This window comes from Paenibacillus sanfengchensis, from assembly GCF_036864765.1.
Classification (GTDB): domain Bacteria; phylum Bacillota; class Bacilli; order Paenibacillales; family Paenibacillaceae; genus Fontibacillus; species Fontibacillus sanfengchensis.
This window is the reverse complement of sequence record NZ_JBAGJC010000016.1, coordinates 57,672-109,565: the sequence shown is the minus strand read 5'-3', so window position 1 is coordinate 109,565 and position 51,894 is coordinate 57,672. Positions and strand designations below refer to the sequence as shown.

45 protein-coding genes, 2 rRNA genes and 1 riboswitch (1 of these 48 cut by a window edge) are annotated in these 51,894 nt (G+C 51.7%); of the genes, 45 read left to right on the top strand and 2 right to left on the bottom strand.

All coding sequences use genetic code 11. The features are described from left to right. The 3 genes from V4U84_RS23355 to V4U84_RS23345 all read left to right on the top strand — a co-directional run. Positions 1 to 124 (top strand): 23S ribosomal RNA (locus tag V4U84_RS23355); the annotation flags it as partial. A gap of 113 nt (positions 125 to 237) precedes the next feature. Beyond that, positions 238 to 354: ribosomal RNA gene (gene rrf / locus V4U84_RS23350) — 5S ribosomal RNA — on the top strand. A 742-nt stretch (positions 355 to 1,096) separates the two neighbouring features. Beyond that, the gene (locus tag V4U84_RS23345; protein ID WP_334075593.1) at positions 1,097 to 1,468 is read left to right on the top strand and encodes a hypothetical protein; all 372 of its coding nucleotides are present in this window, start codon (positions 1,097 to 1,099) and stop codon (positions 1,466 to 1,468) included. A 132-nt stretch (positions 1,469 to 1,600) separates the two neighbouring features. Here V4U84_RS23345 and V4U84_RS23340 read toward each other — a convergent pair whose 3' ends face one another. Beyond that, positions 1,601 to 2,125 carry a hypothetical protein gene (locus V4U84_RS23340; RefSeq protein WP_334075592.1) on the bottom strand — a complete coding sequence of 175 codons (525 nt, stop codon included), beginning with the start codon at positions 2,123 to 2,125 and terminating at the stop codon, positions 1,601 to 1,603. Between the two features lie 242 nt (positions 2,126 to 2,367). Between V4U84_RS23340 and V4U84_RS23335 the strand changes: the two genes are divergently transcribed. From V4U84_RS23335 to rsmI, 10 genes are all read left to right on the top strand, one after another. Then, a complete protein-coding gene (locus V4U84_RS23335) occupies positions 2,368 to 2,553 on the top strand; it encodes a sigma factor G inhibitor Gin (protein WP_334075591.1) in 186 nt (61 codons plus the stop codon). Positions 2,554 to 2,763: 210 nt separating this feature from the next. Next, positions 2,764 to 4,326, top strand: coding sequence for an aminotransferase class I/II-fold pyridoxal phosphate-dependent enzyme (locus V4U84_RS23330; RefSeq protein ID WP_334078067.1), 1,563 nt, complete (start codon positions 2,764 to 2,766; stop codon positions 4,324 to 4,326). Continuing rightward, positions 4,323 to 4,973 (top strand): dTMP kinase, encoded by a 651-nt coding sequence (tmk, locus tag V4U84_RS23325; protein WP_334078066.1) that lies wholly within the window; start codon positions 4,323 to 4,325, stop codon positions 4,971 to 4,973. The genes V4U84_RS23330 and tmk overlap by 4 nt, the downstream gene beginning before the upstream one ends. Before the next feature lie 56 nt (positions 4,974 to 5,029). Then, on the top strand, positions 5,030 to 5,359 hold the full coding sequence (locus V4U84_RS23320; RefSeq protein WP_148454187.1) for a cyclic-di-AMP receptor: 330 nt from the start codon (positions 5,030 to 5,032) through the stop codon (positions 5,357 to 5,359). Between the two features lie 59 nt (positions 5,360 to 5,418). Continuing rightward, the gene (locus tag V4U84_RS23315) at positions 5,419 to 5,862 is read left to right on the top strand and encodes a YaaR family protein (RefSeq protein ID WP_334078065.1); all 444 of its coding nucleotides are present in this window, start codon (positions 5,419 to 5,421) and stop codon (positions 5,860 to 5,862) included. Between the two features lie 39 nt (positions 5,863 to 5,901). Further along, positions 5,902 to 6,876 carry a DNA polymerase III subunit delta' gene (gene holB, locus V4U84_RS23310; RefSeq protein WP_334078064.1) on the top strand — a complete coding sequence of 325 codons (975 nt, stop codon included), beginning with the start codon at positions 5,902 to 5,904 and terminating at the stop codon, positions 6,874 to 6,876. Positions 6,877 to 6,994: 118 nt separating this feature from the next. Further along, on the top strand, positions 6,995 to 7,795 hold the full coding sequence (locus V4U84_RS23305) for a PSP1 domain-containing protein (RefSeq protein WP_213509073.1): 801 nt from the start codon (positions 6,995 to 6,997) through the stop codon (positions 7,793 to 7,795). 45 nt (positions 7,796 to 7,840) lie between these two features. Further along, entirely contained in the window at positions 7,841 to 8,209 is a 369-nt protein-coding gene (locus V4U84_RS23300) for an initiation-control protein YabA (protein WP_334078063.1), read from the top strand. A gap of 80 nt (positions 8,210 to 8,289) precedes the next feature. Then, the gene (locus tag V4U84_RS23295) at positions 8,290 to 9,048 is read left to right on the top strand and encodes a tRNA1(Val) (adenine(37)-N6)-methyltransferase (protein WP_334078062.1); all 759 of its coding nucleotides are present in this window, start codon (positions 8,290 to 8,292) and stop codon (positions 9,046 to 9,048) included. Beyond that, positions 9,045 to 9,932 carry a 16S rRNA (cytidine(1402)-2'-O)-methyltransferase gene (gene rsmI, locus V4U84_RS23290; RefSeq protein WP_334078061.1) on the top strand — a complete coding sequence of 296 codons (888 nt, stop codon included), beginning with the start codon at positions 9,045 to 9,047 and terminating at the stop codon, positions 9,930 to 9,932. Before V4U84_RS23295 ends, rsmI begins: the two co-directional genes overlap by 4 nt. Positions 9,933 to 10,073: 141 nt before the next feature. Here rsmI and V4U84_RS23285 read toward each other — a convergent pair whose 3' ends face one another. Continuing rightward, positions 10,074 to 10,328 (bottom strand): AbrB/MazE/SpoVT family DNA-binding domain-containing protein, encoded by a 255-nt coding sequence (locus V4U84_RS23285; RefSeq protein WP_148454200.1) that lies wholly within the window; start codon positions 10,326 to 10,328, stop codon positions 10,074 to 10,076. A 325-nt stretch (positions 10,329 to 10,653) separates the two neighbouring features. Between V4U84_RS23285 and V4U84_RS23280 the strand changes: the two genes are divergently transcribed. The 32 genes from V4U84_RS23280 to V4U84_RS23125 all read left to right on the top strand — a co-directional run. Continuing rightward, a complete protein-coding gene (locus V4U84_RS23280; RefSeq protein ID WP_334078060.1) occupies positions 10,654 to 11,943 on the top strand; it encodes an HD domain-containing protein in 1,290 nt (429 codons plus the stop codon). Positions 11,944 to 11,954: 11 nt separating this feature from the next. Beyond that, on the top strand, positions 11,955 to 12,746 hold the full coding sequence (locus tag V4U84_RS23275; RefSeq protein WP_334078059.1) for a TatD family hydrolase: 792 nt from the start codon (positions 11,955 to 11,957) through the stop codon (positions 12,744 to 12,746). A 193-nt stretch (positions 12,747 to 12,939) separates the two neighbouring features. Continuing rightward, positions 12,940 to 13,147: riboswitch (cyclic di-AMP (ydaO/yuaA leader) on the top strand. A gap of 259 nt (positions 13,148 to 13,406) precedes the next feature. Continuing rightward, entirely contained in the window at positions 13,407 to 14,540 is a 1,134-nt protein-coding gene (locus V4U84_RS23270) for a ubiquitin-like domain-containing protein (RefSeq protein WP_334078058.1), read from the top strand. A 146-nt stretch (positions 14,541 to 14,686) separates the two neighbouring features. Continuing rightward, positions 14,687 to 15,253 carry a ribonuclease M5 gene (gene rnmV / locus V4U84_RS23265; protein WP_334078057.1) on the top strand — a complete coding sequence of 189 codons (567 nt, stop codon included), beginning with the start codon at positions 14,687 to 14,689 and terminating at the stop codon, positions 15,251 to 15,253. Further along, positions 15,250 to 16,146, top strand: a complete 897-nt coding sequence (rsmA, locus tag V4U84_RS23260; RefSeq protein WP_334078056.1) for a 16S rRNA (adenine(1518)-N(6)/adenine(1519)-N(6))-dimethyltransferase RsmA — start codon at positions 15,250 to 15,252, stop codon at positions 16,144 to 16,146. Before rnmV ends, rsmA begins: the two co-directional genes overlap by 4 nt. 38 nt (positions 16,147 to 16,184) lie before the next feature. Next, entirely contained in the window at positions 16,185 to 17,087 is a 903-nt protein-coding gene (gene yabG / locus V4U84_RS23255; RefSeq protein ID WP_334078055.1) for a sporulation peptidase YabG, read from the top strand. Between the two features lie 145 nt (positions 17,088 to 17,232). Beyond that, complete coding sequence (veg, locus tag V4U84_RS23250; RefSeq protein ID WP_334078054.1) at positions 17,233 to 17,508, top strand: biofilm formation stimulator Veg; 276 nt, start codon at positions 17,233 to 17,235, stop codon at positions 17,506 to 17,508. 180 nt (positions 17,509 to 17,688) lie between these two features. After that, positions 17,689 to 17,868, top strand: a complete 180-nt coding sequence (locus V4U84_RS23245) for a protein sspF (RefSeq protein ID WP_334078053.1) — start codon at positions 17,689 to 17,691, stop codon at positions 17,866 to 17,868. Positions 17,869 to 18,088: 220 nt separating this feature from the next. Then, entirely contained in the window at positions 18,089 to 18,943 is an 855-nt protein-coding gene (gene ispE / locus V4U84_RS23240) for a 4-(cytidine 5'-diphospho)-2-C-methyl-D-erythritol kinase (RefSeq protein ID WP_334078052.1), read from the top strand. Between the two features lie 62 nt (positions 18,944 to 19,005). After that, positions 19,006 to 19,836 carry a pur operon repressor gene (gene purR, locus V4U84_RS23235; protein ID WP_334078051.1) on the top strand — a complete coding sequence of 277 codons (831 nt, stop codon included), beginning with the start codon at positions 19,006 to 19,008 and terminating at the stop codon, positions 19,834 to 19,836. Positions 19,837 to 20,019: 183 nt separating this feature from the next. After that, positions 20,020 to 20,304 carry a septation regulator SpoVG gene (gene spoVG, locus V4U84_RS23230; protein WP_055105386.1) on the top strand — a complete coding sequence of 95 codons (285 nt, stop codon included), beginning with the start codon at positions 20,020 to 20,022 and terminating at the stop codon, positions 20,302 to 20,304. Positions 20,305 to 20,427: 123 nt separating this feature from the next. Next, positions 20,428 to 21,840, top strand: coding sequence for a bifunctional UDP-N-acetylglucosamine diphosphorylase/glucosamine-1-phosphate N-acetyltransferase GlmU (glmU, locus tag V4U84_RS23225; RefSeq protein ID WP_334078050.1), 1,413 nt, complete (start codon positions 20,428 to 20,430; stop codon positions 21,838 to 21,840). Between the two features lie 119 nt (positions 21,841 to 21,959). Next, entirely contained in the window at positions 21,960 to 22,913 is a 954-nt protein-coding gene (locus tag V4U84_RS23220) for a ribose-phosphate diphosphokinase (protein ID WP_148454226.1), read from the top strand. A 396-nt stretch (positions 22,914 to 23,309) separates the two neighbouring features. Then, entirely contained in the window at positions 23,310 to 23,870 is a 561-nt protein-coding gene (pth, locus tag V4U84_RS23215; RefSeq protein ID WP_334075577.1) for an aminoacyl-tRNA hydrolase, read from the top strand. 88 nt (positions 23,871 to 23,958) lie between these two features. After that, complete coding sequence (locus tag V4U84_RS23210; protein ID WP_334075576.1) at positions 23,959 to 24,189, top strand: anti-sigma-F factor Fin family protein; 231 nt, start codon at positions 23,959 to 23,961, stop codon at positions 24,187 to 24,189. A gap of 260 nt (positions 24,190 to 24,449) precedes the next feature. Continuing rightward, positions 24,450 to 27,974 (top strand): transcription-repair coupling factor, encoded by a 3,525-nt coding sequence (mfd, locus tag V4U84_RS23205; protein WP_334075575.1) that lies wholly within the window; start codon positions 24,450 to 24,452, stop codon positions 27,972 to 27,974. Then, entirely contained in the window at positions 27,961 to 29,031 is a 1,071-nt protein-coding gene (locus V4U84_RS23200) for a peptidylprolyl isomerase (protein WP_334075574.1), read from the top strand. Before mfd ends, V4U84_RS23200 begins: the two co-directional genes overlap by 14 nt. A 313-nt stretch (positions 29,032 to 29,344) precedes the next feature. Next, positions 29,345 to 29,887 (top strand): stage V sporulation protein T, encoded by a 543-nt coding sequence (gene spoVT / locus V4U84_RS23195; protein ID WP_334075573.1) that lies wholly within the window; start codon positions 29,345 to 29,347, stop codon positions 29,885 to 29,887. Positions 29,888 to 30,019: 132 nt separating this feature from the next. Continuing rightward, positions 30,020 to 31,672 (top strand): putative polysaccharide biosynthesis protein, encoded by a 1,653-nt coding sequence (locus V4U84_RS23190; protein WP_334075572.1) that lies wholly within the window; start codon positions 30,020 to 30,022, stop codon positions 31,670 to 31,672. 121 nt (positions 31,673 to 31,793) lie between these two features. After that, positions 31,794 to 33,308 carry a bifunctional methyltransferase/pyrophosphohydrolase YabN gene (gene yabN, locus V4U84_RS23185; protein ID WP_334075571.1) on the top strand — a complete coding sequence of 505 codons (1,515 nt, stop codon included), beginning with the start codon at positions 31,794 to 31,796 and terminating at the stop codon, positions 33,306 to 33,308. Between the two features lie 165 nt (positions 33,309 to 33,473). Then, entirely contained in the window at positions 33,474 to 33,746 is a 273-nt protein-coding gene (locus V4U84_RS23180; RefSeq protein WP_148454242.1) for an HU family DNA-binding protein, read from the top strand. Continuing rightward, entirely contained in the window at positions 33,746 to 34,027 is a 282-nt protein-coding gene (locus tag V4U84_RS23175; protein ID WP_334075570.1) for an RNA-binding S4 domain-containing protein, read from the top strand. Before V4U84_RS23180 ends, V4U84_RS23175 begins: the two co-directional genes overlap by 1 nt. 133 nt (positions 34,028 to 34,160) lie before the next feature. Beyond that, positions 34,161 to 34,442 (top strand): sporulation protein YabP, encoded by a 282-nt coding sequence (gene yabP, locus V4U84_RS23170; protein WP_334075569.1) that lies wholly within the window; start codon positions 34,161 to 34,163, stop codon positions 34,440 to 34,442. Next, positions 34,439 to 35,029: a spore cortex biosynthesis protein YabQ gene (gene yabQ, locus V4U84_RS23165; protein WP_334075568.1), complete on the top strand. Its 591-nt coding sequence runs from the start codon at positions 34,439 to 34,441 to the stop codon at positions 35,027 to 35,029. The genes yabP and yabQ overlap by 4 nt, the downstream gene beginning before the upstream one ends. A gap of 17 nt (positions 35,030 to 35,046) precedes the next feature. Beyond that, a complete protein-coding gene (locus tag V4U84_RS23160) occupies positions 35,047 to 35,397 on the top strand; it encodes an FtsB family cell division protein (RefSeq protein ID WP_334075567.1) in 351 nt (116 codons plus the stop codon). A gap of 116 nt (positions 35,398 to 35,513) precedes the next feature. Then, complete coding sequence (locus V4U84_RS23155) at positions 35,514 to 35,993, top strand: S1 domain-containing RNA-binding protein (RefSeq protein WP_334075566.1); 480 nt, start codon at positions 35,514 to 35,516, stop codon at positions 35,991 to 35,993. A 372-nt stretch (positions 35,994 to 36,365) separates the two neighbouring features. Beyond that, on the top strand, positions 36,366 to 38,864 hold the full coding sequence (gene spoIIE, locus V4U84_RS23150) for a stage II sporulation protein E (protein ID WP_416367290.1): 2,499 nt from the start codon (positions 36,366 to 36,368) through the stop codon (positions 38,862 to 38,864). Between the two features lie 441 nt (positions 38,865 to 39,305). Continuing rightward, positions 39,306 to 43,541, top strand: a complete 4,236-nt coding sequence (locus V4U84_RS23145) for a fibronectin type III domain-containing protein (RefSeq protein ID WP_334075564.1) — start codon at positions 39,306 to 39,308, stop codon at positions 43,539 to 43,541. A gap of 24 nt (positions 43,542 to 43,565) precedes the next feature. After that, the gene (locus V4U84_RS23140) at positions 43,566 to 46,868 is read left to right on the top strand and encodes a fibronectin type III domain-containing protein (protein ID WP_334078048.1); all 3,303 of its coding nucleotides are present in this window, start codon (positions 43,566 to 43,568) and stop codon (positions 46,866 to 46,868) included. A 24-nt stretch (positions 46,869 to 46,892) separates the two neighbouring features. Continuing rightward, a complete protein-coding gene (locus tag V4U84_RS23135) occupies positions 46,893 to 47,855 on the top strand; it encodes a hypothetical protein (protein ID WP_334078047.1) in 963 nt (320 codons plus the stop codon). Between the two features lie 12 nt (positions 47,856 to 47,867). Beyond that, positions 47,868 to 48,617, top strand: a complete 750-nt coding sequence (locus V4U84_RS23130; protein ID WP_334078046.1) for a hypothetical protein — start codon at positions 47,868 to 47,870, stop codon at positions 48,615 to 48,617. Between the two features lie 41 nt (positions 48,618 to 48,658). Continuing rightward, positions 48,659 to 51,894, top strand: partial view of an RHS repeat-associated core domain-containing protein gene (locus V4U84_RS23125; RefSeq protein WP_334078045.1) — the beginning only. 6,451 nt of this gene lie beyond the right edge of the window; only the first 3,236 of its 9,687 coding nucleotides appear in the window; it begins with the start codon at positions 48,659 to 48,661; the stop codon falls past the right edge of the window.

The window sequence follows — 51,894 nt, the reverse complement described above, 5'->3', positions numbered from 1 at the left end:
CCCCCTCAAGATGAGATTTCCCAATTAGTAAGACCCCTTGAAGACGACGAGGTTGATAGGCCTGGGGTGGAAGTGCAGCAATGCATGGAGCTGACAGGTACTAATCGGTCGAGGGCTTATCCAAAAACAACTCCAAAAAGTGGCGTCAGGCTGAACAAGCCGATCTGAGCACTTGAGGAGACTAAAACGCAAATACGTTTCGTATCCAGTTTTCAGGTGATCAAACATCTGAACACGTTTGGTGGCGATGGCGGAGGGGTTCCACGCGTACCCATCCCGAACACGACCGTTAAGCCCTCCAGCGCCGATGGTACTTGGACCGAAGGGTCCTGGGAGAGTAGGACGTTGCCAAGCAACTAAGAAAGAGCACTACCGTATGAAGCGGTGGTGCTCTTTTTGTATGCCCTAATACAAATTGATGCAAATCTGCAACAATTTCCGAACGTGTGGGCCTCGAAAAGCGAAAAGGATGCAAATGTGCAGGCATTTTCGGCTCTCTCCCCCGAAGGGAATCTCAGCAGCAACAAAAGCCTGCAGATTTGCAGGAATATCGCACAGAAGGGCCCTCTACCCCAATAATTCCTGCAGATTTGCAGGATATCGCAATCTAAGTGGGTTTTATTTACTCTGGAAATGTTTTAAAGAGGTTAAGGATCCGTCAATTTATAGATCAAAGTAAGAAGAAACTGTAATGGGCTTTGTCATTTGTTTAGGAAAGAAGTGGGTTACAATTATAAAGGTAAATGATAGTACAAGACGGAGGGTCTTACCTAATGTTAGATCGATTTTCAATCTGAGTTTGTCTTTAACTGGGTATAGTGCAAGCCGATTACAAGTTGATTCTAAATGATTCCCTAAACTTCAGAAAGTACCAGAGGGAATGTAACCATTTTGTTACCGACAGGTAGAGGACTAACGGATATAATTAAGATTGGTGTTTTAGTGTTAGTTGAAAGGCCTACTGACATCCTGCATCCGATGTAATCATCGATGCATAAATAAATACTCAATTAGAATAAGGCAGGGTAAGGAGGGATACATCATGCGGCAAAGAGGAATTAGGCGTTCCTTGTGCTTCATGGGAGGAGTCTTGCTGATGTTGGTTATCATCGCAGGCTGCGGCACTTCCGAGCCTTCCTGGACGACGTTTGTCGGATCGGCGGTAGAGAAGAGTTTCCCGGTACCTAAGGAAGCTAAACGAACGGAGACCGCGATGAATAATTCGAAAATGGATTATGTTCATTATTCGTTGCCAGGCCTTAAGGAGAGCAGCAGCGTACCGGAGGCTTACGAGAAGGCCATTAAGGAGTGGGGCTGGACGGAGGAGAAGGAAGAAAGCGCGGGAACGACAAAGGTGTACCATAAAGATAGATTGGTAGTTCAACTGACAATACACGATAATGCCTTTACGGTATTGGTGCCCAAAATGGAAGGGAAATCCGTGATTCAAGGGTTGGAGAGTCCTTGACGAAGGGATGAACAATAATAATACGCCGCGCCGGCCAACGTCGCGCGAATATTTACGGTCTATACAAAGAAGCCGGATCCTGTTAGAACCAACCAACGAGGAGCCGGGCTTTTTTTTGTTATGTAAAAAAGGTTAGGACATGTAATACGAGGTATCGTGCTCGTTAAACTTGATCCACCCGTTTTTGGGCTGTTTTTTCAGTCCGGCCAGGATATAAAGCCGGGGAGCCAAAAACCAGAAATGCCATACCAGCAACGATACAATGAAAGACAGGGGAGACCAGGGGATCAGAATGGCGATGATACCAAGGCCGATCCAGGATGCATGCAGATGCACTTGGCGATAAGTGCTATAGCTTACGTATTGATCCGGCAAATAACCGATCCAGGGCAGACGCCGGGTAAACCGCCAGCGTTTGCGATAGGAATGGCTGGTAATTATGAGCACGGATCGTGCGATAACGAAGTGAATCCATAAAACAACGGGCACAGCAAGCACGAAATAAAATATACTCGTCCACGAGATGAAGATCATTTCCGCGATCAGCCAAATAAAAGGGAGAGTTAAGAAGCCTTGAATTAAAGGCTTGGGCAGAACGATTTTTTTTAATAGCCGATAATTGTAAAACGTCGCATTTCTTCCCGTATCAGCAGACATCTGAAACAGCAATCCTCCTTGGCCAAATTGAGTGCGTTTACAAAGGATGACTACAATGCCAGCAAAAAACACACCTTACTTTGTATATCGGTTGAAGTGAAACAATTTTTGAGTTGGGTGCCGTACAAACACGGACGGTCCCAAACCGGCATATATATAATATAGAAAACCAACTATGAAAAGGTTTAAAATAATAGAATCTGTGCCATACTGGTAGTAAAACATACAAGGTGGGATCGACAATGGACCAGCATGCCGAAAATACGTGCATTATTTGCGGGGAACCGAAGTCGGAAGGCATCCATATCGTATCGGAGTTCATTTGTGATGCCTGTGAGGCGGAAATGGTGCATACGGATGTACAGGAGGAAAAATATCATTTCTTCATTCATCGCATGAAGCAGATTTGGGTAGAAAAAAATGCATAAGGGCAAAAGGGGAGGGACCTGTTCTTTAAATTGACGGGTCCTTTTATGTTGCCCTTTTCAAAGGGAAAGCGTTACAATGAAACGAAAGACTTGTTGCTAGACAAGCGTTGAAAGGGTCAGATCATGTTGAATGCGGAACAGAAACATGGCAAGAAAGTGGAGGAAGTTAGCGAGACCATTCGGACCGATGATAACGATAAAGCTGCAGCGATGGGGGGAAGAGCTGCGGCAACAAAAAATACGACCGCAAGCGCTCCTTTATATACGGCTTTGCAGGAGTATATCGCTAAGCGGGACGCCTCTTTTCATGTGCCGGGGCATAAGAACGGTGCAGCCTATCGGGGAGGCACGGCGGGGGCCGAGCTCGCCGGGGTGTTGGCCTTGGACGTGACGGAAATTACCGGCACGGACGATTTGCACCACCCGGAGGGCGTCATTCGCGAGGCGCAGGAACTGGCGGCGGGCGTGTTTGGCGCGGAGGAGACGTTTTTTTTGGTTGGCGGCAGCACGGCCGGCAACCTGGCGATGATCCTGAGCGTGTGCACCGCTCCGGGAGATGTGCTGCTCGTGCAGCGCAATGTGCATAAATCCGTCATCCACGGATTGATGCTGGCGGGCGCGCACGCGGTGTTTTTGGTGCCGCAGCAGGACGCGGGCAGCGGCCTGGCGACCATCCCGTCGGAGCGGGCGGTGCGTGAGGCCCTGCGCCGGTATCCCGGCGCCAAGGGGCTGCTCGTCACGCACCCGAACTATTACGGGATGGGAGCCTCGCTGCGCCCGCTGGCCGAGCTCTGCCACGCCAGCGGCGTGCCGCTGCTCGTGGACGAGGCCCACGGCGCCCATTTCGGGCTGCACCCGACGCTCCCGGAGAGCGCGCTGCAGGCCGGCGCCGACGGTGTCGTGCAGTCCACGCACAAGATGCTGACCGCGCTCACCATGGGTGCCATGCTCCATGTGCAGGGCGGCCTGCTGGATCGCGGGTTGCTGCGGCAGCGGCTGGCGATGGTGCAAAGCTCGAGCCCGTCCTATCCGATCATGGCATCGCTCGACCTCAGCCGCAGCAGGCTGCAAGCGGAAGGGCAGACCTTTTTCGAAAGCGGCCTGGTCGCCGCGGAGCAACTGAGACGCGGTCTTCGCGATCTCCCGCGCTTCGGGCTGCTAGAGGCGGGCGCACGCGGAGATCATGCAGCATATGCTATACAAGATCCGTGGAAGGCCGTGCTCTATGATAGCACTGGCGAATGGAGCGGGTACGAACTTCACGCCAAGCTGGAAGAAGGGGGCTGTGTCCCCGAAATGAGCGATGATAGGTATGTTGTACTGGCGCTAGGGCCTGGAACCACAAGTGAGGATATCTCCCGCGTGTTGCGGAGATTGGGGCAACTTTCGGCAGCCGGCGAAGCATCCCATTTTTCCACGTGGAACATCCAAACGAGCAAGAGGCAGAAGCAGGACTTGTTGGAGCATTTTGAGAAGGGGTCGGTTTTGGAAGAGATTTCGGCACCGGTGATCTTTGGGCTGCGGCCGATAGGCCCGGATGAAAAGGAAACGATCCCCCTGGAGGACTGCGAAGGGCGTCAAGTTGCCGAAATGGTGATTCCTTACCCTCCGGGGATTCCGCTTCTGTATCCGGGGGAGACCATCAGCAGCCGGACGAAGGAGCAATTATTGGCGCTCCGCCGAGCCAAGGCCAAGTGTCAGGGGCCGAACGATTCGACGTTAACGACCATACAGGTGATCAAGCACAGGATGGAAAGCAGGGAAGGGCATTGAACGTGAAGAAAAAGGGATTGTTTATTACGCTGGAAGGCGGTGAAGGATCCGGAAAGACATCAGTCATCCATGAATTGGGTAAAGCATTAGAAGAGAGAGGAATTCCTTATCTCGTTACCCGGGAGCCGGGAGGAATTCGGATCGCTGAGGAAATCCGCGAGGTGATTTTGAATCCCGTCCATACGGAAATGGACAGCCGAACCGAAGCACTGCTTTATGCGGCAGCCCGCAGACAGCACCTTGCGGAGAAGGTGGAGCCGGCCTTGGCCCAGGGAATCACGGTGTTATGCGATCGATTTGTCGACAGCAGTCTGGCTTATCAAGGCTACGCCCGGGGGCTCGGTATCGACGAGGTGCTGTCAATCAACTTGTTTGCAACCGCGGGCCGGTTCCCCGACCTCACTTTTTACATGGATATTGAGCCTGAGGTGGGGTTAGCTCGTATCGCTGCGGCCCAGGGCCGGGAAATCAACCGGTTGGACCTGGAAGGATTGGATTTTCATTATAAAGTCAGGGAAGGCTATGAGATTCTGGCGGCCATGTATCCGGATCGCATCCGCAAGGTGGACGCATCGGTCAGCCTCGAGGAAGTGGCGGCGGAGATAAGAAGGCGGCTTGCCGCGGCTTTAAAGGATTTTGGGCTGTAAATGTCAAATAGTAAAAGAGTGCTATTCAATCAAAAGTTAACGAGGAGGGACTGCAAATGAAACTGATCGTTGCAATTGTCCAAGACAAAGACAGCAACCGGTTGTCCAGCGCATTGGTGAAGGAAAACTTCCGGGCGACAAAACTGGCGAGTACCGGAGGGTTTCTGCGGGCGGGGAACACGACGTTCATGATCGGAGTGGATGATAACCAGGTTGAAGCCGTGATGAATGTGATCCGTAACAGTTGTAAAGTACGCGAGCAATTGGTTACCCCGGTTACGCCGATGAGCGGAACTACCGATTCGTATTTACCGCTTCCGGTGGAGGTTCAGGTGGGTGGAGCTACGGTTTTCGTTCTGCCGGTAGATCGGTTTGAACATTTTTAAGGCAGACCCTTTGCGGATTTTTTACCATTTAAGATTATAGAAAGACGGCGGTGATAGCTGTGAAAATAGATCCGGGTTACCGGCCGCTGAAGAGCGGTCTCGGTATCAATGAAAATACGGCCAAGCCGGTTCAGGCGAAAAGCTTCTCCGATGTCATGCAGCAGCATGGCACACAGGCATCCAAGGATGAGCTGAATCGCAAGTTTAAAGAGATACAATTGCAAGGGGATCGGCTTGCCCATTCCATGACGATCCGGGAGCTCAAGGCGTACCGCCTGCTTGTGAAGCGATTTTTGGAAGATACGGTCCGCCGGGGCGTAGGCATTAAAGAAGCTCGCGGCTGGGACCGGCGTGGGCGCGGCAAACGCTACAAGCTGTTGGATGAAGTGGATGCCGCCCTGCTGGCCATGGCCGATGAACTGCTGGAGACCGAGGAAGGAAAAATCGAGCTTCTGCAGAAAATCGGCGAAATCCGAGGGATGCTGATCAATCTCTGTTTTTAGAGTCGGCGCTCCCCTCCTTTGGAAAGGTAGACCAGAATTATGTCTTTCAAGGATATTATCGGACAGGAGGCGGCGAAGCAATTGTTGCAGAGCGGCCTCCGTCAACATCGTATTTCGCATGCTTATATATTCAGCGGACCGCCGGGAAGCGGACAGAAAGAGATGGCCTTGGCTTTTGTTCAGGCCTTGTTTTGTACATCGGGCACCGAAGACGCCTGCGGGGAGTGTCTGGAATGCCGCAAACTGCTGCATGGCAATCACCCCGATTTGCATCTCATCGCACCCGAGGGTGCAACGATTAAGATCGATCAGATCCGCGATTTGCAGCGCATCTTTTCATACCGTTCGGAAAGCGGCAATCCGAAGGCATACATTATTGAGCAGGCGGACAAAATGACCGTTCAGGCGGCGAACAGCTTACTGAAGTTTTTGGAGGAACCCCCTTCTCCGGCACTGGCTATCCTGCTATCGGATAATGGACGAGCTCTGCTTCCGACGATTCAATCGCGGGCCCAGTGGATCCCGTTCCAGCCGCTGGACCCGGAGACGATGCTGCAAATTCTGTCTGGCGAGGGATTTCCCGGAACGCTGGCCCGCAGCGCCGTACAAGTGGCGGCCGGACCGGAGGCATGCCGCGAATTACTGCGCCAGAATTGGTTTGCAGAAATTAGAAACGTAGTGTTACAATTAGGGAAGGAGACCGCTGGCCGTGGCGGAACTCCGTTGGTTACAGCGCAGCAAAGCGTATTTAAAGCAGGTTTAGGCGAGCATATGGACATGCTCTTTGATCTTTTCCATTTGTGGTTCAAAGATATGCTTCACGCGCTCTATCAAAGACATGATCATATTGTTTTTATAGATGAGTTGGACTTTATTCGCAGACATGCTTCCTCCCGCAGCCCGGGGCAATGGATCGATGCCATGGCACTGGCCGCGGAGAGCAAGAAGAAGCTCCGCCAGCATATGAATAGCCAGCTCTGCCTCGAGCAATTCCTGATCGGTATTGGCGGATAATGCCGAACCTCAGGGTTTTAGGGATTTCCGGACCGGACAGTTAAACTTTCTCCCGTGCAAGAACATGGGTTTTTACAGAATTTGTGTGTTTTTTATAGGTATACAAGGGGGTTAGTTTTTGTACACTGTAGTAGGTGTCCGTTTTAAAAAGGCGGGCAAAATATATTACTTCGACCCGCTAGAGCTTCCCGTCGAGAAGGATCAGAGTGTGATCGTCGAAACGGCGCGCGGGATCGAATACGGTAAAGTGGTTGTCGGCAAGAAGCAGGTCGGTGAGAATGATGTCGTGCTTCCGCTGAAGAAGGTCATTCGCATCGCCGACGAGTCCGACGCCCGTGTTGTGGAGGAGAACAAGTTTGCGGCAAAGAATGCCTTTGCTACATGTTTAAATAAAATCAAAGACCATGATTTGAAAATGAAGTTGGTCGATGTGGAATTTACGTTTGACCGCAATAAAATTATATTTTATTTTACTGCGGAGGGCCGAGTCGATTTCCGCGAGCTCGTCAAGGATCTGGCCAGCATTTTCCGGACCCGCATCGAACTGCGGCAGATCGGCGTTCGCGACGAAGCCAAGATGCTTGGCGGGATTGGACCCTGCGGGCGGGTATTATGCTGCTCCTCCTGGCTCGGAGATTTTGAGCCGGTGTCGATCAAGATGGCCAAGGATCAGAGCCTGTCCCTGAACCCGACCAAGATATCGGGATTGTGCGGCCGACTTATGTGCTGCTTGAAATTTGAGCATGATAATTATGAAAGCGTGCGAGAAGAGCTCCCGTCGGTCGGAAAACTAGTGGTTACCTCGCTGGGTGACGGAAAAGTGGTCGGACTGAACGCGGGGGCCCGGACCGTTCATGTGCAGCTGTTTGAAATCGGCAAAGTCAAGGAGCTCCCGCTCGATGATGTCGTCGTGAAATAGAATACATTCAAGAAAGACTTTAGAGAATGACTCTGGGGTGGGAACTTGGAGAATAAGGATATATTTAATCATATGCAGGCGCTGGAGACACAAATGAGTAAGGTTCACGGCCAATTTAGCACGCTGATGCTGGAGGTCAAGAGGCTGCTTGAAGAGAATCAGCAGCTTCGCCTGGAGAATGAGAAGATGCGCAAAATTTTAAAAGGGGACGGCGCCGAAGGAAATCCGCCGGCCGACTCCCCGGCTTCTCCGGCACCTTTGCCGGAGGGCAGTGAAAGCATGGATATTGTTGGTGAAGGGTACGACAATCTGGCGCGTCTTTATCACGAAGGGTTCCACATCTGCAATGTAAATTACGGACATTTACGTACGGAAGGCGACTGTCTGTTCTGCTTGTCTTTTTTGAATAAATAACGAACCGTAGGGATGCTTCCTACGGTTTTTTTTAAAGATTTAAGAAATTTCGATTACTTTTTACAGAATGGAAGATCAATTTGAAAAAGCAACCTGTACTCTATGAAAAAGAGCGTGTCGATGATCTGCTGACCCACGAATTGGGGATCATTCAAAGCGACGAGGTATTCAGTTTTTCGATGGACGCCGTGCTGTTGGCCCGGTTTGCCCAAATCCCGGGTCGCGGCAACGTGTTGGATATGTGCACCGGTAACGGCGTCATTCCGCTTCTGCTCTCGACCCGCAGCCGGGCAAATATTGAAGGCATTGAGATCCAGCCGCGGCTTGCGGATATGGCCCGGCGAAGCGTGGAGATGAACGGGCTTACGGAGCGAATCAGGATTCGCGAAGGGGATCTGCGGGAACTCGCTAAGCAGAAGGACCGCCCGGTTTACGACGCCATTACGGTCAATCCGCCTTATATGCCGCTGACGAGCGGAGATTTGAAGATCAATCCTTACCAGGCTATCGCGCGGCATGAGATCCACTGCACACTGGAGGAGGTCATAGCTGCGGCCATGCGCCTGCTACGCCCCGGCGGGAAGTTCTTCATGGTACATAAACCCCAGCGGCTGGGGGAAATGATGACTTTACTGCGCCAGTATCGGCTCGAGCCGAAAGTCGTTCGCTTCGTTCATTCCCGAATCGGGGCGGAAGCCAACATGGTGCTGATGGAAGCGCTGCGCGACGGCAAGCCGGACGTTCGGGTTCAGCCGCCGCTGATCGTTTACGAGGAGTCCGGAAATTACTGTCCGGAGATCATGAATATCTATTACGGACCAAAAGAGGGAGAAGCATGAGTGTAACTATACAAAAAAGTTTTGCGGTACCGCCGGGTAATCCTTACGGCAAGCTATACCTGGTCGCCACGCCGATCGGCAACCTGGAGGACATGACCTACCGGGCCGTCAGAACGCTGCAGGAAGCGGACATTATAGCGGCCGAAGACACGCGGCAAACCCGTAAATTGCTGACGCATTTCGAGATTTCGCCGGGCAAGCTGCTGAGCTACCACGAGCATAATAAGGCGGCGAGCGGGCCGGAATTAATTCGTCTTATAATAGAAGGAAAAAATTTGGCCCTGGTCAGCGACGCCGGATTGCCGGCGATTTCCGATCCCGGAAGCGATTTGGTAAAGTTGGCGGTGGAAGCAGGAATTTCGGTGATTCCGATCCCGGGGGCCAACGCGGCTTTATCGGCGCTGATCGTATCCGGTCTCTCCACCGAGCGATTTCAATTCATCGGTTTTCTGCCGCGGGATTCCAAAGAGCGCGACGTTCTGCTCAGCTCGCTGGAGGACGAGGCGAGCACACTGTTGCTGTATGAATCTCCCCATCGGGTGATTAAGACGCTGGAGGCTATTTTGGAGGCTTGGGGGGACCGTCGGATCGTGCTGGCTCGAGAGTTGACCAAAAGATACGAGGAGATGGCACGCGGCCATGTGAGCGATTGCTTAGCGTGGTTGACGGAACATCCGCCGCTGGGGGAATACTGCCTGGTGGTTGAAGGAGCGGATCCTGCCAAGATCAAAGAGAAGAAGGACGCTTGGTGGCAAGAGTTACCGATTGAGGCGCATGTCCGTCATTATGAGGAGGAGCAGGGTCTTCCCCGAAAAGAAGCCATGAAAAAGGCGGCCGCCGACCGGGGGATGACCAAACGCGATGTTTATAAATTGTTAATATAAGGGCGGGATTAAATTTCTTTGAGAGAAAGGGCGGACAAAAAAAGGGGCCTTACAGGCCGGGTTCAAGCCTGAAGGCGCCAAGGAGATATGAAAAAGGTTAGAATTAACAGTTTTTAATAAACCTATTATATACTATATTTCTTAATTTGTCACAGGGGTAGGAAGTTCGGTCAAACATTCCTGGCAAACAATTTTGCCTTTGAAGTAAGTGACGTTCTCAGCATTGCCACAGAAAATACAAGCGGGCTCGTATTTCTTTAGCATAATGCGTTCGCCGTCGACATAAATCTCGAGGGCGTCCTTCTCCCCAATGCCGAGGGTGCGGCGCAATTCGATAGGAATTACAACCCGACCCAATTCGTCTACTTTTCTTACGATACCTGTTGATTTCATCATAACCGATGATTGCCCCTCTCGCTATAATTTAAAAGCGTCATTATTCGACAAACTTCTATCTTTTATGATAATTATAATACCAACCATTGCCAGATCAGTCAACCTATTTATGGTAGAGTTCAGTATAATTTCTAATTTTAAACGTTTTAAGGTCATGATGCAATGGGGTTTACGGCGTTTTTTTTCACTTTTTATAGATTCGACATCTTGGAAGTTAATCCTCTGACTTAATACGACAAATATCGACATAAACCTACGACTTCAGTCACAATCCTTCTTTATTTATCAAAAAATAATTTTTGAAAAAAGAAAGGGGACTTTTTCCATGCATCCTCAGCTTCGGGAAGAAAAAGTTTTTAAGGATCCTGTTCATAATTATATTCATGTCCAGGACGAAATGATTTGGTCGTTGATTAATACCGCGGAATTTCAAAGGCTGCGGCGAATCCGCCAATTGGGCACCTCTTATTTAACCTTTCACGGAGCCGAGCATAGCCGTTTCTCCCACTCCCTGGGCGTTTACGAGATCACACGGCGCATTATTTCGCAGTTTGAACGGGCGGAATATCCGGATTGGCCGCAGGAGGAGAAAATGGTCACTTTATGCGCTGCGCTGCTGCATGACCTGGGGCATGGGCCGTTCTCCCATTCCATTGAGCAAGCGTTTCAGATGAACCATGAGGACTGGACCTGCAAAATCCTGCTTGGGGATACCGAAGTGGGCGAGGTCCTCCGCAGACACCGGGAGGATTTCCCCGAGAAGGTCGCTGCGGTCATCCGCAAAGATTATGAGCATCCGATTGTGGTGAATTTAGTATCCAGCCCGTTGGATGCGGATCGCATGGATTATCTGTTGAGGGACGCCTATTTTACTGGCGTGAACTACGGAACAATTGACATGGACCGGATATTACGGATGCTGAGGCCTTTTCAGGGGCGGATTGTCGTCAAGGAATCGGGAATGCATGCGGTGGAAGACTATCTGATGTCAAGATATCAAATGTATTGGCAAATTTATTTCCATCCGGTGACGCGCAGTTCGGAGATTATTTTGCGGCAAATCTTCCGGCGTGCGAAGGAGCTTTACGCGGGCGGACACGTATTTCGGTTTCTTCCGGAGCCGCTGCCGGGCCTGTTCAACCGGGAGCTGACTGTGCAGGAATATCTGCTGCTTGACGAGGCGTTGGTACAGACCGCTTTTATGCAGTGGAGGGTAGAATCGGATGAGCTGCTAAGCGACTTGTGCACACGATTTTTAAACCGGAAATTGTATAAATATGTAGAAGTGGAGTCGATGGATCTGGAAACGATTGACGAAATTCGCAGTGCGTTCGAAAGGGCCGGCCTTCATCCGGAATATGACCTGGAAATTGATTTTCCGACCGATCTGCCTTATGATGTGTTTCGTCCGAACGGTGAGTCTCGGGACAAGCAGATCTTGTTGTTGGACCGGCAGGATCAGTTGAAGGAAATCTCCGAGGTGTCGGACATTGTGCGTTCGATTAGCGGTCTGCACCGGGGCAAATATCATTTGTACTATCCGGATAATAAGTTGAGACCGGCCATGGACCGGCTGCCGCGGCATATCGCGGAATATTTTGAACAGGGAACGTAGGAGGGAGAATCATGGAATTATTTGATACGCATACGCACATGGATGCGCCGCAATTTGACGAAGACCGCCATGATGCGATTGAACGCGCCTTGGCGCAAGGGGTAACGCGGATGATCAACATCGGTTTTAACCGCGAGACGATCCCAACGACGATGAAGCTGGCCGAGACTTATGATTTTATTTATGCGGCGGTAGGTTGGCATCCGCAGGACGCCATTACGATGAAAGAAGATGATTTGGACTGGATTGCAGATTTATGCAAACATGAAAAGGTCGTCGCTATCGGAGAAATCGGCCTGGATTACTACTGGGATACGTCCCCCAAGGAGGTCCAGCACGAGGTATTCCGCAAGCAAATTCGGCTGGCCAGAGAGCTGGGAATGCCGATTTCCATACATAACCGGGATGCGCATGAAGATGTTGTTCGGATCCTGCGCGAGGAGAGAGCGAACGAGATTGGCGGGGTGATGCATTCCTATTCGGGCAGCTGGGAAATTGCCAAAATGTGTCTGGATTTGGGATTTCATTTGTCGTTTGGCGGACCGATTACGTTTAAAAATGCAAAGCAGCCCAAAGAGGTATTGGCGAAGACTCCCTTGGATCGGTTGCTGATCGAAACGGATTCCCCATATCTTACACCTCATCCATTTCGAGGAAAACGGAATGAGACCGGTCATGTCCGTTTGGTGGCCGAGGCGGCTGCCGAATTGAAGGGGATATCCGTGGAGGAAATCGCGGAAATTACGACCCGAAATGCGCTGGAACGATTTGGTATTCCAAGCAATCGGGAGAAAAACCAGTAAAAAAAAGAGCATTTCGGAAAGATTAATGCTTTTTAACCAACTTGAGCGAGAATATTACATTTTTTTAACCAATTATTAAAATAAACGTTGTTGATTCGTCCTTTACAACATGCATCGAAACAGGATAGAATCTTTTCAGTAATCGATTTGGGGTCGTTAACATGCCGTTGACGATTCCGTTATATGGTTCCATGAACCAGTCTCGCTGAGTCCCCGATCATGGGGAACGGGGGAACCGACTACAGCGCCGCAAGGTTATTCGTCCGGCCTGTAATTGATTTCTTTATCGGGTCATTGGGGTGAATTCAAGGTCGTTGCGCCATGAGCGAATGACGGAGAAAGGGCGGCTCTCTGCGTCCTAACCCGACAGCTAACCTCGTAAGCGTACTAAGAGAGGGCAAACTCGTGCATCCTACTACACCAAGACATTCGGAAGCCACGAAAGAGAGCCTCTTACTCTTTCTAAGGCTTCTTTTGTTTTGAATAAACGTAATAGGGTCATCATACTGTGTTAAACAGGAGGTGACTTGATGCCGGGTAGACTGGGGCAGGATACGGAATGCGGGCTTTTTTAGGGCATTTCGTAAAATTGAAATGTAGTCACGTCATATGTAACACGATTCGACCTAGACGGCGGGACTATGAAGGAGGACGGAAGAAATGGGCCTTTTCCGCAATGAGGAATCCCATGAATCACGCTCATCCAGCATGTCTTACGCAATGCGGTGGAAACAAGAACATTTACGTCAGATTTCGGTCGTCGGAATTTTGTCCATCGCGGTAGTTCTCATCATCCTGATTTGGTTTTATGGCCAAAGCAAAAAAGTATACTTGGTTGTTGACGGGAAGAGTCAGCAGATCGAAACCCGGAAATCGCTGGTCAATCAAGTGCTGGAAGAACAATCTATCGTTTTGAAGCCGGAGGATGAAGTGTCGCTTTCCCTGGCGAGTTCGATTCAAGACGGGGACCGGATTGTCATCGTTCGCTCCGTCCCTGTGAAGGTAAGCGTAGATGGAACGACAAAGACTCATTTCACGACACAGGATAGTGTCCGGAAAACAATCGAGGAACTTGGCATCACTTTGGGGCAGGACGATAAAATTACACCGGCCTTGGACGGCAAAGTCTCGGCGAACTTGAAAATCAAGGTCGTCCGCGTTACCAGACAAAAGGTGCAGACTACGCAGAACGTTCCTTTCACCGTGGTGAAAACCTCCGACAAGAACCTGCTTAAGGGAAAGACAAAGGTGATTTCTCCGGGGAGCAAAGGCGTTGTAGTTCATAACATCGAAAAAGTGTATGAAGACGGAAAATTCGTGTCCAAACACTGGCTCGGCAAAGAGGTCAAAAAGACCGGATCGCCGAAAGTCGTTGCCGTAGGCACGAAGAAACCGACAGCAGTCGCATCCGCCAGCATTTCCCGCAGCGCCAACGCGGTTAATATCAGCGGCCTTACGACGAAAGGCGGCGTCTCTTTTAAATATAAAAAAGTGCTTAAAAACGTGACTCTTACGGCATACTCCGCCGAGGAGGACGGCATCGGCACGCGTACGGCTTCCGGCACCCGGGTAACGGAGGGAAGAACGATCGCGGTCGACAAAAGTGTCGTCCCTCTGGGATGGTGGGTCTATATCGAAGGGGTCGGCTTCCGCCAGGCGGAGGATACCGGGGGGGCTATCAAAGGTCACAAAATGGACGTTTATTACGATTCCCTGAAATCGGCGGAGGATTTTGGACGCAAGAAAGGCCGGACCGTTTACGTGATCGGGCCGACCAAGCCGGAGCTGAACTAACCGGAGCGTTTACTTTCCCGAGGGAATGGGATACTATTAGGATGATGAATAAGACGCGGATAAGAAGAGGAGAAATCCTCTTCTTTTTGTTATGATGATAAGGTCTTTAAGAGGTCTTTAAACCTAAGCGAGAGAGGTAAGTGGGCATGATCAAGGAGGTCATTGTGGTCGAGGGCCGCGACGATACCGTCGCCGTAAAGCGGGCAGTGGAGGCCGACACCATTGAAACGGGGGGCTCGGCCATTAATGAGATGACGCTTCGTAAAATCGAACTGGCTATGGAGCGCCGGGGGGTCATTATTTTCACCGACCCGGATCACGCGGGGGAACGGATCCGCAAAATCGTGGCGAAGCGGGTGCCCGGCTGCAAGCATGCCTTCCTTCGGGAGGCGGACGCGACGAAAGCCGGCGACATCGGTGTGGAGAACGCTTCACCGGAGGCCATTCGCGAGGCTTTGGAGCGCGTGCGTACCGAGGCACCTCCGGAAGGAGAGACAACCCCCGCTCAGATCGGGTGGGAGGATCTGATTGCCGCCGGGTTGATCGTTCACCCGCGGGCGGCCGAGCGCCGACGGTTTATGGGTGAACGGCTGGGAATAGGGTATTGTAACGGTAAACAGTTTTATAAACGGCTCACCATCTTCCGGATCAGCCGCGAAGAGTTTGCGGGCGCGCTGGCCCAATTGGAGACGAAAGAGGCGAAGAATCCATGACCATGAGAGAAGAAGTGGCAACCCCGCGCCGGACGAAGGAGATTATTCAGCGGCACGGTTTTTCATTCAAAAAAAGCTTGGGACAAAACTTTTTGATCGATCAGAACATCCTTGGGAAGATCGTCGGCGCCGCCGATTTGGACAAGACCAAGGGGGCGCTGGAGATCGGACCGGGGATCGGCGCTTTGACGGAGAAGCTGGCGCAGCAGGCCGGGCGCGTTGCCGCCGTCGAAATCGATCAGCGGCTTCTCCCGATTCTGGAAGAGGTGCTGGAGCCTTACCCTCAGGTTCATGTGATCCATGGCGATGTGCTCAAGATCGATCTGCACGCGCTGTTTGCCAGCGAGTTCAACGAATGCGAGAAAGTCAGCGTGGTGGCCAACCTGCCTTACTACGTCACTACGCCGATTTTGATGAGGCTGCTGGAGGCCGGCCTTCCGCTGGAGAACATTGTGGTGATGATCCAGAAGGAAGTGGCCGAGCGCATGGCCGCCGGACCCGGCGGCAAGGAATACGGCAGCCTCAGCATCGCGGTGCAATATTACAGCGAGCCGGAGCTGGTGTGCATCGTGCCGCACAGCGTGTTTATTCCGCAGCCGAACGTGGAATCGGCGGTCATTCGGCTGAAGGTCCGCAGCGCGCCACCAGTGACCGTGGCGGAGGAGGCTTTTTTCTTTGAGGTGGTTCAGGCCTCGTTTGCGCAGCGGCGCAAGACCATTTCCAACAACCTCAAAAGCCGCTTCTTTCCGGGCGAGGGACGGGAGCGCCTGGAGTCTTTGCTGGCGGAAGCGGGGATCGAACCGGCGCGTCGGGCCGAAACGCTCAGCCTGGAGGAGTTTGCGAAGCTCAGCAATACCCTGCATGCGGCAGGACTTGGCGGTCCGAAGCTGTAACCAATCCCTCTTTTCGCCCATACGATGGGGTAGAGGTGATGGATTTGACGAATTTGGGAGACTTGGTCGTCCGCAAATCGTACGGTGGAGATATTACGTTCCGCATCGAGCGTTTTGTACGGGAACAGGCCATTATCAAGGGAACGGAATTTCGGCTGCTGGCCGATGCGCCGATATCGGATCTGGTGGTCGTAAATGCGGATATGCCGGGAGAAAAAACGAAGCGTGCCCGGATCAAGGCGACCGAATCTCTGCAGCGGCTGCAAAAAGACCGGCTGGACCTGGCCGAGCGCAATCGGTCGTCCTTGGGCCGGGACTTTATCCCGCAGGGGGAGCCGTCCTTTTTTGAGGTACCCGGTAAAGTTCTGCATTTGGACGGGGATGAGCGGTATTTGAAAAAGAGCCTGAGTCTGTACGAAAAACTCCGCGTACCGGCGCACGGCTATTACGTCACGGAATCGGCGATGGCCGGAACGCTGTACCGGTTGCTGCCGAACATTCAGCCCGATATTTTGGTGTTGACCGGGCACGACGGGGTGCTGAAGAACCGCCCGACGGCGGATTTGTACAATTTGTCCAGCTACAAAAACTCCAAGCATTTCGTGGAGGCGATCGCGGCTGCCCGCCAGTATGAGCGGAATTTCGATGCGCTAACCATCGTGGCGGGCGCATGCCAATCGCATTTTGAAGCGCTGCTGCAGGCTGGAGCGAATTTTGCCAGCTCGCCTTCCCGGGTGTTGATTCACGCCCTGGATCCCGTGTACATTGCCGCTAAAGCCGCTTTAACCTCCATTCGGGAGACGATCCATATTACGGATGTGCTTACCCATACGATCAGCGGCACCCAGGGCGTCGGCGGCATCGAAACCCGGGGAAGCTATCGGATCGGCTTGCCGAAACCGAAGGATTTATCTGTATTAAAGGTCATTCCCTCGATGTAAGATTAAGGGACTCCAAGGGGTTTGGGCAGCCCCGAAAAAAAATCATTGACAATGCTTTTTTACTGCTGATATAATTATTTATTTTGATTTGACAGGTGACTCCTTTTCGTGTATAATATATACAGAAGGAAGGTGGTCACAGGCAATGGCTAAAAATGCGCTGTCAGAAATCAAACACAGTCTCGAAGCTCACGTAGGGCAGAGAATTACGCTGCGGGCAAACGGAGGTCGCCGAAAGACCGTCGAACGCACCGGCGTATTGGAGGAAACCTATCCTTCGGTCTTTATCGTGAAGCTGGATGAAGAACAACAGACCTTTAAGCGTGTGTCTTACAGTTATGCCGATATACTTACCGAATCCGTTGAAGTCATGGTTTGTGGCGATAATAACGAAATGCGGTTGTCGTATATTAAACCGTGAACATCATGATGATTGCAGCAAACGGCCTTGGCGTCCGAATGGACGCGGGGCCGGTTTTTGTTTGCGCCCGCAAAGGATAGACCGTGCACCCAGTGCGGACACGCGGGGTGAATGAAAGTATAGCCCGGAACGCATACTACGAATGTTCTTGATCCATGACTTTCTAAGGAGGAGTGGCCCATGGCGCGCAGAAGACGCAGCTTCATGTCCGAGGATTTGAAAGTCGAATTGGCGAAGGATCTCGGGTTTTATGATACCGTCCAGAAGGAAGGCTGGGGCGGGATCCGGGCCAAGGACGCCGGAAACATGGTGAAGAGAGCCATCGAGCTTGCGGAGCGGGCCGCTGCGAAGCAGCCCTGATTCGGCCGCGCATCACAGGTCTCCCGTTGGGAGGCCTGTTTGTTTTTATACGGGGATTAAGTAAGATAAAAGAAGTTGGAGCTTGCGGGAAGAGGGACTCGTCTACCGTGCATAGACGAAGAACCGAGTTTTTCTTATAATATGTAAGTCCGAAGGGACGGGTTGAAAGCGGATTCCATTAGCGATACAATTAACGGATTATTGAAGGTGGGTGAGCGTCTTGAAAATTTATGAAAAAGCGCCGGCGAAAATAAATCTGATGCTAGATGTTTTACATAAAAGACCGGATGGCTATCATGAAGTGGAAATGATCATGACGATGGTGGATCTGGCTGACCGGCTGGAAATGAGCGCTCTCCCGCGGGATACGATTATTATCTCGAGTCAGGCCGGTTATATTCCGCTTGATGAGAAGAATCTTGCCTTTCAGGCAGCCAAGCTGATCAAAGAGCGTTACGACGTCCGAAGCGGCGTATATATACATTTGGATAAGAAAATTCCGGTAGCTGCCGGACTGGCCGGAGGCAGCAGCGACGCGGCGGCCACTCTTCGGGGACTGAACCGGTTATGGGAACTGGGTATTCCGAATGAGGAATTGATGGAGCTCGGGGCGGAGCTTGGGTCGGATGTCCCGTTTTGCGTGACGGGAGGGACCGCCTTGGCGACGGGGCGCGGCGAGAAGCTGACCCCGCTCGTAAATCCCCCCCAGTGCTGGGTCGTTCTCGCCAAGCTGCCGATTAATGTATCCACGGCGGAAATTTACGGGAGGCTGAGAAGCGATCAAATCCGTGTTCACCCGTCCGCCGCCCGGATGCGGGAAGCGATTGAGCGGGGATCTTTTGCCGGGGTCTGCAGCGAGTTGGGGAATGTGCTCGAAGAGGTGACGCTCCAGCTCTACCCGGAGGTAGCCCATTTGAAAGAAACGATGATCCGTCTGGGGGCGGACGGGGTGCTGATGTCGGGCAGCGGGCCGACCGTTTTCGGGCTCGTGTCCAAGGAATCCAAGGTATCAAGAATCTATAACGGACTTCGCGGTTTTTGCAAAGAAGTGTACGCAGTACGATTATTAACTTGAATAGAACCGTACAAAGATGATATATTTTCTATAAAATATTCGGATTTAGCGAGGGGTCCTTCGTGAAAAAATTAAAAAGAAGCGCTCGATTAGTGGAGATGACGCAGTATTTGTTAACCCGACCGCATCAACTGATTCCGCTCACTACGTTCGCGCAGCGGTATGGAGCCGCCAAATCCTCCATCAGCGAGGACTTGGCGATCATTAAAGAGGTATTCGAGGATGAAGGGAACGGGGAGCTTCAGACTTTGGCGGGCGCGGCCGGAGGCGTGAAGTACATCCCGAAAATGGGGCGGGAGCAGGCGCTTCAATTCATCAACCAGCTCTGCGAGAAGTTGGCGGAGCCCGACCGGATTTTGCCCGGAGGCTATTTGTACCTATCCGACCTGCTGGGACAGCCCGCTCTCATGAATGAGGCCGGCAAATTGTTCGCGACGGCTTTTGCGGGACGCGCCATCGACTGCGTTATGACCGTAGAGACGAAGGGCATTCCGCTAGCGTACGCGACCGGGGCGGAATTGAACCTGCCGGTCGTCCTCGTTCGTCGGGACCATCAGGTTACGGAAGGGTCGGCTGTAAGCATCAATTACGTATCCGGCTCCCACAAAAGTCTGCATACGATGTCCTTGTCCCGCAGGGCGCTGAAAGAGAAATCCAGAGTCCTGATCGTGGACGATTTCATGAAAGCCGGCGGAACGATTCAGGGAATGGTGGATTTGCTGGCCGAATTTGATGCAGAGGTGGCAGGCGTCGGCGTTTTGCTGGAATCGGGCGAGGTGGAATCGGAGCAACGGCTGCTGGAGGATTACGTCTCTCTCGCAACGTTGCGGGCGGTCGATGCCAAAGGCAAGGAAATTTCCGTGGAGCCGGGGAATTATTTCGCCGGCAAGTAAGATGCAAGCTTTTTGTCGATATTCTGTAAAACATCCGGAGTTTGCGACGAAACGTGTCGAAATCTCCTAATGTTCAAAAAAATTCCTGATTTTAGGGTATTTTATTCGGTGAAAAAAAAGGATTTCCGTAAGCTATGTGGAATATTACACCAAGTCTCTGATGGAAAAAGGTGGTGAACACATATGCAAATTACGGATGTAAGACTCCGCCGAGTTAGCTCTGAAGGCAGGATGAAAGCTATCGCATCCATTACCATCGATAACGAGTTTGTAGTTCATGACATTCGCGTCATCGACGGAAATAATGGAATGTTCGTAGCTATGCCAAGCAAGCGTACTCCTGACGGGGAATTCCGGGACATTGCGCATCCGATCTCTTCCGGTACCCGCGAGAAGATCCAAGCCGCAGTCCTGGCGGAGTATGAACGTGCTGCCGAGCAAGAAGAAGTGATTGAAGAAGGGGCTTAAGTCTCAGTTTTGTCTCAACCAATTGGGGTTCGAGAAAAGGGAGCCATGTAACATGGCTCTCTTTTCTTTTTGTCCCAAATGAGATATATTCAGTAATGAGTTTAAGAGAAGGAGGCCGGGGCCTTGAAAAGATTTGCGATTGTTCTTGCTGCAGGTCAGGGGAAGCGCATGAAGTCCAAGCTATATAAGGTGCTCCATCCTGTATGCGGCAAACCGATGGTCGGGCATGTCCTGAACACGGTTAAGAAAGTCCAATGTGAGCGCAGTATCGTGGTGGTAGGTCACGGTGCCGAAGCGGTCAAGTCTTATCTGGGAACGAATGCCGAGTATGTGCTGCAAGCGCAGCAACTGGGAACTGGCCACGCCGTAAAGCAAGCCGGATCATTATTGGGTCAGGAAGAGGGCACGACGATTGTCATTTGCGGAGATACTCCGCTCGTGACGGAGGAAACCTTGCAAGCCATGCTGGAACTCCATGAACGCCAAGAAGCGGCTGCTACCGTGTTGACGGCTAGCATGGACCGTCCTCAAGGCTATGGAAGAGTGATTCGCGATAGCGTCAAAGGTTCTGTCGCGAGGATTGTGGAACAGAAGGACTGCTCGCCGGAAGAGGACGCCGTAAAGGAAATTAACACCGGTACTTATTGTTTTGATAACGCGAAATTATTTGCAGCGCTGGAAAAGGTAACGAACAGCAATGCACAACAAGAATATTATTTGACGGATGTCATCGGTATTTTGGTCGGAGAGGGCGAAGTCGTCGAAGGATATATGACCGAAGACTTGGCGGAATCGATCGGTGTCAACGACCGCCTGGCGTTGTCCGAGGCGGAAGGCTACATGCGCGAGCGGATCAATCGCAAGCATATGCTGAACGGGGTCACGATGATCGACCCAAGCTCGACCTATATCGGTGCCGACGTGGTCATCGGGGCGGACACGGTAATTTATCCGGGCTGCCATATCTCCGGGGCCACCGTGATCGGGGAGAACTGCATCATCGGACCGGCGGCGGAAATTGAAGAGAGCCGTATTCAGGATGGCGCGAAGGTTAAACAGTCCGTTCTTTGTCAGGCTGAAGTCGGCAAAGAAACGACGGTCGGACCGTTCGCTTATTTGCGTCCTGGGGCCAAATTGGGCGAGCACGTGAAGGTAGGCGATTTTGTGGAAATCAAAAACGCTACGTTGGATGACGGCTCCAAGGTTTCGCACTTGAGTTATATTGGCGACGCCAAGGTTGGGAAGAATGTAAATATCGGATGCGGCGCGATTACCGTCAACTATGATGGGTATAATAAATCCATTACCGAGATTGAGGATGAAGCGTTCATCGGCAGCAATGTCAATTTGATCGCTCCGGTGAAGGTCGGTAAAGGGGCTTATGTCGTTGCGGGTTCTACGATAACGCATTCGGTATCGGACAATGACGTGGCGATTGCCCGCATCCGTCAGGAGAATAAACCGGGCTATGCCGAGAAGCTCCGTGCACGGGCCAAGGCCAAAAAGTTGAAGGAACAGGAATCATTAGTTGATTAAGATTTTTTCTCGGTAGGAATACGATTTATATTTGAATCTTACTTGCGGAATCAGGATGCAGTGCCATTTCAATGACGGATAGTTGATCTATCTACACAGCACGGAGGGTAATAAAATTTATGACTTATTGTGATTCTAAACTGAAGATCTTCACCTGTAACTCCAATCCCAAGCTGGCTCATCAAATTGCCGATTACATTGGAATTCCGATGGGAGACTCGGAGACGACGAGCTTCAGTGATGGCGAAATTCAAGTCAAGCTGTCCGAAAGCGTCCGCGGCTGCCATGTTTATGTGGTACAGTCCACCTGCGCTCCGGTCAACGATAATCTGATGGAGCTGCTGGTGATGGTGGATGCTCTGAAACGGGCCTCGGCCAAGAGCATCAACGTGGTCATTCCTTACTACGGGTATGCCCGTCAGGACCGGAAGGCCCGCTCCCGCGATCCGATTACGGCCAAGCTGGTTGCGAATCTGATCGAGAAAGCCGGCGCGCATCGCGTGATTACCATGGACCTGCACGCTATGCAGATCCAGGGCTTCTTCGATATTCCGGTGGATCATATGCTGGGCGTGCCGATTCTGGCTCAATATTTCCGCTCGAAGCATATCCAGAATCCGGTCGTTGTGTCTCCGGACCACGGCGGTGTCGTTCGCGCCCGTAAACTTGCGGATTTCCTCAACGCTCCGCTTGCGATTATCGACAAACGCCGCCCTGAACCCAACGTCAGCGAAGTCATGAACATCATCGGGAATATCGAAGGCAAAACGGCGATCCTCGTGGACGATATCATCGATACGGCCGGAACCATCGTCCTGGGCGCGAATGCGCTTAAGGAGGGCGGGGTTGAGGAAGTTTACGCCTGCTGTACGCACCCTGTGCTGTCGGGCCCGGCGATGGAGCGTCTTGAAAACTCTCCGCTGAAGGAAGTTATTGTTACGGATACTATTCCGATTACGCATCCGAATCCGACCAGCAAGCTGAAGGTCTTGTCTGTAGCTCCGTTAATGGGCGAAGCGATTATTCGCGTCCATGAGGAACTGTCGATCAGCAAGCTGTTCGAGATCGAATAGAAAGTCGAGTCCTACTGCATACAAGGGGTTGCATCTTCCGTTCTGGAGGTGCAGCCCTTTCTGTACTGTCCTTTTTATCCAAAGGGAGGAAAGGGAGGGTTCTTTGCACAGTCCTGGCCTACAGGCAATAGTCTGGTTGAAATAAAGGGATTTCTTCCCGTTAATTTGATGCTTGTGCGGCTGGAGAAGCGATTTATCTGGAAAACCTCCCGCTAATTCGCCTAAAATGGGAGATAATCGGCCAGAAGGCCGCGAAATAGATGGAGCTTTTCCAGTTAAATTCGATCCAAGGGCCAAGAGCGGTACATTAACGGGAGATTTTCCCGTTAGTGTGCGAGACGCTATCGATAGTATGAAGTGATATGATGAACCTAATTAAATATTGGAGGACCACAAATGAAATGGATCGTAGGCCTCGGCAATCCGGGGTCCAAATATGAGAATACCAGACACAATATCGGTTTTATGGCACTGGACGAGCTGGCCCGCCGGCACGGCATCGCCATCAAGCAGAGCAAATGCAAGGCTTTGATCGGCGAAGGCATGCTTCCCGGGGGAAAGGTAGCGTTGATCAAACCGATGACGTACATGAACCTGTCCGGCGAAGCGGTCCGCGCTTTTATGGATTACTATAAAGTCCCGCTGGAGGACATGATCGTGGTATACGACGACCTGGACACGGAGATCGGCCGGAACCGCCTGCGGTACCAAGGGAGCGCCGGGGGACATAACGGGATCAAGTCCATCATACAGCATACGGGGACGCAGACCTTCAACCGGATTCGGATGGGCATTTCCCGGCCCGAACCGGGCTATCCGATCGTTGACTATGTTCTTTCCCCCTTTGCGAAAAAAGACGCGCCGTTGCTCAAACAGTCGATTGAAGCCGCATGCGACGCGCTGGAACACAGTCTCGATCACACGTATGAGCAGACGATGGCCAAATTCAACGGGTGAGCTCTTGTTCCCGAGAAGAACTTCGAGGCTAAAAGGGCGGCCGTTTGGGCATACTGAGGGTTATAACGAACCTTCAGGAGGCATATACATGGCAATAAACTATGTTTGCAGGCATTGCCGCACGTTTATTGGTAGAATCGATTCTCCCGGGATTACGGAAGCCCAGCTAGGCTTCCATTCCTTGACCCCCGAAGAGCGGCGGGATATAATAGCGTATGATTCGAACGGCGAAACAACGGTCCGGGTAACTTGCGATTACTGCAGCGAAGCTCTCAAGGACAATCCGGAGCTTACCCTGCTCTCGAACCTCTTGCAATGATTGCGGAGGGTATTTGCGGCTACCTGATGAATGGGATACAGAGCCTTGGCATTGCTGAGGCTCCTTTTTGGTTGAGTCCGGCCCCGCGAGTCCAGGGGACAAGACATGATGGCCGGTTTTGACATCATAGATTTCACACCGGTGAAGGCTGCTTATAGAGAATCGGCAGGAGCTTTAACTTTAACCGTTTGGGTTTGTCGATAATAGATATAAAACGATCCTACAAAATATTGCAATTCGAAATGAGAGAGGTGCCTCCATTGTTACAAGCACTTATTCAAGCATTCTCCCGGGACTCGGACTTCACCTCCATGGTGGCAGGGGTAAGTGCCGGAATGAAGGAGCAGTTGATTTCCGGTTTATCGGGGTCCTCGCGGCAGGTCGCGTTGGCGGCACTGCATCAGGAAACGAATCGGCCTTTGCTGGTCGTCACGCATAACATGTTCTCCGCCCAGAAAATATTCGAAGATTTGCAGGAAGCGCTGTCACCGGAGCAGGTGATGCTCTATCCGGCCAATGAGCTGGTTGCCGCGGAAGCGGCCGTCTCGAGCCCCGAGACCCTGGCTCAACGTATCGAGGTACTGCTGCAGTGCGCCGGGTCTTTCCGGGGCATTGTCGTCGTGCCTTATTCCGGCGTCCGCCGGTTTATACCCACGCCGGAGACGATGACGAAGGCCCGGCTAGGGATCGAACTGGGCGGGACGCTGGTGCTGGATGATTTTCTCGCGCGGATGGTCGAGCTGGGTTACGAGCGGGTGGAGCGCGTGGAATCACGCGGGGAAATGAGTATCCGCGGGGGGATCATCGACTTCTATCCGCTGACTTCGAACCTGGCTTATCGGGTAGAATTATTTGATGACGAAATCGATTCGATCCGTACTTTCGATCCGGCCGATCAGCGCTCCATTGAACAAATTAAGCAAGTCGACGTAACCCCTTGTAAAGAACTCATCGCTACCCGCGAGCGTCTGGAGCGGGCGGCTGAGGCGGCCAAAGAGAGGCTTGACCGGCAGCTCGAAAAAATGACCGACCGTCAGGCTAAAAACAAGCTGGACGAAGAGATCTCCCGCGAAATCGAATGGATGCGGGAGCATGTCTATTTTCCGGAAATCTATAAATATATTTCTTTGATATATCCCGAGAATCACACTTTGTACGATTACATGCCGGAGAATACTTTGCTGATCCTGGACGAACCGGCCCGGCTGTTGGAAACGTCGCGCCAGTTGGAGCGGGATGAGGCCGAGTGGAATTTGCATTTGTTCCAGAACGGCAAAAGCCTGCCTGAGCTTCCTCTTGCCCGGGAGGGTGGTGAGGTGCTCTATCAACGGCCGTTTCAAACTTTGTTCTTCTCGCTGTTCTTACGTCAGGTCCCCCATACGCAGCCGCAGAACATCATCAATTTTGTGAGCCGGGGGATGCAGGATTTCCATGGCCAAATGAATGTGCTGAAGGCGGAAATGGAGCGCTGGAAGAAGAGCGGGGCCAACGTCATGATGCTGGCCAGCGGAGAAGAGCGTATAGAACGGATGCGGCGGGTACTCCAGGACTACGGTATCGAAGAGCCGGCGCTGCTGCAGGGGAACCTCCAGTCGGGTTTTGAGCTTCCTTCCGTTCATCTCGTGGTCATCACCGAGGGCGAAATGTTTTCCCAGAAGCAGCGGAAAGCCCGTAAAGTCAGCAAGAATATGGACAATGCGGAGCGGATCAAAAGCTATACCGAGTTGAAAGTGGGCGATTATGTCGTTCACCAGAACCACGGGATCGGGAAGTATCTGGGGATCGGAACCCTGGAGGTCGGCGGGATCCACAAGGATTACATGCATATTCTCTACGCGGGCGGCGACAAGCTCTCCGTGCCGATCGAACAGATCGATATGATTCAGAAATACGTCGGTTCGGAGGATAAAGAGCCGAAGATCTACAAGCTCGGGGGCAACGAATGGACCCGGGTCAAAAATAAAGTGCGTTCCTCCGTCCAGGATATCGCCGATGATCTGATCAAGCTGTATGCGGAACGTCAGGCTTCACCCGGTTACGCGTTCGAGAAGGACTCGCCGGAACAGCAGGAATTCGAAGCCATGTTCCCTTACGATGAGACGCGCGATCAATTGCGGGCGATCGAGGAGATCAAGAAGGACATGGAACAGTCCCGGCCGATGGACCGGCTGCTGTGCGGCGACGTGGGCTACGGTAAAACGGAAGTCGCTATCCGGGCTGCCTTCAAGTCGGCCATCGAGGGTAAACAGGTGGCCGTACTGGTGCCGACGACGATTTTGGCGCAGCAGCATTATGAAACGTTCCGGGAGCGGTTTGCGGGCTATCCGATCAATATTCAGACATTGAGCCGGTTCCGCAGCCGTAAAGAGCAAAACGAAACGATTAAAGGGGTTCGCCAGGGAACGGTGGATATCGTCATCGGGACCCATCGCCTGCTCTCGCAGGATCTGGTGTTTAAGGACCTGGGTCTGCTGATTGTGGATGAGGAGCAGCGGTTCGGCGTAACGCACAAGGAAAAGCTGAAGAAGCTCAAAACCAACGTGGATGTTCTGACGTTAACGGCAACGCCGATTCCGAGAACGCTGCACATGTCCATGCTGGGCGTCAGAGACCTGTCGGTTATCGAGACGCCGCCGGAGAACCGTTTTCCCGTACAAACCTATGTGGTGGAACACAGTCAGGCCCTGGTACGGGAAGCCATCGAGCGGGAATTGGCGCGCGGCGGGCAAATTTATTACCTGTACAATCGCGTACAGGGGATTCAGGAAATGGCGGCCCAAATCTCCATGCTGGTCCCGGATGCCCGCGTGGGGATCGGACACGGGCAAATGTCCGAGCAGGAGCTCGAGAAGACGATTCTGGACTTCCTGGACGGGGAATACGACGTGCTTGTCAGCACCAGTATCATTGAAACCGGCGTGGACATTCCGAACGTCAACACCTTGATCGTCCACGATGCCGACAAGATGGGCCTCTCCCAGCTGTACCAGCTGCGGGGCCGTGTAGGCCGTTCCAATCGAATCGCTTACGCTTATTTCACGTACCAGAAGGACAAGTCGCTTACCGAAGTTGCGGAGAAAAGACTACAATCCATCAAGGAATTCACCGAGCTCGGTTCCGGCTTCAAAATCGCCATGCGCGATCTGTCGATCCGGGGGGCGGGAAATCTGCTTGGGGCGGAGCAGCATGGCTTTATCGCATCCGTCGGCTTCGATCTGTATTCGCAAATGCTCGCGGAAGAGATTCAGAAGCGTAAGGTGACGATGCTTGGCGAAACCGAACCGGATGAATCGAAATGGAGTACGACGATTGATCTGGGCATTGATGCTTACCTGCCTTCGGATTATATTTACGACAGCATCCAGAAGATCGAAATATACAAGAAAACCGCTTCCGCTTCCACCTTTGAGGAGGTGGCCGAGTTGGAGGATGAGATGCTCGACCGCTTCGGCGAGCTTCCTGAAGCCGTCCGGAACCTGCTGGCTGTTGCCCGGGTCAAGCTGTACGGCAAAAAATACGGCATAGAGTCCATCAACTTGCGGAATGAAGAGATCGTCCTGAAGTTTTATGAAGGCCGCGAAAGGGAGATGATTCCGGCCAAAATCGCTGAAGTTGGAAATCTATTCGGAAGACGTGTACAATTTAACCAAGGATCGGAAATCCTGATTCGCATTAAAATCAAGGGAATGGACGATAAAGAAATGATGGGCTTGCTGGAGCAATTTTTGGAAGCTCTGAAGGATTCGTTCAAAGCGAAAGGGGAACTACAAGATGTTTCGAAATAAAGGCCGTTCTTGGAAGACGCCGTTGCTGGCACTCACGCTGGTTATGGCATTGGCTATTGTGGCCGGCTGCGGGAGCAATGTTGTAGCTACGTACGAGGGCGGGAAGATCACTGCCAAGGAATTCGATTTGGAGCAGCGGATTTTGCTGGCCGTTTCGGACCCGATGACGCAGCAGTTCATGCAGATGGACGAATACAAGGAATATTTGCTGAAACAGCAAATCGCTTATAAATACCTGGCCGCCAAAGCGGACAGCAAGTTCAAGGAAACCGGAAAGACAAAAGGGACCGAGGCTTTTAACAACATGAAGAGCTACTACGGCGACGCCAAATTCAAAGAAATGCTGAGCAGTCAGAAAGTTACCGAAGACGATATCAAAAATTATATGATTCGGTATTACACGGTTCTGGAGACGCAATCCGTCAAAGTAACCGATGCTGACGTGAAGAAAGAATTCGAAGCCACGAAAGAGGATTACATTACCGCTTCCGTCCGCCATATCCTGATCGGGTTTAAGGATGCCGAGGGCAAGGAAGTCAAGAAGGAAGACGCCCTGAAGCTGGCCAATGAAATCAAGAGCAGGCTGGAAAAAGGGGAGGATTTCGCCGAGTTGGCCAAGAAATACTCGACCGACCCTGGCTCCAAAGACAACGGCGGCCTGTATGCGGATTATCCGCTTAGCGGTTGGGTGCCCGAATTCAAGGAGAAAGCCATGACCCTTCCGCTGAACACGATCAGCGAACCGGTCGAGACCTCCTTCGGGTACCATATCATGCGAGTCGAAAAACGGACCGAGAAGAAATTTGAGGATCTTACCGCAAATGAGAAAGACCTTATCAAATTGGCGGCAGCCTCCCAAAAGTTGGACGAGTTCATGGCGGGAGATCTGGAGAAGAAGATCATTAAGAAGATCAACCTGCCTAAGACGGAGAAAAAAGAGGACTCCGGAACGACTAACCCGGCAACCGGAGGGAATGCCGGTCAAAGCGGTAACGGCGCGGGCGGAAACAGCACCGGAACCGGGACAGGCGGTAATGCCGAAACCGGAGGCAAATAACGAGACCGGCTACGGGCCGAATTCAGGCAGCGCGGAGAAATCCGCGCTGTTTTGCTGTTCTTGTTTTGTGGTAATTATACAGATTGAATGAGTAATTTAGCATGCATAAGCTGCTGGGAAGGGATGAATACTATGGTCATCACAAGAACCGAATCCCTCCATTTGCTAACCAAATCAGCCGACGGCGGTGTAAGATCAGAATGAACCTACCGCAACTTTTTTACCGGCAATGATGTAATAACATACCGAAGGGTAAATGAATATTCACCAATCAGTAGTTCAAACTTCTTTAGAAAGCGGGGCAACATGTGACATGAAAGCTACTGGAATTGTACGCCGTATCGATGATTTGGGCCGTGTGGTTATCCCTAAGGAAATCCGCCGTACCTTGCGGATTCGGGAAGGTGACCCCTTGGAGATCTTTGTGGACCGCGACGGTGAGGTGATCCTCAAAAAGTACTCGCCGATCGGGGAACTGGGGGATTTTGCCAAGGAATATGCGGAATCGCTGTACGAAAGCACCAACCATATTACCCTGATTTCCGACCGGGACTCCATCATTGCCTTAGCGGGGGCATCGAAGAAGGAATACCTGGACAAGCCGATCAGTTCGATGCTGGAGAGCAGTATGGAAAACCGGAAAATTCAACTGGAGACGAATACCGGAAGCTACGAAATCGTCCGGGATCACTCGGAGACCCTGTCCTCTTTTGTGATTGCTCCGATTATTTCCGGAGGAGACCCGATCGGTGCCGTCATCTTGATGAATAAGGATGAATCGGTAAAAATGTCGGCGCTTGAGTCGAAAATGGCCGAGACGGCCGCCGGATTTTTGGGCAAGCAAATGGAGCAGTAACAAGGGATTTTGGCAATCAAGCACACTCCTGTCGCAGTTGGACGGTACGCCGTCCGGATGCGGGGAGTGTTTTTTTCATGCAGGTTTCGTCATATAATGGAATCTATGACGAAACCGCAAAGTGGGTAGGTTATGAACGAACGTGAAACTTCATCCTCACGGTTGCTCAAAGGAGCGGCCGTGCTGAGTGTGGCGGCCATCCTTAGCAAACTCCTGGGGACGCTGCAGAAAATACCGCTGCAAAACATCGGGGGAGACGGCGTTTTTGGTATCTACAACACCGTTTACCCGTTTTATACAATTCTAATCACGTTGGCAACGGCAGGTTTCCCGACCGCGGTGTCCAAATATGTAGCCGAACGCCATGCCTTGGGCTTAGAGAGCGGTAAGCGGGAAGTGCTTCGCATGGCCACGCTGGTCATGGCGATGTTGGGAGTTATGGGCTTTGTTCTGATGTATTTGGGCGCGCCTCTGCTGGCCGGCTGGATTGGAAACAGCCATCTGGTCCCGGCGCTCCGCGGTGCCGCTCCGGCGCTGCTCTTTGTCCCGCTTAGCGCATCGCTCAGGGGATATTTTCAAGGGCTTCAGGATATGATGCCGACGGCGGTGTCCCAGGTGACCGAACAGGCTGTCCGGGTGGCCGTGATGATCGGCCTGCTGTTTTATTTTACCGGGGCCGGCGGCTCGGAGGCGGTGATTGCCGGCGGGGCTCTTGCCGGATCGGCTGTCGGCGGCGCGGCGGGACTAGCGGTGATGCTGGGATATTGGCGGGGGCACCGAAAATGGGCCGGATCTGCTGCCGGAAAAGAGGAAGGCGCGAATAAAGGCGGGGACTTCGGTAAACCGACCATTGGGGTGCAGTCGCATGGATTCCGCCTATTGCGGGAAATGCTGCGCTACGCGATTCCGATCTGCCTGGCTTCATTGGCGATTCCGCTGCTTAGCCTGGTGGACACGTTTACGCTGCCCCGGCTTTTGGCGGGCCATGGCGATGAACTGCAAGCGATGGTGGACGTCGGCATTTATAACCGGGGCATCCCGCTGGTCCAACTGGTGACCATGCTGGCCTCTTCCCTCTCCGTGCTGTTTATTCCCTTTCTTGCGGAAATGAACCTGCGGGATGACCGGGAAGGGATCGCGCGGCAGACGCGGCTGGCCCTGCGCTGGTTTTGGCTGATCGGGCTGGCGTCCTCGGCGGGATTAGCGCTTCTGGCCGAGCCGGTTAACGTGATGCTGTACGAAGACAGCACGGGGACGGGAACGTTGGCCTGGGTGGCCTGGACCGCCGCGCCGGGCGCGCTGGTGACAATCACAGCCGCCCTGTTGCAGGGGCTCGGCGCTGTGCGAGCCCCGGCGGTGCACTTGCTGGCCGCGGCGGGGCTGAAAGCGGCGCTGAACGCGCTGCTCGTGCCCCAGCTCGGCATCAGCGGCGCGGCGATCGCCGGCATCGCCGCCTATGGCGCAGCAGCAGCGCTCAACCTGGCGCTGCTGCTGCGGCGCACGGGCCTGCGCCCGCGCCTGCGGGACGCGGCGCTGCGGCCCGGGGCGGCCGCCCTGGCGATGGCGGCCGTGGTGCTGCTGCTGCGCCTCGGCTTGGACGCCGTGCTGCCGCCGGGCCGCCTGGCGGCCCTGGCGGAGAGCCTGCTCGGCGTGGCGCTCGGCGCAGCCGTGTTCGCGGCCGCGGTGGTGCGGGCGCGCTTGATCAGCGCGGCCGAGCTCGCGGCCGTGCCGCGGGTCGGGCCGAAGCTTCTTCGTGCGCTTCGGAAGCTGCGGCTGATGCGATAGCGCTGCGCGCCGCCCGGAGCCGGTGCGCGGCGATTATTTTTGCCGCAGGGGCTTGGAGTGATATAGTTAGGAGGAGAGGTTGTATCTCCTCCGGGAAAAGAGACAGGAGTGTGACGAACGAATGGCGGCACAAATTACGGTTGTCGGGCTGGGTTCGGGGGATCCGGACCGGCTGACGCTGGGAAGCCTGAAGCTGCTTCAGGAAGCCGGGGAGCGGTATGTGCGGACGAAAGATCACCCCGTAGTAAGCTGGCTGGAGGAAACCGGGGTGAGCTTTACGTCATTTGATGAGGTTTATGAGGCGATGGCGGATTTCCCCTCGGTATACCGGGAAATTGCCGACCGGCTACTCCGGGCGGCCTTGTCGGAAGGTGGACGTGCGGTATTGTACGCCGTACCCGGTCACCCGATGGTCGCGGAAGCGACGGTGAAGCTGCTGCGCGAACGCTGTGCCGAAGAGGGTGTGGAACTTCGGATCACGGGCGGCGAAAGCTTTATGGACGAGGCTTTCATCCGGCTTGGCTTCGACCCGATTGAGGGATTCCAGCTGCTGGATGCTTCCGACTTGTCGCAAATCCGGATCGATCCGCGGCGTCATACCCTCATCGGCCAGGTTTATGACGTGTTTACCGCCTCGGAAGTCAAGCTTGGCTTGATGGAAGTATACCCCGATGATTATCCGGTCGTTGTCGGACATGCGCTCGGGGTAGCGAATGCGGAGCGGGTACTGCGGATTCCGCTGTACGAATTGGATCGGATCGAGGGTTACGGAAACCTGTCGCTGGTCTACGTTCCGGCAAGCGGCGACGATCGTCTGCGGATCCGCAGCTTTGAGCGGCTGCACGAAATCGTGGCGATTCTCCGCAGTCCGGAGGGGTGCCCGTGGGACCGGGAGCAAACGCATCAATCGATCCGCAAAAACTTGATCGAAGAAACTTACGAGGTGCTGGAGACGATAGACGAGGATGATCCGGACCATATGCGCGAGGAACTGGGGGATTTGCTGCTGCAAATCATGCTTCATTCGCAAATGGAAGAAGAGACGGGGATGTTCACGGCTTATGACGTCATCCAAGAGCTTAACGAAAAGCTATTGTTCCGTCATCCTCACGTATTCGGCGATTTAAACGCCCAGGATGCCGAGGCGGCGCTTCAGAATTGGGAAGCGATGAAGGCGGAGGAGAAGCGGCGAAAGGGGATGCAGCCCGAGAGCCTGTCCGCGCTCAGCGGGGTACCGCGGGATCTGCCGGCCTTGATGAAAGCCTACAAGCTGCAGAAAAAAGCGGCCAAAGTCGGCTTTGATTGGGAATCCATCGACGGGGTATGGGCCAAGATCGAGGAGGAACTGGCCGAGCTGCGGGCGAGCGTGGCGGAAGGGCAGTCGGCGGAGGAGCAGACGCTGGAACTCGGCGATGTGTTGTTCTCTGTGGTGAACGCCGCACGCTATATCGGGGCCGACCCGGAAGAGGCGTTGTCGCGGACCATCGCAAAATTTGTCAGACGTTTCAGCTATGTGGAAGAACGGTTGCGCGAAGCCGGGAAGACCCCCGGCGAAAGCAGTCTGGCGGAGATGGACGCGCTCTGGGACGAGGCCAAAGCGGCCGAAAAGGCCGGGGAATCGCCAAAATCTCCCTAAAAAACGTGTTTTTTTTGCGAAAAAGCAAAAAAAAGTTATACACCGGGCAGGATTTTGGGTTTCAAGGCAGAATACTCATACAAAGATATCCACGCGGCCTTATGCCATGAGGGATTAGGCCGGTAGTATCCATCTATTTTTTCTATTATTGGGAGGCATTATTAAATGAACAAAACAGATCTGATCAACAACATTTCCAGCAAGAGCGGTTTGACTAAAAAAGACGTTGAAACTGTATTGAACGGCTTCCTTGGCGAAATCACCGAGGCGCTTGCTGGCGGAGACAAAGTACAATTGATCGGCTTCGGCACGTTCGAAACCCGCAAACGTTCCGGTCGTACCGGCCGCAACCCGCAAACCGGTAAAACGATCGAAATCCCGGCATCCAATGTTCCAGCTTTCAAAGCGGGCAACAAACTTAAAGAAGCTGTAAAATAATGCGTCTTGATAGATTCCTGAAGGTGTCCCGGTTGATCAAGCGGCGCACGGTGGCGAAAGATGTCTCCGAACAAGGGAGAGTCTTAATCAACGGGCGTGAATCCAAGCCGAGCAGCACCGTGAAGGTAGGCGACGAGATTACCGTACAATTCGGCCAAAAGCTGGTGACGGTCCGCGTCGAACGCCTGGCGGAGACCACTCGCAAGGAAGAGGCTGCCACCTTGTATACCTTAATTAAGGAAGAACCGATCGCCAAGGATTCCGGCTTGGACTGGAACTAGGCGAGAGATAAGTAACGCGCTCCGTTCGTTTGTAACGGGGCGCGTTTTGTGTTTAGGAACGCTATTCCCCTACATCGGTTCTAAACAAGACCCCCCTCCCATAAGCTAGTGTTAAGAAGGAGGGGTACATGCCATGATCGACCAAGGAAAAGGAAAGCGACAGGAGCTCCACTTGCTCCACAGAAAGCTGTTGGAGATTTCGGGCGTCCTGAATGTGGAGAGCTTTGACAGTGAGGAATTTCTGCTTCAAACGGAACTGGGGCATTTGACGATTCGCGGTCAGAATTTACATATCAAGAATTTGAACCTGGAGCAGGGGCTGGTCAGCATTGAAGGGCTTGTCAACTCGCTATCCTATCTGGATCCCGGGTCCTCCTCGTCCGGCAAAGGCCTGCTCAGCAAGCTGTTCCGATGAATCTGCAGACACAGTGGGCAACGCTTTTGTGGATGCTGGTTTGCGGGGGCATTCTGGGCATCGCTTACGACAGCTACCGGGTCGTATCGGGACAGCTCCGCTTTCCCCGGTGGAGCGTGCATATGCTCGACCTCTTTTATTGGCTTGCCGCTTCTTTGTTTGTGTTCCGTACGCTGTATCATGTCAACCAGGGAGAGCTCCGGTTTTATGTATTCCTTGGATTATTTATAGGCGTTTGGATTCATTTTTTGTTTCTCAGTGTTATAACGGAACGTTTTGTGGTAAATTTAATGAAGGTAGTCCAAAGGGTATACGAGATAATCCTGAAATTGATGATTATTTTAGTGGTGAAACCGCTTAAATGGCTGTTGAAGTGCTTAAAACTGCTTCTTGGCTTTACTTGGATCGTGCTGCTTTTTATGGGGAGGGTTACGCTGTCCCCAATTTGGAAATTATTGTCCTGGGCCACAAGACCTATATGGAAACCGCTGCGTCTGCCGGACAGGCTACGGGCTGTGCGAAATATCGCAACGGACTTTTGGAACCGCTGGTTCCGTAAACCAGACAAACCGGATGAAGATGAATAAATGACTGGAGGTGCCCCATGCGCGAAGCAGCGGCAAACACATCCCATAGAAAAAATCAGACCCCCGCCAGAACGGCAGGGGCGAGCCGGCGTCTCCGGATCTGGGCCGCATTTATGGTGCTTTTTCTCGGTTGGGCGGGGTACACGTTTATTTCCCAATCCGGAGAAATTGGGAAGAAATCGGTGCAGTTGGCGGATCGGGAAACCGTAAAAGCCGAGAACGAACAGACGCTCAACCAGTTGAAATATGAATTGAGCCGCCTTAAGGATCCCGAGTACATCGGTCAAATAGCTATGAAAAAGTACGGGCTTTACAAACCCGGGGAAATTCCGGTGCGCGTCTCCGGCTCAGAGTCCGGAAATGACTGATGCCATGCGGGATATACGGCTGTTGACCTTGTTTCAGTCATTATGTATAATCAAATCACCGCAGTCATGATTTCGAGGCCTGGCTGTATATTTTTAAGGGAGGATCATTTTATTTTATGTCAATTGAAGTGGGCACCAAGTTAGAAGGAAAAGTGACAGGCATCACGCATTTCGGAGCATTTGTGGATCTGTCAGGAGGTGTCACGGGTCTCGTTCACATCTCGGAGATCGCCGACAATTATGTTAAAGACGTTAATGATCATCTGAAGATTGGCGATATGGTTACCGTTAAGGTAATCAATGTCGACAAGGACGGCAAGATCGGACTTTCCATTAAGCAAGCGGTTGACAAACCGGTAGAGGCAACCAGACCGCCTCGCGCACCGCGCACCGATCGTCCGGGTGGAAGAGACGGAGACCGGCCAGGCGGCGGATTTAACCGAGATCGGGGAGGACGCCCTTTTAAGCCGCAACCGAGCAAGGCTTCTTTTGAAGATAAAGTTTCCCGTTTCCTTAAGGATAGTGAGGAGCGCATTTCCTCGCTGAAGAAGAACACGGAGGGCAAACGCGGAGGACGCGGAGCCAAACGGATGTAGTGTAATACTCAAAGCGAATAATGAACCACCGCAGGCATACCGTGCCTGCGGTTTTTGTTTTTTCGCGAAATCCGCTCGAAGAATTCTATTTTTGTCGTCTACCCACTTTAACCGACAGGTTACAACGCAATTCACGAACTTCTTGGACTAATTAACAGATATTGGTTACTTTTCCTGTTGCTTTTTATGCGAACACAACATCCCCTAAACTCGCTTATCCGCTTGGGAGGCCTGCATTCGCGCAGATTCGTGAACCGCTCTCAATTTGTCGGAAAATTCTTTGCTCCCGTTTCCGGTATATGACAAACTTTCCGCTTGCCCCCTTCTATAATGGGACATACCTTACAAAATTGGAAAAGGCGGTGCCAGGTGATGGAGAAATGGAACGTGATCCCATTTCCAGGGATGAAGAAGGCGAAAGGACAAGCTGGAGAGGTTTCTTGGGACGGGTGGAGGCAGATTCCGCTCGTAGCGGCGTGCAGCCGCATGTTTGCGGCCAACAAATGGAACGGTTTATTCCTGCTGATGAGCTTCCTGCTCGGCAAGGCGACGATATTGGACGAGCTGGCCCCTTTTGCCGCGGCCTTTTTTGCGGTGATGATGTTTATGCGGCGGGACATCGCCGTGGTGACGGGAGCGGTCATGATTGCCGGGGCCCTGTTTGTATCCGGACCTCACGCTGCCGTGATCGCGGCGGAGCTGCTTATCTTTTACCTCATCCATAAAGGGATGGAGTCGTTTGAACGGGCTGAGCTATCTTATGCTCCGTTGATGGTATTTACGAGTACTTTTTTCGCGCTGTTGTTTACGGCTGTGATCGGGCCTTCGCTTACCTGGTACGCCCTGGTCATGACCGTCATGGATGCGGTTCTCAGCTTTGTGCTCACTCTGGTGTTCATCCAGGCGGTCCCCGTGTTCACGTATCGAAAAAGAAATTACCAACTGCGCACCGAAGAAATCGTCTGCCTGGTCATTTTGCTCGCTTCAATCATGACCGGTACGGTGGGCTGGGAGGTGTCCGGCCTTTCAATTGAACATATCCTGACAAGGTATCTGATCCTCCTGTTTGCGCTGGTCGGCGGCGCCGCGCTTGGCGCATCGGTAGGCGTTGTGACGGGTTTGATCCTTAGCCTGGCGGATACCTCGGCCTTGTACCAGATGAGTTTGCTCGCTTTTTCCGGCATGTTGGCGGGAATGATGCGGGAGGGCCGGCGCTGGGCGGTGGGTTTTGGCATGCTGCTGGGCTCTTCCATCCTCTCCATCTACTTGGCGGGTCCGGCTGAAGTCATGTCCTCCACATGGGAAAGCTGCGGGGCAGTCCTGCTCTTCCTGCTGACCCCGAGAAGCGTGATCAGCGCCATTGCCAAATATGTCCCCGGGACGCAGGATCATACGAACACCCAGCATGAGTACGCCAAGCGGATGCGGGAAATTACGGCCGGCCGGGTCGCCCAGTTCTCCGAGGTGTTCAAGCAACTGTCGCGCAGCTTCGGGCAAATCGCGAGCTCGGGGGAAATCGCCAAGCGCGGTGAAGAAGTCGATCACTTTATGAATGCGGTTACGGAGAGCGCCTGCGCGACCTGTTTTCGCCGAAATGCCTGCTGGGATGGAAAGTTCTATCAAACCTATAAATATATGACCGAAATGATGACGGCCGTTGAAGAGAATCCCGAGATCACCAAAGAGGACTTGCCGCCGAAGTGGGATAAACTATGCACCAAAACCGATCAGGTGCTTGCACTGATGAAGCGGGAGTATAATCTCTACCAACATGATATGCACTGGAAACGGCAAATATACGACAGCCGGTTGCTGGTTGCGGAGCAGCTTTCCGGCGTGTCCCAGGTGATGGAGGACCTGGCCCGGGAAATCCAGCGGGAAGGACAAGCCTTGTACAAGCAGGAGGAACAAATTCGGGAGGCTCTTGAAAAAATGGGCTTGTCCATCCACAACATCGATATCGTCAACCTGGATCACGGCAACGTGGAGATTGAAATTGTGCATGCCTATACCCGCGGTTATGACGAGTGCCGGAAAATTATCGCTCCGCTGCTGTCGGATATTTTGGGCGAACATATCGCGGTGGTCGGGGAGGTGATGTCGGACCGACGGGACGGTCTGGCGACGGTGACTTTCGGTTCGGCCAAGACCTATGAAATTACGACCGGGGTGGCTGGCGCGGCCAAAGGAGGAGATATGCTGTCCGGAGACAGCTTTAGCTCCAGGGAGTTGGGGAACGGGACGTACGCCGTCGCCCTGAGCGACGGTATGGGCAACGGGGAGCGTGCCCGGCTGGAAAGCAGCACCGCCCTCAGCATCCTTGAGCAGCTGCTGCAGTCGGGAATGGATGAGACGCTGGCGATTAAATCCGTCAATTCCGTGTTGATGCTGCGCTCCCCGGATGAAGTGTACGCGACGGTGGATATGGCGTTGATCGATGAATACTCGGCACGGACCACCTTTTTGAAAATTGGTTCTTCCCCGAGCTTTATCAAACGCGGAAACGAAGTGATCCCGATCACGGCCAGCAATTTGCCGATTGGCATCATACAGGATATTGAAGTGGATCTGGTGACCGTGCAGTTGTATCCGGGCGATACGCTGATCATGATGACGGACGGTGTCTATGACGCGCCGGGGTACGCGGTCAATAAGGAACTGTGGATCAAGCGGCTGATCCAGGAAATCCGGTCCGAGGATCCGCAGGATATCGCCGACGGTCTGCTGGAATCCGTTATCCGCTACCAGAAAAATGTCATCCAGGACGATATGACCGTAGCGGTGGCGAAAGTCGATCATTTTCTGCCGCAATGGTCAACCTTGCACATTCCGGGACTGAGCCGATTGGAGCGGCCGCGGACGGTGAGTTAGAAAGAGAGCTTGGGGTGAAAGCCCCAGGTTCTTTTTTTTTTGAATTTTTCAACTGAGTCCAGGGGAAACGCAGGGAGCTATGAAAGCAAACGGTATGAAATGTTTAGGAGCTTGGATGATATGGGAGTCGATAGCGAGTTGAAACTCAATTACCTAAGTAATAGGGATTGTGACAAAACTTTAAAATAATATAAAGAACACAGTAAGAATATACAAAAAAACAATAGAGGAAAAATGTGGAATCATGTAGAATATGAGAAAAAAGAACTATATATTAGGTTCCGTACTATCAAATTCAAGCCGAAGGGTAATGATAGAATCCGCCTAAAGTCGGGTTCGTAAAGCTGCGGACGTGGGATATTTGTCTCGCAATAATTTGGCAGCCTGATTATCTGATGGGCTTGTTTTTTTTATCCTTTCCGGATTGGGGAGAATTGTCGAATGAGAAAATTTATTCAAGTGATTGCAACCGTTTTATGCTTTGTAGTTATTACTCAAATTTCCTTACCTTGGGGAGGGGAAGCTTACGCTTTTTCGACATCACCTCTTTCGCCTTCCAACAGCAGTTACGAGAGGCAGAGCGGGCGCGATTCCAAAGAGATTACCGATTACACCGCCATAACAGTGACAGACAGTACATATGGAGATTCGGCCGATTCTCGCACTGCCATAAAAATTGATTTCCTTTCTCCAGAAGCGGAGCAAACGGGTGGATATTTACCGGATTACGGTTACGTATTTGAGGAACAGGGCGGCTCAAAATATGGATGGGGTGCAGAGCATACCGCTGTGACGGTTGTGTCCAGCACATATGGCCGGCCACTAGAAAACTCTTTTATTCGGATGAAGGCGGAAGCTGTCTGGGAGATTGAAATACCCAACGGAAGCTATGATCTAAAAATTGCAGTTGGTGACCAGGAACTTGATAGCATAAACACGTTATATGCTGAAGATACCGTAATTTGGGACCATGTAAAAGTTCCAATGGGTGAATCCAGACTTGCCGCTGGAAAGGTCATTGTAAGAGACGGAAGGCTTACCCTGCACCATGATGACTATTCGAACACAACGGCTCTTCAATACTTGGAGATCAGGCCCTCTGGAGCGTCTGAAAAAGTTACCCGAGAAATGAAGCCGCCTTATATCGGTTTGCCTGCGGAGCAAAACAAGGTGCCTGGCGATCAGATTATTCTTTCAGGCACTCAAAATAATGAACATAATGCGGTCCCTTCAATCCTTGTTCCCGGATTAAGCAAAGAAATTCGGCGTTATCTAAACGAACGCTTGAATGAGCTTGAACAGGCTTGGGAGCCGTATGAGCAGCAAGCTGTATCCTGCTCTGGCTCTGCAGAGGCAATTGCCACAGCAATTGATGGAAGCTTTGAACCAGTAGCCGCCATACATACGGGTCAACTCAATTTGGACAATTCCGTCACGTTCGGTTCCCCTTCCCGGCCTGTCTTTTTAATTACGAATGGGCTGAATATAAACAGAGCAGTAACGATAACTGTCTACGGTACCTTGATTGTGCGAGGTGATTTGAATGCCAATCAAGGGGGGCGGATTATCGTTCAGTCTGCCGATGATAGTGATGCGGCAGTTAAGGCAGACCTGCGGGTCGAGGGGACTATTCATTTGAATCAGAATTCTGTTCTGAAGGTGGCAGATGAACTCGTTACAGATAAATTGATCTATAACAGCGGTCAACTAGATATTAGTGCTAAAAGCTTGATTGTTGAGAATAGCTTGCACATCAATACGAAGGTAGACATGAATATCACCGAGGAAATGATCGTGGGGAATTTGATATCAAATAATGATAAAGCTCGGATCATAGTGGGGCAGGGGGACCTATTTATCACCAACGATGTCCATGTCAATAATCAACTTGATGTTCATACCGGGGGCGTATGGGCGATCGGAGGCAGTATAACCTCCAATCAAAAGCCTGTAGTAAGCTCGGGGGATGTCCATGAAGGCCAAACCAAGCTTAAATATATTCCTTATGGTTTAAAGGCGGAGTACTTTGTGGAGGAAGATTTGCGAGGCAAAAAAATCACGCTGTTGGATGCCAATGTTAACCTCAACGGAAAACTCCCTGTTTCTTCACCCGATTTGAACGATGGAGGGCTTTCGATTCGCTGGACAGGCATGATTGAAGCCTATACAACCGAGGAGTACACATTCAGCACTGAGGCTAATGGCGGTGTAAGGCTTTGGGTCAACGGTAAACTGCTGATTGATGCATGGGACAAGTCCGGGGGGAACGATCGCCAGAAAGGTACGGTATCGCTGGAAGCCGGGCGTCTTTACGATATACAAATGGAGTTTGCGACTGATCGGAATCAGCCGAAAGCGGTTTTGTCATGGAGCAGCGGTATGGTGCAGGAAGAGGTAGTTCCTCAGGCTCAACTGACTCCGTTTGCCGTACCGGAATTATCGGCTGTCCCTTCGGATCGGGATATTGCCCTTGTCTGGACGGATGCTTTCAATGCGGAAGGATACGAAGTGGAAATAGATGGCGAGATTAAACGTTTGGATGTACAGAATCAATATGTACATGAGCCATTAAATTCCGGAACGAAGCATACATACAGGGTTAGAGCCAGCGCCGGAGCCCTTCACGGAAATTGGTCCAAGGTCACCGAGCTATGGACGCTTCCTGGAATACCCGCCAATATTCGGCTGGATGCCACGAGTGAGCAAATACGGCTGCAATGGGATGAAGTGATCGGTGCGGTATCCTATGAAGTCGAGACAAACGGGGACATAGTTAGTACCAACAATCTTACGACATATATCGAAAAGGATTTGAATCCGAACATACAACGGGCATTTCGCGTCCGTGCAGTAAACTCTAGCGGTGCGGGCAAGTGGAGTGAAGTTCTGGCGAAAACGACCTTGCCGGGGTCCTCCAGAGTTTTACAAACCAAGGCTAAGGATATCTCCATCCAGGTGAGCTGGGATGCGGTATCGGGAGCTGAAGGGTATGAACTGGAGGTAGATGGGCATTCAATCCAGGTCACAGGTACGCAATATTTGCATCAGGGGCTGGAGCCCAATACGGAGCATACGTACCGGATTCGTTCCGGCAATGCGCAAGGTTACGGTCCCTGGAGCGATCTGGTGAGGGCTGTAACGCTGCCTTCGATACCGCAAAATTTTGGGGCAGAGCCCCAGAGCCAGGGGATTGTTGTTGCATGGGATAGAGTGCCGGGGGCAACCGGGTACGATATTGAAGTGGATGGAGTCATCCATGATACCGGAGCTGACAATGGTTTTATTCATCAAGGACTTCCGCCTGACACAGACCATACTTATCGGGTAAGAGCAAGAAGCGGAGAAGTTTTCGGTGAATGGAGCGATATTTTAATGATTACAACTCTGGCAGACTTTCCTGTAAATTTGCAGGCTATCGCTACCGATTCGGTGGTTACTCTTACTTGGGATCCTGTCATAGGGGCCAAGGGTTACGATGTTGAGGTGGATGGAACGGTGATTAGCAACGGTCTTGAGCTTATCTTTGTCCACCCTGATCTCTTGCCGTTCACAGAGCACGAATATCGGGTCCGGGCCCGTAGCGAGGGAGGAATCGGTCCTTGGAGTGATAAAGTAACGGCAGTCACAGCACTGGGGGTTCCGTCCAATATTCGCTTTGAAACGACCACGGATACGATAACGGTTCGTTGGGATCCAGTGGCTGGGGCAACGGGATATGATCTGGTTGTAGATGGTGAAATGGTTGATGTCGGCGATACTCTCCAGTATATTCATAGCGGTCTGGCTCCTTCCTCCTGGCATGTCTATCGGGTCCGGGCCAAGAATGGGAATTTGGCCGGGACATGGAGTTCCGCCTTCACGAAGTCTGCCGCTTTGGGTATTCCGGTGATCAAGGAAGCTAAATCTTACACAAGCAAAATCTTCCTGTCATGGGATGAGGTCATAGGAGCCACCGGCTATGATATTGAGATCAACGGAGAAGTCAAGGATAACAGAGAAGCTGTGAGCTATTTGCATCAGAATTTGTCTCCAGGAGCGCAATATACATTTCGGGTTCGGGCAAAAAACGAGGCTGAAACCAGTGAATGGAGTAAGCCAGTTTCCCTTGCCACTACATCTGAAGTGATTGAATTTATTTCAGCTACATCCACAACGGATTCCATAGCTTTGGAGTGGACTGCCGGAAAGGGTAGTGAAGGCTACGACCTGGAGATAGATGGGTCCATTGTACCGAACATTATGGCGACCAGTTATACCCATAAGGGCTTGGAGGCGAACACGATTCATATCTATCGCGTCCGTGTCCACAGCAGTGAGCAAGAGAATGAGTGGTCAGCCGCCCTTGAGAAGAAGACAGTATCCGAAATCATCGTCAATGTCGGCAAGGATAATTTTTTCAATCTCGTCGTTGTGGCTCCGCAGAAGGCAGGTACCTCCGAGCGGACAGTCGTTGTTACCTATGAACCGGATGAGGTTGAAATGATAGACTTAAGCGCCGTGACGCCAGACATTGAACTAACTACAGGGGTTATAGAGAAAGCCGGAATGACTATTGAACGCTTCAACCCCGGAGAGATTGTAATTAGGGTGCATGATCGAAGTAAAACGTTCGTGAATGGAATCCGTTTTCTTGCCAAAACGAATAACCCTTCCAGTATTACTTATATCGTGGAGTAGTTTGTTATTGAAGGAGTGGATATGTTGAAGCGTTTGTCATGGATTTTTAGCTTGCTTTTATTCGTTTCAACCCTTGCGGTTCCATCGACCACACTGGCAAAAAGCAGCATCGATATCGTCTTTGTGATCGACAGATCCGGAAGTATGGCATCCTCCATCAATGCGGTGAAGGACAATGTTGCCGCATTTGCGGATATGTTGGCGGCCAGAGGAATTTCCTACCGCCTGGGACTGGTCTCTTATGAAGAGACATCCACAAGGTATGCATTTACCAGCGATGTGAATACATTCAAGGCTCAACTCGGCAAAATCAGCGTGGATGGCGGCACCGAGAACGGCCTCGATGCGATTATGAATGCTGCCCAATACTACCCCTTCGACGTTAATGCAAGCAAATACTTTATTCTAATTGGGGATGAGGTTGTCACCAGCGACCAGGGGTACACGGTTCCCAGCGTAATTCAATATATGAACAGCATGAAAATTAAACTTACAACTATCGGTATTGACGAGATAAAAAGTCAATTCAAGCAGTTATCGGATCAAACCGGCGGCATGTATCTAGACTTGTACAGCAATTTCAGCACAAGTTTGACCCGTATTTTTGAACAGATTCAACGGATACCGACACTCGAAATTATTAATCCGTCGTCTGGGCAAATGTTAAGCGACTTAAACACGGCGTTTATTCCTTCGGTCAAAGTAACCGATCCGGACAGCGACACATTGCAACTGGCTTACTATGTCGATTCGGAAACGGTGCCTCGTGACAAAAAAACGGTGTCCAACACAATGACCGCCCAAACGGTGAGCTTCAATGCGCTTAATATCGGCACACTTTCCGAAGGTAATCATACGTTTCGTTTTACCGTATACGATGGGTCGGATACGGTGCAGGATACAGTGACCGTCAAGGTGGACAAGTCCGTCCCGACTCTGGGGACCATCCGGACGGCAGCAACGGCGACAACGATTCAGATCTCAGGATCGGCTACCGACAGCGGTTCCGGTTTAAGTACCGCTCCGTATCGTTACACCGTTGGATCGCTTCCAAGCTCATGGACAAGCGCCACGACGTTCACCCATTCCAATCTGGTTCCCAATACAGCCTATACCGTTGTATTCGAAGCCCGCGATGCAGCTGGTCATATCGCCCAAAAAATTGAAACTGTCTGGACAAAGGGCCAGGTTCCAATACTTGGGAGGGAGCAGGCTTCAGAAACGTCGGCAGTACTGTCATTGCAGGACAGTAATCCGGCTTCAACCTTTTATCAGGTAAGGTCTGGGGCTTTATATGTGAGCGGGACGGGGACCTTGACGACGGCACCGAGCTGGATCATGCCAACGAACAAGAAAATAACCGTTACAGGCCTGACTTCAAATACAGAGTACTCTTTTCAGGCCAAGGCGCGAAATCAGAACAGTGAGGAAACTGATTTCGGGGCGACGCTCTCCCTAAGCACACTGGCGGCCCCGCCAGCGGCTTCGGCCATCACCTCTAACGCGGAACAGCATTCGATTCGCCTAAATTGGCCGCCTGTTGCGGGAATAACACAATTTGAGGTGGAAGCGGACGGCTCGGTCATAAGCGTTGGTGCTTCAGCGACTTTTTCGCACAGCGGACTTGCTCCGAATACGCGGCACACTTATCGGGTGAGGGCCAACAATGCAGGGGGGACAGGCAACTGGAGCCAGCCGGTAGTGGTATTCACGCTGCCGGATCCGCCGGGGATTCCAGCCAACATTCAAGCCCGGCCGACTCAGACCGAGGTTACTATCACGTGGGATTCCGTTGCGCGCGCGGAGAGTTATGACGTTGAAGCGGATGGAACGGTGATTGAGGGAGACATGCAGACGAAATTCGTTCAGAGCGGTCTGGAAGCCCAGTCGGACCATACCTATCGGGTTCGCGCGAAGAATTCGGGAGGAGTCGGGGAATGGAGCGTGCCGGTTACCGTTCAAACACTGCCTTATCCTCCGAAAACACCTGAAGGTTTATCCTCGGCAGTAGCTATCCATGAAGTCACAATTCAATGGAAAGCTTCAGAGGGAGCAACCGGTTACGAGGTGGAAGCCGACGGTCTCATATTGAACAATGAGGGGGCTACGAGCTTTCTGCACGAGGGGTTGCTTCCGCTCAGTGGGCATACCTATCGGGTCCGCGCTGTGAATGCAGGCGGCAAAAGCTTATGGAGCGCGCCCCTGACAGTTACGACGCACCCGGAAAGACCTTTAAAGCCGACCAATGTGATGACAACGGCTGAACAGAATACGATTACGGTGATGTGGTATCAGGTCGCACATGCGGAAGACTACGAAGTGGAAATTGATGGCGCAAAAATTGTGACGGTGAGCGATTCCCAATTTGTTCATAGCGGTCTGAATCCGGAAACCTCGCATTCCTATCGTATCAGGGCCCGCAATATTAGCGGGTACAGCGATTGGACGAATCCTGCGGCCATGGCCACTTTCCCTGCCGACGCGGGCGAGACCGATATGTCGCTTACCAATATGGCAGCCGTTGTAACAAACCGGTCGATTACGATCTCCTGGGACACGGTTGCCCGAAATGCAAAATATGAGATTGAAGTTGACGGGCGGATGAGCGATAACGGCGACAACACTATTTTTCATCATGGCGGTCTTCAAGCCGAAGAATTCCATACGTACCGGATTCGACTGAAGCAGGATGACAAGCCCGGCATATGGGTGGCGGTACTCTCGCTTTCCACTTTGCCCGATCCTCCGGACGCGCCGGAAAACTTGAGCGGTTTTCCTGCGAATGATTCCATTGAATTGTCGTGGAAGCGGGTGGATGGAGCGACCGGCTACGATCTCGAGGTGGATGGAGTGATGATTGACGCCGGTAATCTGGATACTTACAATCATCAGGATCTGATGCCGGGAACGTCGCATACTTACCGGCTGCGGGCAAAGAACGGAACAGGAGTTACGGCATGGAGTCCGGCTTTGATTGCGAGCACGACAAACCCGAATTATGTGGTTGACGTCCGCGCGGGCCAATCTTTTAACCTGTCCTTACTGGCCTTTAACGTTCAGGACTTCAGTGAACTGACCTATGTTGTCAAATACGATCCAAATCAGCTTGAGGTCGTCGACCTTTTCCAGTATACTCCCACGCCGGATTTGACGACCTCCGGCTCCATTCCAGGCTCGGAACTGGAGGTCACGTACGAGGAAGGACGAGTTGCCTATACGTTCAAGCATAATATCGTGCCGGGGACTTCCTGGTCGGGAGAGGTATCCACATTGGTGTTCAAATCCAAAATCGACGGTCAGTCCACGATTAATGTTCTGGTTGAATAACCGTGAAATAGCGAGGTTGATAACATGATGCCTATAAGTAAGAGAAAGCGTCGCATAGTCGTATCTATTCTTATTCCGGTGTTAATTGCTACATCTTTCGTTTATCCCATAGCAAATCGGGGGACGGAAAACGCAAGCGGTAACGATCATTCCATCGGCGATTCGGATATCCGAATCGCCGCCGATATCTCGAATATGACGGGCGTGGAGGCAGAAGAGATTATAAGGCTAAAAGAGACCGGGATATCGTGGAACGAGGTGCTTGAGCGAGTGCAGGGCAAGGCGGGGACAAGCAAGAAGTCGCGAAAAACGCGAAATTCTGTTTTAACTGCAGCGAATATGGAGGATACGGTTGCCAAGCTTAAAGATTCGGGTTACAGCGATCGGCAGATTCAAACTGCTCGTCTTTTTGCGGAGCGGGTGGAATTCCAATTCAGGGAAATTGCGAGGGATGAAAAAAGTACAGGATCCTTTTCTATGCCTGTAAAGGAGCCAGCCGATCCTTTCAAGAAGGAGGATTTGAGGCTGGAGGCGCTTCAAAACGTTGCAGGGAAATACGATGCAGTCTCGGCCGTTTATTACTTGCTTGTTCTGGAGCAAGTATTTCATGATCAGACGGTGATTATGGACGAGTATCTACTGTCGCTTCAGCTAGAGCTTGATTTGAAAGAATATATTGATGATCCGGATGCTTATCTGAAGAGCAAGCAAGAGAAGTTGGCCGGACTGACTCCGGATCTGCTAGTGACAGCCGGTTTTCTGGAAGAGTCGCTTCTTAGCCGAATGAATCGGCATAGTTTGGAGTCTTCCGGTAAAGAAGACAGTGCAATACCTCAGCCTTCCGGAACAGGGACTCCTTTGCCCGGCGATAGTATCGTTTCCCGGCCCGCGGATTTCGCTCTGCCGGAGGCTCCCCATGTTCAGCCGGTAAACCCTGGCGATCAAATCAAGGAAGAGCTGGATTCGTTGAATCCTAATTTGCCGTAAAGGGGCTAGTTTATGAGTCATAGAACAAAGCATGTTGTTGTCGTTTTGCTTGTTGTTTTGCTGCTTGGCGGCCTGGTTCAGCTTGGTCGGGTACTGGCGCAAGGAGGCTTGCTCGGAGCTGCGCCAAAGCAGAGTTATGAGGAATGGTTAAATGAATTTGATGTCCACGACAAATTCCGGGCAGAGCTTGAACGTTTGCGCGGAGAACAGCACAGCCGACGTGACCTTATGGTCGCTTATACGTTTCTTTATTATCAATACGGGAAGATCGATGAACTGGAGCCTCTTGTGAAGCGGAAAGAGGGGGGAGATTCCTGGGCAAAAGTATTTGCGGATTCACTGAAGGATCACGATGGGTTCGTCCCCCGTACATACGATACGAAATACCTGGAGAGCCTGACATCCGCCGCCAATATCAGCGCAGACGATATTATGATTGCCGACCGGTTATCCTTCGTCACCGGCGAACCCATGGATTCTATGCTGTCTGCCAAGCTGGAAAGTGGAAAGAAGTGGAAGGATATCGCCGCGGAGTTGGGGATTGTTAACGGTTCTTCGGCACTTCCCCGCGTTGAAATAACGGCCGCACAACTGGAGAAATTCTCTACTACTACTTTTCCGCAAGAGAAAGTAGCCGAAGCGTTTGTACTGTCGCAGAAGGTCGGACTGAAGCCTCAAGAAGTAGTGTCCCAAATGAAGGCAGGCCGGACGCAGACGGATATTATGGCGAAAGCCTGGGCGGGGCGTTACTCGTCCTACTGATTATTTTTGGAGCATCGTATTAGAATTTGGAGGTGCTGCGGTTGAAGCGCTGGAGTGTAATGTTCTTATTTTTCATATTCTTAATGGCGGCGTTTGGCCAGGCGGCCTACGCGGAAAAGTTGGAAGATCAATTGAACAATCTGATCGGGCCCCAGCGGCAATATAATACGAAGCTGTCGCCCGTTTATTTGCGCACCCATACGGATGAGGAATCAATCAGCCCGCAAAGCGGGAATCTGTCGCTTGTGCAAACCGACTATATTCTTCCCGGGCGAAACGGACTTGATCTTGAGATCAAAAGAATATACAGCAGCGGAAATGCCAACCTTCACGAAATGAAGGTCAAATATGTCGAAGGTGCCTGGGTAGATTATGTGGAAGATATCGAAACGCCGACTTTTTACGAGGATCGATATAACCTTGGCATAGGCATGAGATTTTCTTTTCCGACGATTGAGATGAGAGAGAACGAAGACAAAACCACCCATAAGTTTTTGCATACGGAGAGCGGAGACGTTTACCGTTTGAAACCCTACACCATGAACGGCGAAACCGTATACATGCCGGACGGGCAGACGATTCAGGATGTAGTGGTTCGCGAGACGAACGAGTTCAACAACGGACAAAGCGACGGCGCCTCCAAATATGTGATGACCGGCAAGGATGGAAAGAAAACTTATTTCGACGGCGATGGGGTTATCCTAGGGATCGTGGACCGTTATGGAAATAAAATGGTGTTTGAAAGAACAAAGCTGGAATACAAAATTGACAACAAGACGATCACCAAGAAGCTCATCACCAAAATTACCGATTCCGTCGGTCGGGTGACGACCATTGAGTACAAAGAGGACGCTTCTTTTAAGGTCGGAAAGCTCGACAATAAAGGATACGGCGCAGATGAATCCTATAAAAATTCACAGAATCCGAACAACAGCGATTCCGGCGATCTTCAAGGCAAGTTCCAGGTCATCGTGCATCTTCCGAACGGAAAAAGTCTCGTTTACGACAAGACGGCCGCGTTGGTGAACAAGTCGAAGCAGGTGCTTCGGGCCCGGTTGCAGCGTGTTTATGACGTGGATGGATTGCCAAAATATCATTTTTGGTACGAGCAGTCCGATCTGGGATTTACGTTTATGAACAAAGAGAAGTATTCGGCTTTCATTCGCTATGAGAACCTGGCCCAAATCGATTATGTGAAGACAAACCGGATTTCCCGCTATATTTATGGTTCTGCCAAAAGAAATCTGAACGAGAAAGGAAGCATGGAGTACCGTAAAATTTTCGAGAAGCGGGAAATATCCAAAAAAGGCTATGATTCTTCCCAAAAGAAATTTGAGGATCGTTTTCTTACTGAAGTTAACGATAAAACAACCTATAGTTACAACAATGAAGCGGATGGCTATGGATTCGAGGGTTACAAAAAAGACGATTACAATTATTTGAAGGATACTTACCGTTATTTTACGGAGATGACCGATGCTCGCGGCAGCAAAGTGAAGTATACATATGACGGGCTGGATCAGTTGGTTACGACCGAACAGACAGGCAACGATCATAAGGAAGTCTCCAAAAATGAGCTTGATGATATGAAGCTTGTCAAGAAAACGGAAACCTTGATTTATGAGGTGAAGAGCGGTAAAGCCGAGAACAATCCCGTTCGTAAAATCGAGAATTACCGGTATGATCAATACGGCAATCTCACCAATTATACCGGTCCCGAAGCCAAGCGGAGTGAAAATGGAGAACCGTTGGATACGGAACATACTGTCGTTTATACATATGCCTATGATAAATTCCATGCGCTTACATCCAAGACGTGGAAGCAGGATCGGAATACGACGGTTCAAGATCGTTACGAAATTGACGATAAGGGCAATGTGGCCCGGGAGACGAAGGTCAATTCGGAGGATACCGGCCAATGGATTGTGACCGATTATACTTATGACGGGCACGGGAATGTATTGAGTAAATCGGTTCAATCGGCCGGCCAGACGTATACAACTTACTATGAGTATGGTGCCGACGCCGACGGACATGATGTAAAAGGTGCCTATTTGACGCGGGAATACCGCGTTCTTGAAGGTCAGCAGGCAGCAAAAAGGTATGCTTATGATTTCCGTACAGGCAATATGACAGCGGAGGTGGATGCCAGAGGGAATCGTACAGAGTATCAATATGATGCTCTGGAACGGCTGACGGCGACCATTCGCCCGGATGGCGGCAAGCAAACTTTCGCCTATGAGGAAGATGGGGATGCGAATATGAAAATTCGCCAAACGGATTTTGAGCAGAACGTCTTTCTTTACGAATATGACACTTTAGGATATCAGGTCAAGGAAAGCGTACGGAACTCCGCCGATCAGTGGACCGTTCTGTCTTCTGTCCGGTATGATTCCAAGCACAACAAAATTGAAGAAACGGATGCAACCGCCAACACCATCCGCTATGAGTATGACAGCGCCGATCAATTGATCAAGAAAGCGTATTACGATAAGAACGGGGCAGCCAAAGGAACAGTTAACGTTGAATACCGTACGGACTCTGCCGGCGATGCTCCTTTGCTGGTAACGATAACGGACGAAGAAGGGTATCCTCAGAAATTTTATTATGATATCATGGATCGCTTGATTCGCAAGGAAACAACGCCTGATCGAAGCAGTATCCTGAAGAGCCTATACGAATACGATTATACAGGTAATTTGATCAAGGAGACGGATGCAAGAAACCACTCCAAGCATTATCGGTATGACAGTATTGGCCGATTGCTGTCTGAGCAGGACGAATTGGGCAACACAACAGCCTATTCTTACAATGCACTGAATCAGATTCTGAAACAAGAGGAGCCCGGCGGGAAAATAACACTGAATGCCTTTGACGAGCTGGGGCGAGTGACGGAAAAACGGATTTCGGAGAAAGGCTCGGCCGATTATTTCTACGAAGCTTACGAATACGACTTGATCGGAAACGTCATTTCCTCGCAGAAGGGACAGTCGCTCGCCGGCAGCCGTCAGATTGCATCCGATACCGGGTACACCTATGATTCGCTTAACCGCCTCATCGGTGAAAATCCAAAGATGGACTCTTCCAGAATGGGGCATATTGCTCATGAATATGACAAGAACGGAAACCGGATCAAGACCATCCAATACGCGGATGCGGGGAAAAAAGGGTTCAGATTTAATACCTGGGTATACGATTATGCCGGACGTGTTACGGAAGAAACAGGTGGAACCTCGGGAACTCTACCGGAGGAAACCAAGGGCGTTTACGGCAGCTA

Excerpts from the sequence above, each read along its gene's own strand:
- V4U84_RS23345 (WP_334075593.1), top strand. The coding sequence starts at position 1,097 with ATGTTGGTTATCATCGCAGGCTGCGGCACTTCCGAGCCTTCCTGGACG.
- V4U84_RS23340 (WP_334075592.1), bottom strand. The coding sequence starts at position 2,125 with ATGTCTGCTGATACGGGAAGAAATGCGACGTTTTACAATTATCGGCTA.
- V4U84_RS23335 (WP_334075591.1), top strand. The coding sequence starts at position 2,368 with ATGGACCAGCATGCCGAAAATACGTGCATTATTTGCGGGGAACCGAAG.
- V4U84_RS23330 (WP_334078067.1), top strand. The coding sequence starts at position 2,764 with ATGGGGGGAAGAGCTGCGGCAACAAAAAATACGACCGCAAGCGCTCCT.
- V4U84_RS23320 (WP_148454187.1), top strand. The coding sequence starts at position 5,030 with ATGAAACTGATCGTTGCAATTGTCCAAGACAAAGACAGCAACCGGTTG.
- holB (WP_334078064.1), top strand. The coding sequence starts at position 5,902 with ATGTCTTTCAAGGATATTATCGGACAGGAGGCGGCGAAGCAATTGTTG.
- rsmI (WP_334078061.1), top strand. The coding sequence starts at position 9,045 with ATGAGTGTAACTATACAAAAAAGTTTTGCGGTACCGCCGGGTAATCCT.
- V4U84_RS23285 (WP_148454200.1), bottom strand. The coding sequence starts at position 10,328 with ATGATGAAATCAACAGGTATCGTAAGAAAAGTAGACGAATTGGGTCGG.
- V4U84_RS23280 (WP_334078060.1), top strand. The coding sequence starts at position 10,654 with ATGCATCCTCAGCTTCGGGAAGAAAAAGTTTTTAAGGATCCTGTTCAT.
- V4U84_RS23275 (WP_334078059.1), top strand. The coding sequence starts at position 11,955 with ATGGAATTATTTGATACGCATACGCACATGGATGCGCCGCAATTTGAC.
- V4U84_RS23270 (WP_334078058.1), top strand. The coding sequence starts at position 13,407 with ATGGGCCTTTTCCGCAATGAGGAATCCCATGAATCACGCTCATCCAGC.
- rnmV (WP_334078057.1), top strand. The coding sequence starts at position 14,687 with ATGATCAAGGAGGTCATTGTGGTCGAGGGCCGCGACGATACCGTCGCC.
- rsmA (WP_334078056.1), top strand. The coding sequence starts at position 15,250 with ATGACCATGAGAGAAGAAGTGGCAACCCCGCGCCGGACGAAGGAGATT.
- yabG (WP_334078055.1), top strand. The coding sequence starts at position 16,185 with ATGGATTTGACGAATTTGGGAGACTTGGTCGTCCGCAAATCGTACGGT.
- veg (WP_334078054.1), top strand. The coding sequence starts at position 17,233 with ATGGCTAAAAATGCGCTGTCAGAAATCAAACACAGTCTCGAAGCTCAC.
- V4U84_RS23245 (WP_334078053.1), top strand. The coding sequence starts at position 17,689 with ATGGCGCGCAGAAGACGCAGCTTCATGTCCGAGGATTTGAAAGTCGAA.
- spoVG (WP_055105386.1), top strand. The coding sequence starts at position 20,020 with ATGCAAATTACGGATGTAAGACTCCGCCGAGTTAGCTCTGAAGGCAGG.
- V4U84_RS23220 (WP_148454226.1), top strand. The coding sequence starts at position 21,960 with ATGACTTATTGTGATTCTAAACTGAAGATCTTCACCTGTAACTCCAAT.
- pth (WP_334075577.1), top strand. The coding sequence starts at position 23,310 with ATGAAATGGATCGTAGGCCTCGGCAATCCGGGGTCCAAATATGAGAAT.
- V4U84_RS23210 (WP_334075576.1), top strand. The coding sequence starts at position 23,959 with ATGGCAATAAACTATGTTTGCAGGCATTGCCGCACGTTTATTGGTAGA.
- V4U84_RS23200 (WP_334075574.1), top strand. The coding sequence starts at position 27,961 with ATGTTTCGAAATAAAGGCCGTTCTTGGAAGACGCCGTTGCTGGCACTC.
- spoVT (WP_334075573.1), top strand. The coding sequence starts at position 29,345 with ATGAAAGCTACTGGAATTGTACGCCGTATCGATGATTTGGGCCGTGTG.
- V4U84_RS23190 (WP_334075572.1), top strand. The coding sequence starts at position 30,020 with ATGAACGAACGTGAAACTTCATCCTCACGGTTGCTCAAAGGAGCGGCC.
- yabN (WP_334075571.1), top strand. The coding sequence starts at position 31,794 with ATGGCGGCACAAATTACGGTTGTCGGGCTGGGTTCGGGGGATCCGGAC.
- V4U84_RS23180 (WP_148454242.1), top strand. The coding sequence starts at position 33,474 with ATGAACAAAACAGATCTGATCAACAACATTTCCAGCAAGAGCGGTTTG.
- V4U84_RS23175 (WP_334075570.1), top strand. The coding sequence starts at position 33,746 with ATGCGTCTTGATAGATTCCTGAAGGTGTCCCGGTTGATCAAGCGGCGC.
- yabP (WP_334075569.1), top strand. The coding sequence starts at position 34,161 with ATGATCGACCAAGGAAAAGGAAAGCGACAGGAGCTCCACTTGCTCCAC.
- yabQ (WP_334075568.1), top strand. The coding sequence starts at position 34,439 with ATGAATCTGCAGACACAGTGGGCAACGCTTTTGTGGATGCTGGTTTGC.
- V4U84_RS23160 (WP_334075567.1), top strand. The coding sequence starts at position 35,047 with ATGCGCGAAGCAGCGGCAAACACATCCCATAGAAAAAATCAGACCCCC.
- V4U84_RS23155 (WP_334075566.1), top strand. The coding sequence starts at position 35,514 with ATGTCAATTGAAGTGGGCACCAAGTTAGAAGGAAAAGTGACAGGCATC.
- spoIIE (WP_416367290.1), top strand. The coding sequence starts at position 36,366 with ATGGAGAAATGGAACGTGATCCCATTTCCAGGGATGAAGAAGGCGAAA.
- V4U84_RS23145 (WP_334075564.1), top strand. The coding sequence starts at position 39,306 with ATGAGAAAATTTATTCAAGTGATTGCAACCGTTTTATGCTTTGTAGTT.
- V4U84_RS23135 (WP_334078047.1), top strand. The coding sequence starts at position 46,893 with ATGATGCCTATAAGTAAGAGAAAGCGTCGCATAGTCGTATCTATTCTT.
- V4U84_RS23130 (WP_334078046.1), top strand. The coding sequence starts at position 47,868 with ATGAGTCATAGAACAAAGCATGTTGTTGTCGTTTTGCTTGTTGTTTTG.